Below are 57,671 nucleotides of genomic sequence, written 5' to 3'. Positions count from 1 at the left end.
TACCAGAGCCGGCTTTACTTGCCATTTCCGCGCTTGAGCTCGTTAAACCGGCAGCTCCCATATCCTGAATGCCGACTAACGCATCACATTGGATGACTTCCAAACATGCTTCAAGCAAAAGCTTCTCCATAAACGGATCGCCGACTTGAACAGCAGAGCGCTTTTCTTCAGACGAATCAGACATTTCCTCAGAAGCAAACGTAGCACCGTGGATTCCGTCACGTCCTGTTTTCGCTCCTACGTACATGACTGTGTTGCCGACACCCTTCGCTTGGCCTTTTTTGATGTCTTCATGGTTGATTAAACCGACACACATGGCGTTGACGAGCGGATTCCCTTCATAGCTGCTGTCAAACTGCACTTCTCCGCCGACTGTCGGAATACCGATGCAGTTGCCGTAACCGGCGATACCCGCTACTACTTCTTCAAACAAGTACTTCACGCGCGGTGAAGTCAATTCACCAAATCGAAGAGAATTCAATACAGCGATTGGACGGGCACCCATTGAGAATACATCACGGATAATGCCGCCTACACCAGTCGCAGCGCCTTGATAAGGTTCAAGAGCAGATGGGTGGTTATGTGATTCAATTTTGAACACAACCGCTTGGTTATCACCGATATCAACAATCCCGGCGCCTTCTCCCGGCCCCTGCAGCACACGCTCGCCGCTTGTCGGAAATTTACGCAGAATCGGTTTTGAATTTTTGTAGCTGCAATGCTCTGACCACATAACAGAAAAAATTCCGATTTCAGTGTAATTCGGCAATCTGCCAAGAATGGATTCAATCAATGCAAACTCATCATCACTGACACCCATTTGCTGATACATTTTCTCTTCTTTTATTTGTTCTTTACTTGGTTCAAGCAGTAGTGACATGAGTTTCCCTCCAATTTTTCACGATAGACTGAAACAACGCAAGACCGTCGGCGCTTCCAAGCAGTTCATCAACCGCGCGCTCAGGGTGAGGCATCATGCCTAATACGTTGCCTTTCTCATTCACGACACCGGCAATGTCGCTGACACTCCCGTTCATATTGGAGCCGTATGTGAAAGCGATTTGGTTGTTTTCTTTCAATGAAGCAAGCGTTTCATCATCACAGTAGAAATTTCCTTCACCATGGGCAACCGGGATTGTAATTGATTGGCCCTTTTCATAGGAAGCTGTGAATAATGTTTTGTCGTTTTGCACAATTAATTCAGCCGGACGGCAAATGAACTTCAAATCTTTGTTGCGTCTCATTGCCCCTGGCAGAAGGCCAAGCTCCTGTAAAATCTGGAATCCGTTGCAGACGCCAAGAACAGGTTTTCCTTCAGCGGCCGCCTGTTTGACAGCTGGCATAATATTCGCAAATCTGGCGATAGCACCGCATCTCAAGTAATCGCCGTAAGAAAATCCTCCCGGAATTAATACCCCGTCAAAGGCGTCAAGATTTGTTTCCTCATGCCAGACATATTCCGCATCATGGCCTAGCTCATCCTTTACAGCATGATACATATCGATATCACAGTTGGAGCCGGGTAACACAATCACCGCAAATTTCACTGTGCGACTACCTCCTCAACCTCGTATCTGTAATCTTCAATCACTGTGTTTGCAAGAAGTTTTTCGCACATTTCTTTTACGAGGACATCAAGATCACGGTCAGATTTTTCAATGGTGAGCTCCATGTATTTTCCGATGCGTACGTCCTGAACCTCGCTGTACGTCATACTGTGCAAGGCATGCTGGACAGCGCTCCCTTGTGGATCTAGCACACTTTCTTTTAAGCTGACATATACTTTTACTTTATACATGATGAATGCCTCCCAGTCTTTTGAAAATCTCTTCGTATGCGTCGGTTAAGCTTCCAAGATTGCGTCTGAATAAATCTTTGTCCAGCTTTTCGTTCGTGTCTTTATCCCACAAGCGGCATGTGTCAGGAGAAATTTCATCCGCCAATAGCACTTGCCCGTCTGCATCTAAACCGAATTCAAGCTTGAAATCTATTAATCTGACATGACAATCATCAAAAATCGTTTGAAGCTCTTCATTTACTGTTTTTGTAATGGACTTAATTGTTTCTACCTGCTCAGGAGTCGCCGCCTTCAAGAGCCAAATATGATCTTCTGTGATGAGCGGATCACCCAGCGCGTCGTCCTTATAATAAAATTCGATAATCGGCTGCTCGAGCTCCGTGCCTTCTGGAATGCCGAGACGTTTGGACATGCTTCCTGCCACAACATTTCTGACGACGACTTCAAGCGGCACAATCGTTACCTTTTTAATAAGCTGTTCTGTTTCTGAAATACGCTCGATAAAGTGATTGTGAATGCCTTTAGCGTGAAGGTGCTTGAAAATGAAACTTGAAATTTCGTTATTTAAACGCCCTTTTCCGCTGATTTCTGCTTTTTTTTCACCGTTAAAGGCAGTGGCGGAGTCTTTGTACACGACATATAGCGTGTTTTCGTCATCGGTTCTATAGATCCTTTTTGCTTTTCCTTCATATAAAAGTTCATTCTTCATAATATTCACAGAAGGCCTCCTAATCCGAATGTTGGGAATTTTCAAACGACAGCGGCCTAGAAGAAGCCGCTTATCAGCTTCTTCTACGCTAAACCTAAACGTTCAAAGATCAGATCAACATTTTTCAGATGGTAGTTGTAATCAAAACAGTCAGCAATTTTTTCTGAAGAAAGACGGGATGTGATTTTCTCTTCCGCTTCCACAAGCTCACGGAACGGCACTTGTTTTTCCCATGCCTCCATTGCTTTTGGCTGCACTGTGTCATAGGCTTCTTCCCGAGTAAGGCCTGTGTCAATCAAAGCAAGCAGCACGCGCTGAGAGTAGATCAGGCCGAGCGTGCGATCCATGTTGCGCTTCATGTTCTCCGGGAAGACCGTTAAGTTCTTCACGAGGTTTGAGAAGCGGTTCAGCATGTAGTTGAGCGCGATTGTCGCATCGGGGAGAATAATCCGTTCAGCTGAAGAATGAGAAATATCGCGTTCATGCCATAATGGCACATTTTCATAAGCTGTTAGCATGTAGCCGCGGATGACGCGCGCCATGCCTGTCATGTTTTCTGAGCCGATCGGGTTGCGTTTGTGCGGCATTGCAGATGAACCCTTTTGCCCTTTCGCGAAAAATTCCTCAACTTCGCGTGTTTCACTTTTTTGCAGCCCGCGAATTTCCATTGCGAATTTCTCGATGCTTGTCGCAATCAAAGCAAGCGTCGACATATAATCAGCATGGCGGTCACGCTGTAAGGTTTGAGTTGAAATCGGCGCTGCTTTCAATCCGAGCTTCTCACATACATATTGCTCAACAAATGGATCAATGTTCGCATATGTGCCGACAGCGCCGGAAATCTTCCCAACCTCGATGCCTTCTTTCGCTTGTTTGAAACGCTCAAGATTACGTTTCATTTCTTCATGCCAAAGCGCAAGTTTCAAGCCGAATGTTGTAGGCTCAGCGTGTACGCCGTGTGTACGTCCCATCATGACTGTGTATTTATGTTCTTTTGCTTTTCCCTTAATAATGTCAACAAATCTCTCAAGGTCCTTGAGCAGAATATCGTTTGCCTGTTTTAATAAGTACGAAAGAGCTGTGTCCACAACGTCAGTTGACGTTAAGCCGTAGTGCACCCATTTTCTTTCTTCGCCCAATGATTCGGAAACGGCGCGTGTAAAAGCGACAACGTCATGGCGCGTGTCCTGTTCGATTTCTAAAATACGGTTGATGTCAAATGACGCGTTTTCGCGCATGACCTTTACGTCTTCTTTCGGAATAACGCCAAGCTCCGCCCACGCTTCACAGGCGAGAATCTCCACCTCCAGCCACGCTTGAAATCTATTTTCATCCGTCCAAATCGCGGACATTTCAGGTCTTGAATAACGTTCGATCATTCTGCTTGTCCTCCGTCTCTATTCATCCATTGATTTGTAATCTCCTGAATCCAGTCGTCTTCAGGCTGCTTCATAAAAGTAATATGCCCCATTTTGCGGTCTTTTTTAATATCATGTTTTCCGTATATATAAAGCTTTGCTTCTTTTAAAAGCTCCGGCACTTCCTCCACAAGCTTCACTTCATCACCGAGAAGATTCACCATCATGCCTGGCTTCAGCAAATCTGTTTTTCCCAGCGGAAGGCCGCATACCGCTCTGATATGCTGTTCAAACTGGCTCGTTTCGCATAGGTCCAGCGTATAATGCCCAGAATTGTGCGGTCTTGGCGCTAGTTCATTGACCAAAAGCTCTCCATCTTCTCTCAGGAACAACTCAACAGCAAGCGGCCCGACAAGATTGAGCTCTTCTGCAAGCTTAACAGCCAGCTCAGCAGCCTTCTTCTCAATTCCTTCCTCCACCCGCGCAGGCACGATGCTTTGGAAGAGAATATTGTTGTGGTGAATATTTTCAGCTGCCGGAAATGTTGAGATTTCGCCGTTTACCGATCTGACGACGATAACCGACAGTTCCATTTTAAAAGAAACCCAGCTTTCGAGAATGCAAGTGCCGTGTTCTAAAAGAGCGGCAGCCTGCTCCATTTGCGTCTCTTCCTTGATCACAAATTGGCCTTTGCCGTCATATCCGCCGCGGCATGTTTTCAGCACTGCTGGAAGCCCGAGCTCCTGTACCGCCTGTTTCAGGTCATCCTTTGTATGAACAATGCGGTACGGCGCGACTTCACAGCCTGCGGCTTGAATGGCTTTTTTCTCTGTTTCACGGTTTTGGGTAACAAGCAGCAGCTCACTTCCTTGCGGGAGATACGCATGATCCTTTAGCCAATACAGCGCGTCATAGTCGATGTTTTCAAACTCATACGTGATGATATCGCTGATGTCAGCCAATTTCCGAATCGCTTCACGGTCATTGTAATGAGCGGTAATCTCGACATCCGCAACCTGCCCGCACGGCGAATCTTTCACTGGATCAACGACAGCGACTTTATATCCCATTTGTTTGGCGGACACTGCCATCATTTTCCCAAGCTGGCCGCCGCCGATAATGCCGATTACAGCTCCCGGATAGATGATTTGATTAGACAAGCTGATCACTGCTTTCTAACACCGTCTGTTTTGTATGTTCTCTTCTCACATCCAGCTTACGGGCAAGCGCTTCGTCAAAAGCTGACAAAATTTGCGCCGCTAACAGGCCGGCGTTCACCGATCCCGCTTTGCCAATAGCTGTTGTTGCAACAGGCACGCCTCCAGGCATTTGAACGATGGAAAGAAGTGAATCCATCCCGTTCAGCGCTTTGGACTGAATCGGAACTCCGATGACCGGCAGTGTTGTTTTCGCCGCCGTCATCCCTGGAAGATGGGCCGCTCCTCCGGCACCGGCGATTATCACCTTGATGCCTCTTTCTCTGGCAGTTTCAGCGTATTCAAACATCAAATCAGGCGTCCGGTGAGCGGAAACAACCTTTTTTTCGTACGGAACATTAAGTTCGTCGAGTATGTCGCATGCGTTTTTCATTGTCTCCCAATCGGAAGTGCTTCCCATGATGACTCCTACTAGCGGCTGCATTCTGTTCCCACCTTCTCATGCTTTTGTTTTCAGAAAATAAAAAATACCCGCTCTGCATTGCACTTATGAGGAAGCAATACAAACCGGGCATGGTACATGTATCGTCAGTCGTTCGCTTCTGCGATATATCCATGTCAGTTTTATCGATCACTTTCCTGCATAGTCCGGCAATTTACGGTTGCCAGGTAGAAACTTATGGGCCATATTCCCAAGATTATATGAGGTCGTGTTTTGATTTCATGTTTATCTTAACAACGGACATGGATAATGTCAACGATATTATCGAACGATACAAAAATTCATTCTTTTAATGTTCGTGTTTTAGATCAATTTCCCTTCGAATATGATTTTTTTTCCGCACGGAACAATCTGAATTGACCCATTTTCCTTCTTTTCCATAAAAATAGGTTCTTCCATTCGCCGTACAGGCAAATATCCTTCTTCTTTCATTTGTTGAAGCACCGCATCAATGGTTTGCTGCTCTGTTACTTCAAACTTTTTCTTCTTCGGTTTTGCCATTATTCTTTAATTCTCCTCTTTTTCACTGCTTTAACCCAGAAGCCGCCATGGATTGTTTTTGGTTCATACGCAATAATAAAGGCTTTTGGATCTATTGTTTTAATCGTATCATACAGCTGGAGTTCATATCTTCTCGGTGTCAAAATCTGAAGGGCTGTGCGATCGCCTTCAAGCCCGCCGGCCACCCAGTTTGTCACACCGTAGCCTTTTTCCCGAAGCTGCTTCGGCAGATCAACATCAAGCTCCTTCGTAATCACGTTGACCATAATATAGCCGAGTGCCAGTTTCTCTTCTATTTTCATACCGACAATCACACCAAGACCGTAACCGAGCGCATACGCGATCACATTTTGAATCTGGTCTAAGTTATCGAGTACAAGACTCAGCCCCATCACATACACCAATATTTCAATCGTACTGATGCCGGCCGCATAATAGCGCTGGCCTTTCAGCGTTAATATCATTCTTATTGTGAAAAATGATACATAAACAATGTTAATAATGAGAATGATGAGAACCATGGCTGGTCCATTTGATAAGACGGTTTGCATCATTTTATTTCATCTCCCTACTCTTCAGCTTGCATAAAGCATTCATATTCTACTAGAGAAATCGGCCGTTTACAATGAGTTGAGACCGTAATTTTAAGGAAAATATTTCGACACGCTTCATGAGATTAAACAGTAGTAGTTTACCCTCTTTCTCACTTTTTCAAAATCAAAATAAAAAAGCCCGCTTTTCAGCAGACTCACCTCTTCTCCTATATTGTCAAATCTCTTTTTTCACTCTCAGAAGGGACTTGTATTCTTTCTCAAGCTCACTCAGCGTATAATCGGCAAGCTGTTCCCCTCTCCCCTGATAAAATTCCGAAAGCAGTAATTTGGTTTTTAAAAATTGTTTTTTTTGATGAATCGCTCGGCGAAGCACCTCGGCCATGTCCATCATCCTCCCTTAAAATAAAGGCTTCTTGCGTTTGTATTTTACAACTTTTTCCTTATCATACATGGGTTAATCCTTTGAATCAACTATGTTTTTTAGATATATTTGTAAAATATGTGACATGAAAAAACCGGCTCTAAACAGCCGGTTTTTTCATTAAAGCGGAATCAGCGATGCCGTGAAATATTCAGATATAAATGGCCAAGTCACCGCCGCAAACAGCAGCGCTACGGCAACCACCGCAAATACACAATAGATATAGTCAATTGGTGCATCGTGTGCCGCTTGATGCAGACGCTGCACATACAGCGCCATCGCAAAAAAGATTGAGAACAAGATCAGCACTGTAAACAGAACGGTCAGCACTGAGATATTGACGATTGCAAAAATCATCCAAAGGATAGAAACTGCAATCACCGGTACAAGCAATGAACCCAAACCGGCAGCCGCTTCTCTGAATGTCACCCGCTGCTTTATCATATAGCGGGAGACAGCCCATACCGCTAAGACCATTACCGCTAAAAAGATCAGCAAATACACAAGAACGACTAAAAACCCGTCGTAAAAAGCATGATGGCGTTCTCCAAAACCGAGCGGCCGGTTCCAGCTCGCCTTTAATTGAAACCAGTTTCCAATTGAAAAGACGATACTGAATATAAGCATTGAAATCAAACCATACTTATAATGAGAAAAACCATCCGCTACCACGGTTTTCGCCGGTGATTTTAAAATCGAAAACGCAAAACCGCAATATCTGTTGATGGCTGCCCATATAGGCGCAAGCTTGTCTTTAACAGTTGATTCACCGCGTTTTTTGTGCGGTTTCTGCTTTTGCTTGCTTTGCCTGCTCGCCTTTCTGGACATTCTCGATAGCGGTTCTTCATCTGCATCTATTCTTTCATGCTGGTTAAATTCTTCTTCAAACGTTTCTTTTCTTTCTTCCGTCATGTCAGCAACTCCTATCAAAAAAATACGGCGGAATACCATTCAGAAAATAAAACACTTATATAAGGTATCGAAGCCTTCCTGAACAGTCAAGTCATTTAAATAAAGCCTAATGGCACATCTACATGACGGTATATCGTATGAAAAGGTTTTATCTTTTGCAACAAAAAAACCAGCTGCCGGCAGCTGGTTTTCATTGTTTATTTTAAGAAGATAAAGTACAGGATAAATACGGCAAACAGTCCGTACATGATCGGGTGAACCTCTTTTGCTTTTCCTTTGCACACCATCGTAATCGGATAGAAAATAAATCCGATAGCAATACCAGTCGCAATGCTGTACGTTAACGGCATCATGATCATGGTAAGGAAAGCAGGAACGGCCACCTCGAACTTATCCCAAGCAATTTTGCCAAGCGGCGCCACCATCAGCGCACCGACAATAATCAGCGCCGGAGCTGTTACGTTTGATGTAACGACTGAAAGAAGCGGTGAGAAAAACGTAGCAAGTAAAAAGAGAATACCTGTTACAATCGCCGCAAATCCTGAACGGGCACCGGCAGCTACACCTGAGCTTGATTCAACGTAAGAAGTTGTTGTAGACGTACCAAGCACAGCGCCAATGACAATGGAAGATGAATCAGCTAGAAGCGCGCGGCCCGCACGCGGCAATTTGTTTTCCTTCATCAAACCAGCCTGAGTCGCTACAGCAACAAGTGTACCCGCTGTATCAAAGAATCCGACAAACAAGAACGTTAAAATGACGATCAGCATTTGTACGGAGAAAATATCCGGCAGATGAAGCCACGCTTGTCCGAACGTCGGCGCAAGGCTCGGCACACTCCCGACAATTTGCGTCGGAACCGGAACCAAACCGAAAATCATGCCGGCTACTGCTGTTAACAGCATCCCGATAAACACGCCCGCGTTAACGCGAAGCACCATTAAAATAACTGTGACAACCACACCGAAAATCGTTAACAGCACAGGGCCGCTGTGAATGTTTCCGATGCTGACAAGTGTGGAAGAGTTCGCTGAAATGATTCCTGAACCTTGTAATCCAACGAATGTAATAAAAAGGCCGATCCCCGCGCCGACTGCCAATTTCAGTTCAGGCGGAATGGCGTTGATGATTTTTTCACGAAAACCTGTTAACGAAAGAGCAACGAAAATAAGACCTGAAATGAAAACACCAGACAAAGCTGCCTGCCATGAAATACCCATACCGAGGACGACAGAAAATGCAAAAAACGCGTTCAGCCCCATACCGGGCGCGATGGCGATTGGATATTTCGCGATCAATCCCATTAAAATACAGCCTGCTGCCGATGCCAGCGCTGTCGCTGTAAAGACCGCACCCTGATCAATTCTCAGCGCCTCCGGAAAATCTTTCACGCTCTCCAAAGCAAGCGTAATCGGATTGACGAACAGAATATAGGCCATAGATAAAAAAGTCGTTAATCCGCCAATGATTTCATTGCGATAGCTGGTGCCCAGCTCATCAAACTGAAAAAACGTCTTCACGCTATTTGACTCCCTTCACTCTTTGCTATTTATCCTGCCCTGAAATCGCCAAATAAAAAACGCCCCAATACATTTTGGGACGCTTGACTACAGACGGATTCCAGTTTGAATAAATAAACGTGTTTTATTTATATCAAACGAAAGAAATGTTTACGTAGTCAAGCCATTTACGGTAGCTTGGTAGAAACTTGCGGGCCATATCCCCGCGATTATACGAATTCATCTTATTTGATTTCTGCGTCTATTGTACCAATTGCGACATGAAATGACAATATAAATAACGAACATTACTTATTAAAAAATTTGGTTTATTCGTCTATTGACTTAATTGGTATAAATGATAAAAAAACCGTATGCATGACTGCATACGGCTTTTCAACTTATGATGACTTTTTTTCACCAGGCTGCTTCACCTGATGCACTGGTACAGTAAATGAGAATGGATTGGGTTGAATAAGATCATTTATAACACCTTTATCGATATACAGACCATACTTATCAAACTCGAAATGTTTTAAAGACAGCTTATCAAGATAGGCATCATCCAGTTCAAAAGTGGATAACATTTCGGCAGTGTTCATATTTTTCACTTTAGCTGTATTTGCTTTCAAATAATAACCTTCTTCATAATAAGCCAACGGATCAGCCCATGATTTCATTTTTTTCATATCACCAAGACCAATCATTTCACCTATATTCACTAAATCGTTTTCATTCATGCTTGAGGTATCAATTCCAGTGAAGCGGTATTGCACCAATACTTTTCTTCCTTCTTGTTTCATGTTATTGATTTCAATCCCTATGTTTTGATGGTTTGTTTTTGAAACATGAAACGGCATCTCAGCATTTAGCGGGACAATTTCACTGACCTCTGCCTCAGATTTAATATATGCTCTTAATGTTAGCTTTTTCGCTTTTGGATTAATTGGTGATTCTAACAGTGTTTGTCCTTTTACTCTTACCGTTCTCTCGTTTACCTTTTTGCGATTTCCAAGTTCGATGTTTGACTCTGTCATCTCATATGTGTTTCCTAAATCATCTTTGACTTCATCAATTGCCACCGTATCATTTTTTGCTATGCCTTGATAATCTATTGTAAATTGAAGGACAGATCCGAGCTTTCCGTTCTCCACTTGAATATCGGAAAATTGATAACGATTATGATGAGCGGATACCACTTTTAAGCTTTCTAAATAATTTGCTTTCTTTTTGATTATTGGCAGTTTGAACCTCCAATTTCCCTGTATTTCATTGATATGAGTAATCACAAAGGGTACGGTTTCCCCATTTTTTATTTGAATGCCATTTGTATAAATCCTTAATTGTCCTGCATATTGTTTGTTATTTATTTTTTTAAGCATTAAGGAATCGTAGTTAATTGAAAAATTGTCGTTATAACTCACTTCGTCCACATCATACATGAGCTCTTTTTCATCAGACTGGAGGTTATCAACAGTAAAGTTATAGACAAGCTGGCCGGCATCGTAATAGGAACTGTTTACAGAAACGGTGATTCCTCTGGATTCAGCCTTTTCATTCAAAGCTGTGACCAAATTGCTTTCAAACAATGATAGGCCAACTTTATCTTGAAACTCCTTATAAATTTGGCCGACAATGGGTATGCTTCCCATCGCTTTGTTTACAGACGGCAGAAAAAGGCCGGACGTTAAATACAGTATACCTACCACAGCAGCAACAGCGATTCCATTAGTAATGTTTCGTCCCCATTTAAAACGTCGTCTGCTGTTCTTGTCATTTTCAGCACGAACGACAGCTTGATGTATTGCATTTTTGAGTGCTTTCTTTGGCACTTTTATTTCGTCATACATCTGTTTTACTTGGTATTTGTCCATTTGTTTTGGTCCTCCTTTTCCAGCTCCTGCTTCAATGCTTTTCTCGCTCTATGTAAATGGGTTTTGATCGTGCCTTCTGCCATTCCCGTTTGTTCAGCTATCATTGAAATCGAATAATCTTGAAAATAATAGAGCTGAATCGTTAGCTGAACATGTTCATCAAGTGAATCAATCGCATTTCGCAAATCCATGTATTCCTCAATATTGGCTTGATCGGTTCCAGTATCATGCTGCTGCTCAAACGGAACCAAATCGCCTTTCTTTTTATTCATGGCAAAAATGGAATTGATCAATATTCGGGTTAGCCATGTTAAAAAATACTTTGGCTCTTTTAGTTTTTCTATATTCATAAAAGCTTTATAAGCCGTTTCCTGTACAGCATCAAGTGCATCCTCTTTATTTCTCAAATAGAGATAAGCTGTTTTATATAAAATATCTTGATGTGCCAGCATAAGCTTTTCAAAGGCTCGAGTATTTCCTTTTCTCGCCTTTGTAATCAATCTTTCTTCCTTCACCTTATCCACCTCCTATGTTGTTAGATACGAAAACTGCCGAAACGGTTTCAAAAAGGTAACAAAAAAAACGCCCCTTTTTTGTAAAAGGGACGTTTTTCTATTAGTTATTTACTTATTCCCACTCGATAAAACATAAAAATTGATGTATATTGGAATGCCATTATAACATTGTTTACAGTAGTTTAAGAAAACTTATAACTCATAAAATCAATTCTGATTGGTATCATGTTGGTATCACAAACTTTAAATAGACATTATTTTGCTTTTCATTTCTTCTTTTTCTTTATCAGTATCTTTTGGCTTATCAGTAAAACATACAGAGATGTTTCTCCCTTCAATGATTTCGTTAGCATACGGAAGTAGTTTTTGTGTCTTTTCATAGTTTTCTAAGCTACGCTTTTCCCCTCTTTTATCATTATTACGAAAACGATAAAAATAGATTTTTTCACGCTCATTATCAGTAGTAGTTGGGTATGAATAAGAACATACCCTTCTATTTAGATTACAGTCACTTGCCTTTGTTGGTATTGCACTATTTAGTGCGTTAAAAAAATCAACAGGTCTAAATTCCCCGTTTTCCGAATAATTGATTTCTAAAAAATCTGTAAGTTTCTTATACAAATCTTCATCAAGTCTTTTTGGTAATTCAAATGCTTCAAAATTTTCACTTACCCTATGAATCAATGGTAAATGTAAATATTCATTCGTTCTTTTTTTAAATAATCCCAACATATATTCTTTCTGGGATTTTTGATCATCATACGCCTTATTTTTCAAATTCACATAGCCAATTTTAAAAAGTGCACATAGCATCAAGTCTTTTTTGTACTTAATATCATTTATCACTTGATAATCAAGGTTTTCTCTTTTCATAGATTTAGATAGTGCGAAAAGATTTTTTAATAAGATATTGGCACCCAAAATAACATCCCCTAGATAGCTAGTTTTCATTTTAAAATTTTATGATTGTTATCAATAATATACAAGTGTTTTGTAGGAGTTTTTTCTCGCCTTGCGGAGTTTGGTTATGAACCAATAGGGGAGTAAGAGGCAAAAGGTACAAGGAAACTCAAGGGAGGGTAGAGTAGGACATTAAGAAGTCTCTGAAATTTTATGCTTTATTCCAACTATGTAACTAATTAGTTGAATATATAAATCAACAATCTTTTTAACAGCACCTTAAAACAAATAGCCCTTCCAAGAAATTGCAGGGCTATTGGTGGGGAACTATTTTTTTGAAAGGTTGATTTTACAGTTTATTAATGTACAAAACTCTTGAAGACAGGCTATCACCAATCAACTTATTTAATCAGTTTACTCCCACTCAATGATTTTGGTAATTCATTTAAAGTTAATTGCCAGTCTTAAAAGCTTTTAAGTTATTTAAAAACGTTTCATTACACAATAATTTATACCGATTGTTTGCAAATCAAAAGTTGTTATGTTAAATTGTCTACATGAGTACGACATTATTGAGAGGTGTATAGATGGCTAGGGAGTATTTGAATATTCGTTTATCTTATGAAGCAAAGTATTGGATTGAAAAATTACAAGAATATAAGCAACAAAAATTAGACAAATACATCAATGGTGGCCTTATTGCAGATTTAGAAAATGAAGTAATTGAAAACCACTCAGAAATACTTGATGGAGTCTCGGTGACAATTATTTTAAAGGTTTCTTCATCTAGTATAGTGGAGGTTGCATTTAATAAAACTGAGCATTATACTCTGGCAAAATGGCGACAAATAATTGAAAAATTAGAAAAATCCAGCAATGAAATTGATTATCAAAAAGAAATTGGAACACTGACTCCTCGTCTATATCTAGATACAAATATTATTCAAGGACTAGAACAATATCGTATAGATTTCAAATCCGAGAAAAATATCAGGAGTCTTAAGATGAGCTTTATCATAAAATGTATAGTTTATGCTTATTATCTAGAAGCATTTAATAAACAACAGCCTTGAAGACTTATTTTGAAGTCTTCAATTTTCAGATTTACTTGTCTATATGAGTACGACATTTTAAAGATGATGATATTTATAACAAGAAACATATGCGTTTAATTGTCTTTAAGTTTAAGAAAACTATAAGGAGTTTGGTATGAAAACAGAAGAAATGTTAGCCACAATTAAATATGTGGATGCAAAGTTTCATGGACTTACCGACATTAATAAATCAAGGATTAAATACTTTCAAAGAAAGAATTGGGACATTATGAAAGGTGTTGAATATGATAGTTCGTTTTATGCTTTTGTTAGGGAGCTTAAACAAGTAATGGGTGATAATATAGCTGAAATTACAGCCAAAAAAATTCTTAACAATTGGTATCTATGGGCAGAGGATAATATCAAGGCACTTGAACAGATTCAACCATTTGAGTTTAGTGCAGATGCTATCGACTTTTTAATAAATAATAACTTTTGTGTAGATCATAAAACTTTTTCCGAGTTAGCAAAAGATCCGAATATTAATAGGAGCCACAAAGAGAGCTAAAAGCTCTCTTTTTTAAAGGACTTATATGCATGTAGATAGAATAGTATATTATACCTATTTGAAAGGGATTGATTTAATAGATGAAATGGAAAGATGAAATTATTGAAGCCTTAAAAGGCTTAGGCGGTGAAGCAACTTTACCAGAACTTTATGCTGAAATAGAAATTAGAGATAATAAAACCTTAACAGATGCCTTTGAAAGTACTGTAAGAAATGTTATCTATAGCAAATCTAGTGATAGTGAACGGTTCAAAAGTGGTGAAGATTTATTTTATGCTGTATTTGAAAAAGGTGAAGGTCGTTGGGGACTTAGAGACTATAATCCAACAAAAGAAAATATAGATCTTACAGAAGAAGATTCATCTTTCCCTGAAGGAAAGCGAAATTTACGTTTACATATTTATAGAGAAAGAAATTCTAAATTAATTAGAACTGTAAAAGAGCAATTCAAAAAGACAAATGGAGAACTTTACTGTGAAATTTGCAAATTTAATTACACAAAAAAATATGGAGAATTAGGTGAAGATTATATTGAAGCTCATCATACAGTTCCTGTTTCTGAATTGGAAGAAGGTTCAAAGACGAATTTAGAAGATATTGTCCTAGTATGTGCAAATTGTCATAGAATGTTACATAGAAAAAGACCTTGGCTTTCTAAGAAGGATTTACAAGAAATTTTGCAATCAAAGTAAAGCAAATGAGGTGACTATTAATGCAAATATGCAAAACAATCTATTCAATTAAAACTTGCATAAATATAATTTATCTTTAAATTAAACATTTTGTTTGCAATTTTTTTGCAATGATAAATAAAAAAGAGCCTAGAACCCTTTTAATAAGGATTCCAGGCTTTTTTATTACTCCCACTCAATCGTCGCAGGCGGCTTACTTGTAATATCGTACACCACGCGGTTAATGTGCTTCACTTCATTTACGATACGTGTCGAAATGACTTCCAGCACATCCCATGGGATACGCGCCCAGTCAGATGTCATGCCGTCAATTGATGTAACGGCGCGGATTCCGATTGTGTAATCATATGTTCTTGCGTCACCCATAACACCAACGCTGCGGATGTCAGGGAGAACAGTGAAGTATTGCCAGATATCACGGTCTAATCCGTGATTTGCCACTTCTTCACGGAGAATCGCATCAGATTCGCGAACGATTTCCAGTTTTTCTTCTGTTACTTCGCCAAGAACGCGGATTCCGAGTCCCGGTCCTGGGAAAGGCTGGCGCCATACGATATCATCCGGAAGGCCGAGCTCTGTGCCAAGCGCGCGCACTTCGTCTTTGAAAAGCGTGTTTAACGGCTCGATCAGTTCAAACTGCATGTCTTCAGGAAGCCCGCCGACATTGTGGTGAGATTTGATCGTTTGCGCCGTTGCAGTACCGCTCTCGATGATATCTGTGTAAAGTGTTCCTTGTGCAAGATAGTCGATGCCTTTGAGCTTGTCCGCTTCATCATCAAACACGTAAATGAATTCATTACCGATGATTTTGCGTTTTTGCTCAGGATCAGAAACACCTTTTAGTTTATTTAAGAATCTGTCTTTTGCGTCTACTTTAATCACGTTCATGTGAAAGCCTTCGCTGAATGTTTTCATGACACCTTCAGCCTCGCCTTTACGGAGAAGACCATGATCTACAAAGATACAAGTCAGCTGATCGCCGATCGCTTTATGAATCAAAGCAGCAACAACAGAGGAATCAACACCGCCGCTTAGCGCGCAAAGAACCTGCTTGTCTCCAACCGTTTCACGGATTTTCTGCATTTCGATTTCAATAAAGTTCTCCATTGACCATTTGCCTTCACATTCACAAACGCCGAATACAAAGTTTTTCAGAAGGTCATTGCCGTACTCAGAGTGGCGCACTTCCGGATGGAACTGAACGCCGTACCATTTTTTGTCCGCTTTGCTCATCGCTGAATTCGGACAGTGATGGCTTGTCGCATCAACAGTAAAGCCTTCAGGAACTTCTACAACCAAATCGCCGTGGCTCATCCAAACCACTTGTTCGTCCGGAAGATCTTTGAACAAATCAGGTGTGCCTTCGATGCGGATGTTTGCTTTTCCGTATTCACGCTGGCTTGCCGCTTCCACTTTACCGCCAAGATAATGAGTCATCAGCTGCATGCCGTAGCAAATTCCGAAAACAGGAATATCAAGCTCGAAGATTTTCTCGTCACAGCGGAAAGAGTTTTCATCATACACACTGTTTGGACCGCCGGATAAAATAATTCCTTTTGGATTCATTTCTTTAATTTCTTCAGCCGTCAATGTATGGGGATGCAGCTCACTGTACACACCGAACTCACGGATGCGGCGTGTAATCAGCTGGTTATACTGACTGCCGAAATCAAGGACAAGAATCATTTCATTCACTAACTTTGTCATGGTTGTCACCTAATCTCCTCTAAGTTTTTTGACACAGAAAAAAACGAGGACAGATATGAAGCCGCTCCGCCCTCTTTGGCAAGGCCGTTTGCCGGAGTCCGGCAACTCGCTCCCAGACTCCGATAATATCCACTAATTCTAACAACACGTTGATAAGCGGTCAAGACCATCTTCTTTTAATTAAATTTTCCCATAACTCACTGGAATCATTCCAAAGCGCTGCCGAATCATCATTTCGATAAAGCGCCCGTTCATAGCGTAATGTCAGCTTTGACATGTCTTTTAAGTCGTATTTTCCATCGATTCGTTTTGCATAATCACGCAGCGTTTCACTGTCTCGCTTCGGCAGTCCTCTTCTCCTCAGCTGTTTCAGCAGTGCGCCATATGCCTCAAAAAACACGTGCTCATCGCTGCGCTTCTTCAGCCTTCCCGCAACAAAAACAGGAATCCATAGCGCACGTAAAACATACAGCAATACCGCTGCCGACAGGATGACTGTAAGGACGGCGAACGCTAAGTACCAGCCCGTATTTGTAGGGGACGCGGACGGCTTTTTAGAAACAGCCGGCTCCCGTTGTTCCTTTTGTTTTTCTTCTTTTTTCTGCTGTTGTTTCTCATCTTTCTGCTCTTCTTTCGTCTTCTCCGGTGAGCCGCTGCTTTCGCTGCCGGAATTCTTTGTGTCAGAAGAAGTAAACTCAGCTGGATTCGTAAACCCTTTCGTTGGCTCAAATGTGACCCAGCCCTGTTCAGGGAAATACACCTCTACCCAGGAATGGGCGTTGTTATTTGTCACTTTGTAGATGTTGCCGTTTTTGTTTCCTGCTGCTTTATATTGGCCGGATGTATACCCCTTTACCCAGCGGGCCGGAATGCCGGCTGAACGCAGGAGCACCACCATGGCGGAAGAAAAGTTATCACAATAGCCCATCTTTGTTTCAAACAGAAATTGATCGACATAATCCTCACCATCTTTAGGAACAGTCACTTTTTCTGTTTCATATGTGAATGCATTGGATCCTAAATAACCCTCAATCGCTTTCACCTTATCGAACATATTATCGTGATCCTGAGTGAGTTTGGTCGCGAGTGATTTCACCCGCTCTGGCAGTGAATCTGGCAGCTGCATATAACGATCGCTGAATGTGTATTCATCGCTTTTGTTTCTCACTTTTACCTTTCTCAGCTCATCCAGTTTGTAGACAGGCGAATTGTACGTCACCGTATAGGTTCCCATGTTTCTGATTTTGCCTGCTTGTTCATTGATCGGAGAAATCTGTTCTGTGTTCCCGTTCATTTCAAGTGAGACAGCCTGCTTTGGCTGAATGACTTTTGCACCGATCGGATACATCACATGGTTGTACCCGTAGTGCTTATCAACTTTCACACGGACAACTTTTCGCTCTGTCGCAACCTTATGGTCAAACCAAAGATTTTCAACGTTTCCTCCGCTAAGCTGATATGACATGCCTGTATCTGTTTCGACCCAGCCTTTTCCTGTATACGTATCCTTCGTTTCCACACGGAAATACGTACGCTTTTTTCCCTGCCAGGTTAAAACAGTTGTATTATCCTGCTGGAATGGGCCGCCGAGTGATTCATCGTGGTTTCCGTATCCGATTTTGCTTTCTCCAGCCGGTACCTGATTTTGATTCGTGATTTTTTTGAGAAAAGGCACCGGATCAGGCCAAGCCGGATCTGATTTTGGGGCGGCAAGTCCGAATCCCACCGCAATCAAAATCAATATAGATAAAGGGAGAAACCATTTCAAGACAGATGTTTTTGGCAGTGTGATTCTTTCCATCAGCTTTATGCGGTCTAAATATAAAAGGCCCAGCATAAAGAAGCCGATCAGCACGATACGGATGACGGCAAAAGTGGCATCATATGGCGTAAAGGTATCAAGAATCGTAATATACGCAACTGTCATCATAAAGAAAAACAAAGTTTTTCTCTGGTAAATCACCCAATAATGAAGGAGATAGACCAGCAGCCACAGCAATATAAAAAATAACAAAGTCCGAAACGAAGGAATCATGTCATTCCATTGCCCTGATTGAATCAGCGTGATATTCAAATAGACATCCTGTAAAAAAGAGCTGATCCAGCTCAAGTCAAATATAGAACCTTGATAAAACAAAATGTGTATCGAGATCAACGTAAATAACACACTAAAAGGAACAGTGACAAACCATCTCATCCGAAAAAAAGTCAGCAGAAATGTCAAAGCGATAAAGACACTAAAAAAGCCCGTATGTTTCGTATCTGTAAAACTGTCCAGCGGCCTAAGCCACTCCCACAGCAATAAAAATGCCAAAAAATAAAATAACAGCAAGCTCAAACGGCTTCCCTTCAGATCATCGTGCGGCATGTGCATCCGCCACCTCTCTTTCTAAACAACACGCGAAACTTGCCCGCCTCTCATGACCTGGACGCTGATTCGACGTTTCACCATCCGCTCGATCATGACTTTTTCAGCTTGAGAAAGCTCAGCACCCTTCTCTTTTGCCAGTATGACCGTAACGCGGCCGCCACCGATTTCTGGGATAGTCAGCAAATCTTCCGTGACCTGTCCCGTCACGATCACTTTGTCAGCCTGGCGGACAGACGGCTTACTCAGCTCTTCACGTACATATCGGCTTACTGGGTCAGCCGCATCACCATGGACGACAGCTAAATGCCGAAGCATATGCTGAAAATGATGCTCCCCCTCTCGAATAGGAAAAATCGTTTTTTCTTTCCCGACTGAAGCTAGGCCTGCCCCCACACCGTTTTTTAAAACAGAATGAAGAATTGAAGCTGTGACAGACACAACCTCTTCGAATGCTTCAGAGGGAAAGCGGTCCATCAGCAGAAACAGATTTTTGCTTCGAGACGGTTCAAATTCCTTCGTCATCAGCTGGCTCCGCCGCGCAGACGTTTTCCAGTCTAATGCAGCAAACCGGTCGCCCGGCTGATAATTCCGCACACTTGCTGCAACTGTGGAATGGTGCTGATGAATTGGAGAAGAACCGCTTACACCGTCTTCCTGATGCCTCTCATTTACTTGATAAGGAAGACGCTGAAAGGATGGATACACAAATAGGATATCTTTCAGATCATAAAAAGCCGTTTTTTCAACCAAACCGAGAATATCTCCGGTTCGCACTCTGACAGCATGAAAGTGATGCTCTCCGCGCGGTGACCGAGGTAATTCATACGTCATCGTCATACTCCGTTGAAACCAAGGAAAAACGAGCCGTTTGGCCGCGGCTTCGGATCGGTTCAATGAGCTGATTCCTTCTGGCAGGCAGTCTTCAATCACCATATACATGAGAGGAAACCGCAGCTTCCTTTTCAGCGTAACTGTTACGCTCAGCCTGTCCCCTGCATGCAATTGTGTTTTAGCCAATTGCCGTGAAGCCTGAAAAGAGCGGAGCGGATACAATGCCAGCAGACCGGCATACACGACAAACGGGAGAAACGCGTAAAACAAAAACCAGCTGACAAATCCGCCCTGAAACATCGCATAGGAAAAAACAGCAGCCGTTAAGAACGTTAATACAATCAGCTTCCATCCATATACAAACCATTGAAATTTCTTCTTCATCAGCGGATCGACGGCCTTTGAACCGGCACCTTCACAGCGGACATAATCTCCCTTACAATCGCTTCTGCCTGAATCCCTTCAAATTTCACCTCAGGGTTTAGTAACATCCGGTGCGGCAGCGTAAAAGGAGCCAAATATTGAATATCATCCGGAATAACATAGTCACGATGATGCATCAGTGCGTATGCCTGTGCCGCTTTCATGAGAGCAATTGATCCGCGCGGACTGACGCCTAATTGAATAGAAGCGTGCTGTCTCGTTTTCTGCACAATTTCAACAATATATTCCTTGATGCTGTCATCAGCCCGGACATTCTGCACTTCCCGCTGCAAACGGATGAAGTCTTCTTTCGCAAGGACCGGCTCAAGCGTCTCAATCGGATGGCTGTTTTCCTGAAGAGATAAGACGTCCAGCTCCTCATGAAAGGACGGATAACCCATGCGAAGTTTGAATAGAAAACGATCAAGCTGGGCTTCCGGCAAAGGATAGGTCCCTTCATATTCAACCGGGTTTTGGGTTGCCATCACAAAAAACGGAGCGTCAAGCGGCATCGTATGGCCATCCACCGTTACACTTCCCTCTTCCATCGCTTCAAGCAAAGCTGACTGTGTCTTTGGAGAAGTGCGGTTGATTTCATCAGCAAGCACGATATTTCCCATAATCGGGCCGGGACGGTATTCAAATTCCATCGTTTTCGCATTATAGATGGAAACGCCGGTTACATCAGACGGCAGCAAATCCGGTGTGAATTGGATTCTTTTAAAATCAGCGCCGATTGACCTTGCCAGCGCGCGAACCATCATCGTTTTACCAACTCCTGGTACATCCTCAAGCAGCACGTGCCCTTTGGCAAGAATGGCTGCTAAGCTGAGTATGGCGATGTCTCGTTTTCCAACCATTACTCTATTAATATGTTCAACTGCTTTCCCCAGCAAAGGGTGCAGGTCTTCTTGGTATGCCATTCTTTTCCTCCTAGTCATCTACAAAATTCTTCATATTAGTAACCTAACTTTACCACAAAAAGCGATTTGTATAAAAAAACGATTATAGCAAATTGTTTCCAATCCAGCAGGTCAAATCACACAAAAGAGCAACTGTCACAGAAAGCTTGGATTACTTGTATTTTAAAGGCTCCATATGAACATGTGAATAATCAATCGCATGCTCCTCCTTCATTCTCCGCTCAATTTCATTGGCAATATCGTGGCTCTCTATCATATTTAAATCTGCCGATACCTCAACTACCACGTCTACGTATACCGTGCTGCCCACATATCTCGCTTTAATATCTGTTAAGCGGCTCACACCCGATACCTTTTCGATCGTCTGTTTATAAGCTGACATGTCCTTTACGTCGAAGCCGTCTGTCAAAGAGTAAGATGATTCTTTAAAAATATCCCACGCCGTTTTGCAAATAAGAAGACCGATCACAAACGCTGTTACCGTATCGATCCAAGCAAGGCGGAATTGCGCAGCCGCGATTCCGATAAATGTGCCGATACTGACAAATGCATCTGATTTATTATCAGCCGCCGCGGCAAGAAGAGCCTGGCTCTTCACCTTTTTGGCCAGCCTTTTATTATATTGATAGACTGCCATCATCAAAGCTGCCCCGCCCGCGGCCGTCCAAGCCGCAATCATATCCGGCGTTTCTTGTTTAGCAGAAAAAATAGATTCCCCGGCGCTGAACAGCACTTGCAATCCGACAGCCATCATAATAAAAGAGGCGATAAGCGATGCGATCGTTTCTGCACGGAAGTGGCCGTATGGATGATTTTCGTCAGGGGGTTTTTGAGAGATACGCAAGCCGATCAGTACCGCGACAGAAGCAATAATGTCAGTTGTGTTATTCAAACCGTCCGCCGTAAGTGCTTCCGAATGAAAAAGATAACCGATCATCAGCTTCACCGCAGATAGGATAAGATACGCGGCAATACTGATCAGGGCTCCGGTTTCTCCCTTTTTCAGTTCATCATATCTCTCCATGTAAAACCCACCTCTCCGCCTTTCGTCATCTATTATTATGATACAAAGCTGAAGCGCAGTGGGTCTACAGAAACATGATTCACCCGCCGCAGAAAAATAGAGACGGCGGAACATTTATTCTCTGCACCAACTTATGATCTCTTTTAAAAAATCTCTTCACATTTGTGATCCCCCGTATCTTAAAAAATGACAGCCGCCTGCGGAAATATCTTTTCTATTATTCCAAGAATGACTGGAAATACCGTTGACTAAACCCTACAAATTTGAAATAAATCGTTATATTTTCTCACACGAATTTTCGACAAAATGTATATTTGTGATAAGGTTTCAATTATCATAATATTCAGTAACAAATTCATTCTTAAAGGAGGCAGCTTATGAACCAAGCTCAATCAGGATTAAAAAAAGGATTAAAAACCCGCCATATGACCATGATTTCAATCGCCGGCGTGATTGGAGCCGGCCTTTTTGTAGGCAGCGGTTCAGTCATTCACTCCACAGGTCCTGGTGCCGTTGTCTCTTATGCGTTAGCCGGATTATTGGTGATTTTTATTATGAGAATGCTTGGTGAGATGTCTGCCGTTAACCCAACGAGCGGATCATTTTCTCAATACGCTCATGATGCCATCGGACCGTGGGCAGGCTTTACAATCGGATGGCTGTATTGGTTTTTCTGGGTCATTGTCATCGCGATTGAAGCAATCGCCGGTGCCGGCATTATTCAATATTGGTTTCATGATATTCCGCTGTGGCTGACAAGTTTGATCTTGACGATCGTACTCACCTTGACAAATGTCTACTCCGTTAAATCTTTCGGTGAGTTTGAATATTGGTTCTCCCTGATTAAAGTTGTTACTATTATCGCTTTTCTCATCGTTGGTTTTGCTTTTATTTTTGGTTTTGCGCCAGGCAGCGAGCCAGTCGGTTTATCCAATATGACAGGCAAAGGCGGATTTTTCCCGAAAGGTGTCAGCTCCGTATTGCTGGGCATTGTCGTTGTCATCTTCTCCTTTATGGGAACAGAAATTGTTGCGATTGCAGCGGGAGAAACATCTAATCCGATCGAATCGGTGACAAAAGCGACCCGATCCGTTGTATGGCGCATCATCGTCTTTTACGTCGGCTCTATCGCTGTTGTCGTTGCGCTTTTACCTTGGAATTCAGCAAATATTTTAGAAAGCCCTTTCGTCGCTGTACTCTCACATATCGGCGTGCCGGCAGCCGCCCAGATTATGAACTTTATCGTCCTCACAGCCGTACTCTCTTGCTTAAATTCAGGTTTGTACACCACATCCAGAATGCTGTATTCACTTGCGGAAAGAAATGAAGCGCCGCGCCGTTTTATGAAATTGAGCAAAAAAGGCGTTCCCGTACAAGCCATTGTCGCCGGAACAATTTTCTCTTATATTGCGGTAGTCATGAACTACTTTTCACCTGACTCCGTCTTTCTATTTTTAGTCAACTCATCAGGCGCAATTGCTCTACTCGTTTATCTTGTCATCGCCGTTTCCCATCTGAGAATGCGCCAAAAACTCGAAAAAACAAACCCAAAAGCATTAAAGATCAAGATGTGGTTTTTCCCTTACCTAACCTACTTGACCATTATCGCCATCTGCGGAATTTTAGTGTCTATGGCGTTTATTCGTTCCATGAGAGACGAGCTGCTGCTGACAGGCGTCATTACGGGAATCGTTTTGATTTCTTATCTTGTGTTCAAAAAGCGCAAGGTAAGCGAGCAGGCTGCTGCCAAGCCAGTCTCACAGCAACAGCCTGACAGCCTGACATAATACTGAACAAAATCCTAAACGGATAACCGTTTAGGATTTTGTTCTTTCTTCTTCAGATAGGCGGGAGGACACTGATTTTTTTGTAACCACTTCGTCCTTATTATCATTAACTATATTACCATTTCGGTAAATTTAGAAAAGGACGATGAAAATGACACTTGAAAAATTTGCGGATGCTCTCCCAATCCCAGATACCCTAAAGCCAGTACAGCAAACAAAAGAAAAGACATACTATGAAGTCACAATGGAGGAATTCACTCATCAGCTTCACCGCGATCTCCCCCCGACCCGCATGTGGGGATATAATGGCTCATTTCCCGGGCCTACCATCGAGGTCAAAAGAAACGAAAACGTTTATGTAAAATGGATGAACAACCTTCCTTCTAAACATTTTCTGCCGGTCGACCATACCATTCACGATAGTGACAGCCAGCATGAAGAGCCTGAAGTGAAAACCGTTGTTCATTTACACGGAGGCGCCACACCGGAAGATAGTGACGGATATCCGGAAGCCTGGTTCACAAAAAACTTTGAACAAACAGGCCCCTATTTTAAGCGAGAGGTTTATCATTATCCGAATCAGCAGCGCGGTGCTATTTTGTGGTATCACGATCATGCCATGGCGATTACCAGGCTGAATGTCTATGCGGGACTTCTCGGTGCTTACATCATTCATGATCCAAAGGAAAAACGATTTAAGCTGCCTTCCGGCGAATACGACGTGCCGCTTCTGATCACAGACCGCACGATCAATGAGGATGGTTCTTTGTTTTATCCAAGCGGCCCGGAAGACCCTTCCCCTTCACTCCCTAACCCCTCAATCATCCCGGGTTTTTGCGGAGAGACGATACTTGTCAACGGGAAAGTATGGCCCTACTTGGAGGTCGAACCAAGAAAATACCGGTTCCGCGTCATCAATGCCTCCAATACAAGAACCTATAACTTATCACTCGATAATGGCGGGGAAGTGATTCAAATTGGTTCAGACGGCGGACTTCTGCCGCGCTCCGTAAAACTGAACTCTTTCAGCCTTGCTCCTGCTGAACGTTTTGATATCATCATTGACTTCACAGCCTACGAAGGTCAATCGATCATTTTGGCAAACAGCGCGGGCTGCGGCGGTGATGACGTCAATCCTGAAACAGATGCGAATGTCATGCAATTCAGAGTCACAAAACCATTGGCACAAAAAGATGAAAGCAGAAAGCCGAAATACCTTGCATCATATCCCTCAGTGCAGAATGAACGAATACAAAATATCAGGACACTCAAGCTGAGTGCCATTAATGATGAATACGGCAGACCCGTTCTTCTCTTAAATAACAAACGCTGGCATGACCCTGTCACTGAAGCACCGAAACTCGGAACAACTGAGATATGGTCTATTATCAATCCGACAAACGGAACACATCCGATCCATCTCCATTTAATTTCCTTCCGTGTGTTAGATCGGCGCCCATTTGATACAGCTCGTTATCAAGAAAGCGGAGAACTGGTTTATACCGGCCCGACAATCCCGCCGTCTCCAAGTGAAAAAGGCTGGAAAGACACCGTCCAATCCCGCGCCGGTGAAGTGCTGAGAATTGCAGCGACATTCGGGCCGCACAGCGGACGCTATGTATGGCACTGCCATATTCTTGAGCATGAAGACTATGACATGATGAGACCGATGGATGTAAAAGACCCCCGTAAATAACCCGACAAACTTGCCTCTCACAGGCAAGTTTTTTCTATATGAAACATTTGAGTCTCTTTTTCCGTATAACATTAAAACAGCACAAAGGAGCTTTTTATGCAGACGAACGACTTAAATGAAAAAACAAGACAATACATTTCTATTTATGCTGAATTAAAATCAAAATTAAAATGGAAAGTTGCACATGATCAGATATTAATGCTCATTTCTTCTGCATATATTGTAAATAAAAGAGAATTTGATTTTCAGCGCTTTTATGATGTGAGCAGCTATATCAAATCAAACGTCGGCAGTTTCTCAACACTCAATTCATACCACCGCTTTACTGTTGCTTCTATTTTAGACATCCATTTTCAGCATGAAGCAAAACAAACGTTTCATACGTTTATCGACGTCTACAATGAAATGGTGAAGCTTGGATATAATCGGGATATGTTCACGTACCTTTCCGCGCTGATCCTGCTCACCGGCAAATCAGAAACATCTAATCTGAGCGAACAAATGAACAACGGGCTATCTGTTTACCAGCAGATGAAGAAAAACCATTATTTCCTCACTTCCATTCAGAACATCCCGCTCGCCGTATTGCTCGGCAAAACCGAAAACGGTTTGCAGGCGCTAAACAAAGCGGAAATATGCTATAAGCTTCTGTCAGCCAGCAAGTTTAAAAAGGGATATTACTTACACCAGGTTAGCCATATTCTAGCCCTACAAAGTGAAAAAGACCCTGAAACGCTTGCTTCTGAGTGCAAACATATCTATCAATCCATCACGGAATTTCACAAAAAGCCAAAGAATTATCATTATCCAGATCTTGCCCTTCTCACATTTCTGGAAGAGCCGGATATCAAAACCGTGTTGGACACCACTCAAACATTAAGCCAAGAAAAAGCATTTAAATGGCAAAAGGACATGAATTTCAAAATTGCTGTCTGCCTCTATCTCAGTGAGCGCTTGGAGAAAAACTTATTGATGGAATCAGGGCTTTACACTGCAATTGAAGCGGTCATTCAGGCGCAGCAGGCAGCCGCGACAGCTGCGATCATCAGCACAACAGCGGCCAGTCATTCTCATAACGGATAGAGGAGGGGAAAAATGCCATACGTCACATTAGAAGATCAGACACGACTATACTATGAAACGCACGGGAGCAGAACGCCAATCCTGTTTATACACGGTGTTTTAATGAGCGGACAGTTTTTCCATAAACAATTTTCAACACTTTCTGCCAATCATCAGTGTATTCGTCTCGATCTTAGAGGACACGGCGAATCTGCCAAAGTGCTTCATGGGCATACCATTTCTCAATACGCCCGGGATGTAAAGGAATTTCTAAACAGATTGGAGCTTGATCATGTCGTTCTTGCCGGCTGGTCAATGGGCGCTTTCGTCGTATGGGATTATCTTAATCAATTTGGGAATGATAACATACGAGCTGCTGTCATTATTGATCAATCAGCTTCCGACTATCAATGGAAGGGCTGGGAGCACGGCCCGTTTGATTTTGACGGTTTAAAAACAGCGATGCACGCCATTCAGACTGATCCGCTGCCATTCTACGAGAGTTTCATCCGTAATATGTTCGCAGCACCGCCGGCTGAGGCAGAAACAGAATGGATGCTGGCAGAGATCCTCAAACAGCCGGCAGCCATTGCAAGCACGATTTTATTTAACCAAACGGCTGTTGACTACCGGGATACCCTTCATCATATGAATGTGCCCACATTACTGTGCTTCGGGGAAGACCGCAAATTTTTCTCTGCAGCAGCTGGCGAACATTTGCGCAGCAATATTCCTGACGCGACGCTCGTCACCTTTTCTAAAAGCAGCCATTGTCCGTTTTTAGAAGAGCCGGACGCCTTTAACAGCACCCTTCTCTCTTTTTTAGATGAGCTGACTGGAAAGCCATAAAGAAAAAGGAATTAGGAGATTAGGGAAAAGTATGAGACAATAAGAGATGTGCAGTAAAATACATGAGGGAAGAAGTGACTTTATGTCTTACTATAACAAACGTAATCAAGAACCGCTGCCTAAAGAAGATGTGAGTACATGGGAATGCACAAAAGAAGACTGCAACGGCTGGAGCAGAAAAAACTTTGCCAGCAGTGATGATGATGCGCCATTATGTCCTTTATGTGGAAGCAAAATGATCGACGGCATCCGTTCATTAGTGAACCTCCAAAACAACAGTCAAACGAAAACAAGCTAGCTCTTCCCTATAACAAATGCAGTCTCCTGCAAGCAAACAATCCTCGAACGGAGACACACATTCTATATCCAGAATAAAAGCCTCTCATTGCAAGAGGCTTTGAAAGATGAAAGAAGCCCAAAACTGTAAATGTTTAGGGCTTTTCGTCTTTCTGAATGGTGCAATATGGATATGAAAGGGGTGATAAAGTGCCCACATACCAACAGCAAAAAGACTTGAGAAAAAGAGCTAGATCCAAAAAGCTGAACCTTGCCATCAACGCTTATGTCGAACTACTGTTTTTGTCGATACCTCTGCTCCAATTGCTTAAATGGCTTGGATCATTAACTCTGCGACTCGTCCATTAAAAAACCACTCAGCCTATGCCGAGTGGTTTTTATTAGCGGATGACAGTAAAGCTGTTGATGATGCCGTTCGGGTTTTCCCACACTTTTTTAAATGTCTTATGTTCAAGATTATAAGAATAAATCGTCCGCACCTTGGCTTCACGCCCTGTTTCATCCTTCAGTTTTTTAGCTCCATCGGCTTCGGCAAGAAAATAGATGTTCTTACCATCCTTAGAGAACTGCGGCTGTGCGTCAATTAACAGCTTGAATGATTTTTGGTTGGAAATGATGGTTTTATAGTTTTTCGTATCCGCATTCAGCATCTGAATAGAAGCGGCTTGCGCCGTGCCCTTCTGCGTATATGATGTAAACAAAATGCGTTTATCATCATCAGAAACTGCAATATCGCTGATAAACTGGTCAAGACTCTTCAGCTCATCAAATTTATTCTGATGGCCAGCCCCAAAGTGAATCGTTGTCGGTTCAGGATCGATCCCCTTTTCGTTCGCTTCATCCGTTTTCTCGTAATCCTCTTCTACAGAATAATGAAGCAATGCAAATGAATCGGTTTTTTCGTTATAAAAGAAACTGCTGACGCTATCATCCTGATCATTTGCTGCTGGATAAAGGTTTTTATATTTCTTCGTTTTCAAATCAAAAGCTGCAATCCGGAAATTGCTTTCGTCCGCTTTTCCTAAACGAAAATAGATGGCGGAACGGTCCTTTGATAAAAACAGGCTATCGGCACTCTCCTCACCTTTATAAAGCATCGTCTTTTTATTAGACTTTAGATCGAGTTTAAATAGCCTCATTTCATTTTGATCATTATTGCCCGTATAATAGAGCACCTGCTGCTTTTGATCCAAAGCAAATGCCGGATAGCTCGTCAGCTTCTCCTGATGGATCACCTTGTCATTTTCATAATACTTCGTCTGCAAATTGGTATTCGTAATTGAAACAAGCAGCTTATCGCCGCTTTCCGTATGTACTGACATATCGGCAGCGTTCTCATGGCCTTTATCCTTTACAGCATAAAACGCGAAACCAGCTGCAGCAGCTGCGATCACGACAATTAACAATACGATGATTCTTTTTTTCAACTTTTATCTCCACCAATAGAAAAAGCAAGAAAGTGTTTTTCTTGCTTTACAGATTATATATGTACATTAATAGCTGTAATGTCCCGATACTTTTCCTTTGCTTAATGGGTATCCAAGCGCTTTAAACGCTTTAGGGCTTACATCCAAAACTGCATGAGGCATTCTGCCAACATCATTTTTGTAAACCGTAATCACTTTTTTAGGCTTCGCTTTTGCATAAGCTCTGATTTTTGTCCCGTTTCTAGGCACATCAAATCCGATCTTGGTCGCACAATCCCAATGCCCAAGTTTTTTACCAGAAGAGCCTTTTTTCCCGACTCCATTATACCAAGTAATATTTCCGTTCACATGCTTCGCACTGGCATCTGATGAAAAACTGAAAGCTCCCAAAGTGCTTCCTGCTAAAATAAAAGCGGCTAAAATGACTTTCTTCAACATTTCGTCCCCCTGTTTATTAACATCTAGGAAAATTATACACGAAGAACCAGGATTTTTTTATTTCAATATCCTTACAGTATTGTTACAAAAACGAAAAAGAACTACGCTAAAAAAATCCATGGAAGATTATCCTATTATAATTCCAATTTTAGAGTTATAATTGTAATAGAGTAGTTAAACGCATTCAATATGAACGAACCATTACCGTATTGTTCAAACCAAATTCATAAATATGTATACACGACTCATACTCTCTCATAAAAAAAGAAAAAAGAGTGTGCTAGACTCTTTTTTCTTTAAAGTTTTTTAAAAAAAAACGTAGATTATATTATATAAGAATTTCATTTCGTTTTTGGTTTAAAAGAAGGCGTTTTTGTGACAGTTCATATTGATCGGTGCGGAATTACTCATATCAAAAGATATAGGAGTGGTAATCCATGAAGGCAGCAAGATGGCATAATCAAAAGGATATCCGTATTGAAAATATCGAAGAGCCAAAAACGGAGCCGGGAAAAGTAAAGATCAAAGTCAAATGGTGCGGCATCTGCGGCAGTGATCTCCACGAGTATCTAGGCGGGCCTATCTTTATTCCGGTTGACAAACCGCATCCATTAACGAATGAAATAGCACCTGTCACAATGGGCCATGAATTCTCTGGTGAAGTGGTTGAAGTCGGAGAAGGCGTTGAAAATTATAAAGCAGGCGACCGCGTCGTAGTCGAACCGATTTTTGCAACGCACGGCCATCAAGGCGCATACAACCTTGATGAGCAAATGGGATTCCTTGGCTTAGCCGGCGGAGGCGGCGGTTTCTCTGAATACGTCTCTGTAGATGAAGAGCTGCTATTTAAGCTTCCTGAGACATTATCATATGAACAAGGCGCACTGGTAGAACCTTCTGCAGTCGCTTTATACGCTGTCCGCTCAAGTAAAATCAAAGCTGGCGACAAAGCAGCTGTATTCGGCTGCGGACCGATCGGCCTTCTCGTGATTGAAGCGCTAAGAGCTGCTGGCGCGACTGATATTTACGCTGTTGAGCTTTCACCTGAACGCCAGCAAAAAGCTGAAGAGCTTGGAGCGATTATCATTGACCCATCTAAAACAGACGATGTAGTTGCTGAGATTGCAGAACGTACAGGCGGCGGTGTTGACGTAGCATACGAAGTCACTGGCGTTCCAGTTGTATTACGTCAAGCGATCCAATCTACTACCATTTCTGGTGAAACAGTTATCGTCAGCATTTGGGAAAAAGGCGCAGAAATCTACCCTAACGATATCGTTATTAAAGAACGTACAGTGAAAGGAATTATCGGATACCGCGACATCTTCCCAGCTGTATTGTCATTAATGGAAAAAGGCTATTTCTCAGCTGACAAGCTCGTAACGAAAAAAATCGTATTAGACGATTTGATCGAGGAAGGCTTCGGGTCTCTAATTAAAGAGAAAAACCAAGTCAAAATCCTCGTCCAGCCTAACTAATGTGAAACGAAAAGAATCCGTACACTGGTGCGGATTCTTTTTTTATCTTATCCCTTTTGAAATACGGGAGCCCTGAGTAAGATCGGATCAGCTTCACATCAAAGAAACGATTTCAAGTGTCAAAAGCCGTTTACACTGCATCCGCCGGAACCAGAAAGCTCAAAGCTTCAACAATTAGACCTCACCGCTTTACCTTTCAAATTGTCGTGAATTCCTTAAAGAACCTTGGCATTGCAAACAGGTGCTTAAACGTTTTTGTCTGGATTCCTCCTGAATAAAAAAAGTCCCGAGTGCTGTTCACTCAGGACTTTTCACTGCATAGCTCTTATACAAGCTTTTGGCCGCAGTTCGGGCAAAAATTGGCTTCACCGCTTTTTGTTCCGCAGTTCGGACAGAAATTCGGTTTACTTCCGCTTCCTGTTGGCTGTGAGCCTGATGACTGCGCCTGCTGATTTTGATTCATTTGATTCATCATCTGATTGGCCATATTCATTCCCATCATCATTCCAGCCATATCCGAAGCTGCTCCGCCTCCGCTCATCTTTCCGGATGCCATCCCATCCGTCATAGAAATTTGCTGGTATTTGTTCATATCCCCAACCATACCGTAGGAAGCGTTCTTCGTAATCATATCCTGAACCTCTTGAGGATAATTAAAGCTCATGATTTGAAAACCAGTAATTGTCATCCCGTCGCCGACTAACTGCATATCTAAGTCTTCTTGAATTCCCTTCGCGATGTCAAAAGAATTGGCTTGCAGATTAAACATATCCTTTCCTTCTCTTGTGATCCACTTCATCAGAAGCTGATCAAGAATAGAAGTCATTCGGGTTTTAATATCCTCTACAAAATATTGATCCTTCACACCAGCGATTTTATCAATCAGACTGATATAGTCCTGAACCTTAAAATTAAATGTACCATTCGCGCGAATTGGCATCCCGCCGGGCATTCCCGCTGCCGGAATATTTATCGCCTGCTTTGTTCCCCATCTCACGGTAAATTCCTTCGTATTGACAAACAGCACCTCGGCGCGCATGCCGCTGTTAAACCCAAACTTAAAGCCCTTTAACGTTGAGAGAAACGGAATAATCTCAGATTCAATATCATAGTCGCCGTCATCTTGAAAAACCCCTTCAACCCTGCCATTGCTCAAAAAGACAGCATCCTGTCCGGGACGGATAATTAATCGGCTCCCTTTTTTGATTTCACGATTGTTCCATTTATAAAAAATCATATCATCTCTAAATTCTTCCCACTCTACTACATTCGCTAATTGGTTTCTGAAAAACGACATGATACCTCTCCCTTTACTCTATTTTCTTCCTTTAGAATTTGCCGCGGCTGCCGCTGTATGACGTGCCGCCTTTCGTAACCCCGCCATTGCCGCTGTCTTTATCTGATGGTTTTCTTTCTCTTGTTACAGTTGTTCTGATATAAGTATCATATTGATCAATCACATCAGACGTACGAGAATCCATATATGTATCTCCATTAACGGTTACCTTTCCGCCTGCTTGATAAAGCATGATTGAAACCGCGATCCCTCCGACTGCGATTGCTGCAATCAGCTGAAACCACCAAGCAAAGAATATGTTATCGGGGTTGATACCCGGTTTTATTCCCATATCTTTATAGGAAAGCTGAATATAAGTCTGAAAAGCTTTGAAATAATCTTCATTTGATAAATCAGAAGAAATCGTATTTCTAATGCTGTTCAGCCTGCTGTTGTCCAAATACTGCTCAGCTTTTTTGTAGCCAGAAATGAATACATCTCTATTCGTCATATCAATCGTTAAAATGGCGGTGCTGCCTTTTCCGTAACGATCATAAAAATCTGTGGCATAATCAGCAATATCTTTCCCGTTTGTGCTTTTTGTCGTAATAATGATGAAATCAGTGTCCCTCTTTGCACCCAGCTCAGCCGAGAGAGATTCGAGTTTTCCGATTTCTGCTTTTGATAATAGATGGGCATGGTCATACACATGCTGCTGTGATTCAGAAGCTCTCGCCGCACCCATCCCCAGTACCGGCATCATGATGAAAACAGCCAGCACAACAAGAATCGCTTTCCCGAAAAATCCCCGCATCAAAATCCACCTCCCATCATCAATGAGACAAGCTTCAACGCAAGAAATGTCCCGCCTGCTATGCCACTAAACCACGCCGCCACTTTTCCTGAACTGATCGGCGGCTTTCCGACAACCTTGCCTGTTTGCCCGTTCATCGCAAAAGTATGCTCTGCTCTTTCATAATCATAGCTGACCATCCAAACAGGAAGCAGAACGTAAAAGCTGTTCACATTTTTCGTGTGAATATGTTTGTCTCTCACATTGACTGACGTATATCCGGAAAAAGTAGAATGTATGTATGAATCTATATAACTGCTAATTTTCTCTTTTGCCCTCGGAAAAAGCTCCTCATCGGTATAATTGTACTTTTCCGCAATATAACCGGCCAAATATGCCGTTTGAAAGTCCTTCAGCTCATCATATGAATAAGGCTCCAACTTGTCCATTAATTCGTCTTTCATTTTTTCAGAGGCATCGACAGGAATTTTTAAGTAATCGAGATTGATATCACGAAACGCTTCGAAATGCTCTGTTTCCGTGCAAATATAATCCCCTTCTTCATACCGGTGGACTCTCGTACAGTTCGCTCTTACCTGCACTTCACTATTTAAATCAAACATCCAAAACGGAATGTACATGCCTGTGATGCTTTTGATACGATCAGCCGACATGAATCCTCTGGGTGTCAAAAGCCCTTTTTTGCACCACTTTCGAAATGCCTGTTCCGCTTCTTGTTTACTGATTGTAAATGGAATGACCTTCGCCGGCGCCAAATGTCCTGATAAACGATCGGCAAGTATAGCAGCACCTCCGCAGAAGCTGCACGTCGTCGCTGTCGTTTCAGCTTCCGTAATTAAAACAGCACCGCAGTTTTCACATTGATATTCTTTCGCTTCCTCTTCAGAAAACTGTGTCGCAATATTTTCTTTCGGAAGGCTTTCAATATTGTCCTGTCTTCCGCAGCTGCCGCAGGATAACGCGCCGGATTCGCTGTCAAATGCCATATCACTGCCGCAGTTCGGACACTTATAAGAAATTATCATAACCGTTCCCTTTCACATCTTGATAAAATGGTGCCGCAGCCGAAAGCTGCGGCCTCCTCTATATTATTTATCGAGCAGTATTTTCGCTTTTAAAGCCGCAAGTTCATCATCTACCTGACTTGAACCGGCAGTATCATACTTTGCAGTCAGATCATCCATATCATCCTGCGGAGCACTGTTCAGTTCTGCCATTGCATGGGCCTGATCAAGCGCCTTATTTACATTGTCCTCCATTCTACCAAATGCGGACATTGATTGGTTTGTACCAGCAACAGACGCGCCCAGCTTGTTCATTTTTTCTTGCGTTTTCGCCACTGCCCACTTCGCCTTGATCGCATTTTTGCGCGCTTCCAGCTCCCCAATGTCAGAAACCAGTTTGTCATGCATCTTTCTCATTTGTGCAGCATTGGTTTCAGCCATTTGATTCGCCGTCTGCAGCTCAGCAAGCCTTGCCCCCAAAGATGTTTTTCTTTCAAGAAATGTTCTCGCATCGCCCTCATTCCCCGCTTGCAGCGCCTTCACCGCATAGCTTTCCATCTTTTCCATATCTGCCCGGCATTCACGTAATTCTCTTTTCGCCCTTTGCTCCTCAGCCATAACAGCAGCGGTTTCTGACTTAACCTTAGACAGATCGTTATTCATGTTTCTTACATACTGATCTGCCATTTTCTCTGGGTTTTCAGCCTTGTCCAACAAAGCATTGATATTCGCCGACATAATATCTTTGAATCTCGTCATTATACTCATCATGTAGTTCCTCCGCTATTTCGTTAAACTTCTTACTACATATACTATTTATTATCGTTAAAAGTTTCGTTTTTTTAATAAAAAATGACATTTCAAATGAAAATATATAACTTTTTACCTGAATATAAAGAAGGATGCTTCCCAAAGTCCAAAAACTTTTAGGAAGCATCCTTGATGGTTGAAACTTCATGGCGGGCGGTGTGTCAATTGCTCTGATTTTTATGTAATAAGAGCGCCACTTTATTATCTTAACTCGTCATCCAAAGGTACAATGATTTCATCTAATGTCTTTTTCCACTGGCGCTTCAGTTTTGGACCGTATTTCAATGGCTTTACATCAGGATGTACGGCTTTATACTTATCAAATTGTTTACTGTTGATGATTTCCCCGAGATGCGGAATAGAATCTGTCCCTATCACATATTGAACTGCAGATAAATGAAGTTCATCCTCTGACACAAACCATGTGTTCGCAAATTCATGAATCGCTTTGTCTCGTGCTTTCGTGAAGAAGCTTCGTTTCACGACAAGAATATCTTCCTCTTCATCTACGTTTTTCGTATCAATGGCATTTAACATCTCACGGTATACATCTTTTACAATGTCTGATTTATCCAGTTTTTGAAGGGCGCTTTCGATCTCATCACGGATATTTTGGTTATTGGCCGAGTACGTTTCTAATAGTCGATCAATATACGTTGAATCAATATCATAGATTTTCACTGCATTTTCTCCATAAAATTCAATGTCTGAAAAATCCGGCTCGGGGCCATCTTGACCCTCTTCATCTATAAGTGACCCTTTAATCGTGTGATAGATACCAATAAATTCTTCTAGCGTTCCCACCTGTTCTTGAAGTGCTGCTGATTTCTCCATATCATCATTGTAATCATCATATGTCACTAACGCTTCGTAAGAATTGTTTAGCTCTTGAAATGTTTTCACGAACTCAATTCGGGTTTCAAGAGATGTGTGCTCATCAATATCCGTTGGGTTGGGAATTAACGTCGTTAGTGCTTTGTGAGCTTTTTTAAAGCGTTTCTTCGATTCATCATACGTTGGATATACCAGACTAGATTCCTCTTGTGCATGGGAATATAACTTCGTCGCATTCTTTACGTTTTGTTCCATTGTAAAAGGTTTACGGAATGTCACAATTAATCCTTTTGTCTTTCCTGGATATGTACGATTGGTCCTAGAAAAAGCTTGAATCAAATTGGCATAACTTAAATTCCGATCCACAAATAACGTTTGAATCGTTGGGGCATCAAAACCAGTCAATAACCGATCGACTACAATGACTAGGTCAATTTGTTTGCCAAATTCTTTGAATTCCCCTTTTTTACGAGCCAAGCGATTGTTAATATCACCATTATATCGTTCAATATCTTCTATCGACCAAGCAGTGCGATAGTAATCATTATAATCCTTAATAATCTCCATCATTTCATCGTGAGTTTGCTTGGAATTTTCCTCGTTTTCTTGCATTGAATACGTAATTGCAATACGGGGAAAGTCAGGATCTTCAATTGTACGACCTGTTCGGATTGGATGTCCCGCAAACTCATTTGTCAGCCAATTCGTATCCTTCGTCATTTCTTTAATGGCCTGATAGTAACGTTTCGCCATATCAATGGAACTCGTTGTTAAAATAGCTGATTTTTGCGGGCGTCCGTTTTGAAAATCAAATTTAATATAGGCATTATCCGGCCTGAAAATCTTATGAATGACTTTTTGAATATGTTCATCATTCTCGAACGAAGATGGTTCAAGATATGCTTCTTTTTCGATTCCATCCATTTGATCAATCATATCGTTGATTTCATCATCACTACAATTGGCGTATTTTTCTTGATGACGCAGCTGTTCGAAAATATGATTATTTAATGAAGTGAGGTCAATTGTATCTTCATGCTCTACTTGAAACCCTAAAACAGCACCATCGTCTAACGCATTCTTAATCGTATACGTGTGCAAAACGTCTCCATATTGGTCACGAGTAGTGCGAGCTAATCGGCCCTTCGCTTGCTTTTTATTTTCATTAAATATCGGTGTCCCTGTAAATCCAAACCATGTTGAATTTGGAAAGAACCCTTTAATGGCTTCCATGCCTTCTGAACTTAACGCACGATGACATTCATCCACGACAAAGACAATATGCTGCCCCAGCAGTTTCTTAAAGCGCTGAGTTCCTTTTTGCTCCTCTTGCCTTTGGGCATAACGCAAGGAAGCCTCCAGTTTTTGGCGAGTGGTAATGATCACTGTATTCGAATTGGTATCAGACAATAGAGTTTGACTTAGCTCCTTTGCGCTCCCAGTTCCGACAATCAAACTATTCGATTTAGCATGACCAGAAGAAATCCCCGTGTTAAACTCAGACGCAAATTTAGTAAATTCAGTCGTCGTTTGGTTATCTAAGTCTTTTCGGTCAATGAGCATAATCGTGCGGTCCACACCTGTTTTGCGGGCTAATAACTTTGTGGACACAAAACTTGTCAATGTTTTTCCTGAACCGGTCGCATGCCAAACATAGCCGGATTGATGTTTCATGGCAGATGTAAACAAAGCTTGGATCGCATGAATTTGATACGGTTTTAATACTATTATCGCTTTGTTGTCTTGATCCTCACTTATAATTGTATAATCGGCAATCAATCGATGGGCATCTGGAATATTTAAAACTCGTTTCACAAATTCATAAAGATTTTCTACTTTTTGATTATCCTTTGTCCGCCAGCTAAAGATCAATTTTTTATGCATATCTTTTGGCAGCGCATTGGCAAAATAGCGAGTCGTTTGTTCGTTGGAAATGACAAATAACTGCAGGGTGGAAAAGATATTATTTCGAAACATTCCTTCTTCTGCATATTTCTTAATTTGATGATAGGCTTGAAATACACCGTCTTTTGCACTTGCCTGCTTTAATTCAATTTGAACAATAGGTAATCCATTGATGAGAAGTGTCACGTCAAATCGGCGATCACGTCCATCAACATTTGTCTTTTGTTTCGCAATCTGATGAACGACTTCGTATGTAGAAATACCGCCGCCAATATCTTGATTGGAATACAGCACCAACGACATGGAACCTAATGAAACGTCTTCACGTTCAATCGTAATCCGAGCAATTCCATTTTCCCCTTTGAGCCATTTAGCAGCATCAAAGGGTGTCTGCGTTTTCGATAACAACTCTGTCTTTATCGAATCGAATTCTTTATCAGTCATTGGATATTCCCCAATTTCTGATAAATTATTTTGCGTAATCTTGTGCCGCAAGTTCTTCCATAAGTCTTCTTCCGACTTTAAATCCGGCCGATAATTCCACTGATTATGCCCTTCCCCTAACACTTCAATCAGGCGGCGCTCTACCTCTGCTTCATCTTTATGTTGGATCGTTGCCATGATTCTCCCCCTCTTTATTCACTAGACAAACATCTTTTGTAGGAAAGCTTTTTTCGTTTCTTTTAAGGCATCTACTTCGCGTTGGTGAAGGGCGATGAGGTGATCAAGATGGGCGAACAAATCACCTATTTTAGATTGTTCCTTCTTTTCTGGAACAACGATTTGCGTTCCTAGTATCTCATCTTTATTAACAAATTTTGTGGCATTTCCCGTCGTTACTTTTTCAAAATAACGTTGACTTTTTAATCTTTGCAACTGTAATTGAATAAATCTTGAATTTGCTTCATTGCTCGGTTTCATTTTCAGAATATTCCAAGCGACCAAAAATTCTTTACTGTCAGTTACAACAGCACTCGGGCCAATTGTTCCTATATTCGCAAAAAGAATATCATCTACATCTGGGACATATTTAGGAAAATATTCTGAATATCGATCTTTGTCTAAATAACGAGCATCATCAAAAGAGATTGTTCCACTTGTAATATGTTTTGATTGCAATACCTTTACTCCACTATCTGAATACTCAACTTTGTCACCAGCAGTATTAATACCTTGATATGCACTCTCGAGAAGGTCCTTCAACTTCCGCTGTTCCCAATCTCCAGTAAACCCCGGGAACCGAACCTCGGGCACAGACTCCCCTTCTTTTGGAAACATTTTTTGCAAGAATCCCTGTTTTGTTTGTTTGAGGGTGGTTAGTTCTTGCTGATGAAGAGCTATCATATCGTCTAGTTGTTTGAAGAAATCTCCTATATCAGTTTGTTCTTCTTTTGATATTGGAACATTAATTTCAATCTGAGCTAAATCATTTGAATTAATTGCAGGATAACTAGTACCTGTACATCTATCAAGAACGTTTGAAACAAACCTCTCTTCTTGTAGTCTATTTAATAGAAAATAACTATCCACATATGGACGCATCTGTGCATAACCCGTTGAAAAAACATAATTATCATATGGTAAGTCAAAAAGATAATTATTTTTTTGATATGGTCTTACCATTTGATAAAATACGTCTCCTTGTTTAGCTAGTCTTTGGGCTCTTGAAGGCGCTGTCTCTTTCTGTTCCATACGATGTGAAATTAAGTTTGTTCCTACAACAGATTCTAAATCAACATACTCAAAATTTTCAGGAATTTTTGATTTTGGATTAAATTCTGCTACTTCCCCCAACTTACGCTCTTCCCACTCTCCACTAAACCCCTCAAATCTCACTTCTGGTACTCGCTTATTTTCCACGATGAAACACCTCTAACGCACCCTTGATCCAGTCAGCATTCTCTTCATCATATTGCAGCGAAGAAATCATGTCATATAGGCTAGATTCTAGTTCCTCTTTTTCTTTTCGAATATCTTTAATGGTTGAGCCAATTGCAGCCATATCCACAGGCTCTTCTTCTTCAAACGTATCGACATATCGAGGGATATTCAAATTGAAATCATTCTCTTTGATTTCCTCGAATGGTGCAACGTGGGCATATTTCTCGACATCTTCTCGTTTTTGATACGTTTCGACAATTTTATCTATATGTTCTTTGGAAAGTTTATTTTGGTTCTTTCCTTTTACGAACTCTTTACTTGCATCAATAAACAACACATCACGGGTACTGCGATTTTTCTTCAAGATGATAACTGTTGTTGGAATCGATGTACCAAAGAATAAGTTACTTGGCATACCGATCACGGCATCAATACTGCCGTCTTCTAATAATTTCTTGCGGATCACACCTTCTGCCGCGCCACGGAACAGGACGCCATGCGGTAAGACGATCGCCATCGTTCCTGAATCTTTCAAATGGTAGAACCCATGTAAAAGAAAAGCAAAGTCGGCTTTTGATTTTGGCGCCAACTTGCCGTAACGATTGAAACGAGAATCATCTAAAAATGTAGCGTCTGCAGACCATTTTGCAGAGTAGGGTGGATTCATCAAAACAGAATCAAACGTATATGGCTCATCTGTCGGCCAATCTTTGTTTAATGTATCTCCATTGCGTAACCGCATATCTTCTTTATTTACACCATGCAAGATTAAGTTCATTTTCGCTAGGTTAAACGTCGTTGTGTTTAGCTCTTGCCCATGATATTTAATACTATCTGGATGGTGAATGTAGTTACGAATATTCAACATTAAAGAACCAGAACCCATTGTTGGATCAAATACGCTAAACAACTTTTTATCTTCTTGACCGATTGCGGCAATACGTGCCATCATGTCTGATACTTGATGAGGTGTATAAAATTCTCCTGCTTTCTTCCCTGCCTCTGAAGCAAATTGGCTAATTAAGTACTCATAAGCATCTCCGATCACATCTCCACTATGCCCTACCACATCGACACCATTTAGTTTTTTCAGTACTTCTGTGATCGTAATGTTTCGCTGTGGGGCATCCGATCCCAGTTTTTTTGATGACAAATCCACATCATCAAACAACCCGTTAAATTGGTCATATTTCGTAGACAAATCAATAAAAGCTTTATTCAAGTGAGTCAACTGGAACGTATTTTGTTCCGCTTGTTTCGCTAATACATTGAATAAATGATTTGGTTCAATATCATAGCCCAATGTATCGACTAACGTCTCAATCAAATCATTTTTGATCTCTTCATCCGCCAACAAGTCGCGGTACAATTGTGTTTGTTTTTCTTGTGTGTTGTATTCTTCTAACGATTCATCAGCCATTTCAACAACTTTTTCTAATAACTTATCAGATAAGTATTTATAAAAAATCAATCCTAATAAGTAGTTTTTGTATTCTGATGCATCCATTTTGCTGCGCAAGCTGTCTGCGGCACTAAATAATTTTGAGTGTAATTCAGCCATCGTTATATGTTCCTCACTTTTTTTATTGTTGGTCTAATCTCTTTAACGCTTCTAAATACAGTTGCTCTTCAAGTTCTGCTTGTTTCTTCACCAAAGCTTGCCGCTTTCTCAAACAGAAATAAGCATTTCCAATCATCCGTTGTTTCTCAATACTTGGTAAGTCGATCTCCAATTCTTTTAAAATTGCAGGAGTCAATTTTGGCACAGTACTTCCTTGCATGGAAATCGCCATTTGCTTTTTCATAGTGTGCGACTCATTTAATGCATAACATAAATATCGACGATCCAACTCATGATGTTCAATCAAAAGTTTCGCAAAGTTTTGGTTGATGACTTTTCCTTGATGTATGTCACTCACGATTCCAGCCTTGGAACTGACAAAGCTGAACACAACATCTCCAGCACTGCTCAAATAGCTTTCTTGATGCTTTGCATGTCCAACACCAAGACTGTCTAGAAACGAGCCATCTAAATCATTTATTAAATCCTCATATGTATAAGCAACTAATGTTGGATCATTTTTCTCATGTCCTCTAGAAAGATTTCTCCCTATTTTAACCGTTACAATCTCTTCAAGTCGCATATCCCGCCCTCTTCGGATGTATTTTTTAGAAATTACTTAACGTTGTTTCCATTGAATCCTATCATTTCAAACATACTCCGTCAACTTCTTTTTGCGTACTTTTTAAGAATTACTCGAATAATGCTGACTAGCAAGATTTTCTCGACAGCCTGATGATTCTAATAGAATGTATATTCTTTTTCATTAATAGCGGTTCTATTTACATTTTGCCTTCTACCTATAAATGTCTTCTGTATCCATTCATCAACTGCAACAGTTTAACGGCATCGATGTTCTCAAAAGAGAGATTCTAATAGGTCAATTAGCACAGGTCAAATTGATCTTTTCACACTTTTGAATCACATAGCTGTCTATTTCTTCATTTTCCCATGGTAAAATCTTGTTGGAGCTATTCAAACGAAAGGATATGATCATGAAAGTATTTGAAGCCAAAACACTGCTTTCGGAAGCAGATAAACGCGCAAAGGAATACAAAGAATTAAGAAGTCAAATGGTCAATCTACAGAAAGCCTTTAAAGCTGTAGCTAATTTAGATGACAGTGAGTTTTCCGGAAAAGGCGCTGACAATATCAAAGCATTTTACCAAGACCACGCAGGTGTAGCTGACAATTGGATTGACTTACTTGATATGAAAATTGCTTTCTTAACAAGCATTTCAGGCACTTTAGAGGACGCCAGCTTGTCTGATGCATATATAGAAGAATCCTTCTTAGAACATGAGTTGGCCAACGCCTACACAAAATCAAAATCCATTATGTCTGAACAAAAGAAAGCGATGAAAGATATCTTACATGATATCGACGATATTCTTCCGCTTGATTTATTCTCGACAGAAACCTTCAAAGACGAACTCGCCGATGCGGAGAACCAACGCAAAAAAACAGTCAATAAAGTAGGCAGTGTTGACGAAGCACTTGTTTCTGAATATGCCCAGTCAGAGCCAAACGAGCAATTCATCAAGAAGGACTTTCAAAAGCTTGAGGACTCTACTGGCAAAGGCAAAAACGCTACCCCCATCCACTACAACGCTAAGGCGTACCGTGAAAGTGACATACATAAGAAAAAAGGCGACATCTCGAAACAGACTGAAGCCTATTTGAAGATTAAGAAAGATGAAGCGAAAGAGCGAGAAATCAAGGATTTAAAGAAGAAGCTAGCTGACGGGGTGACGGATCCCGATGAATACTTAGACATTGCCAAGAAGGTCGGATATGAGAACCTTACCCTCGAACAGCTCCAGTACGCAGTGCAGCTTGAACAAGCACAACAGCTGAAGGCCGTCGGTGAAAGTATCATCAATGCCGGCAAGACAGTAATAGATTTCGTTGAAGGAGTTGATGATGGTATTGACGATGTGATTGACGATACCTTTTATGGCCTCAAAGACTTGGCTGTGGGCGCATGGGAATATTCACAGCTCCCTACCGAACTAAAGCTCACAAAAACAATTTCAACAGTTTTGAGCGTGCCCTCTTATTCAAAAATCATCTGGACAAACCTCGTCGACTCATGGAATGATAAAATGGTAAATGGTGATGCATACGAAAAAGGGCATTATATCAGCTATGCAGTCGGTAATATCGTTGGCCCGAAAGGTGCGGGTGCCGCGGTGCAGACCACTTCCAAGCTTTCTAAAGTAGGTAAAGTGGTTGAAGGTGGAACAGCCGCTGCTCATGTCAATAAAGGAATAAACAAAGGCAAAGCTTACATCAATTCTATTATTAGAAATAAGAATGATCTTGCACTTGTGGGGATTGCACAAGACATCGAGAATACGTATAACGCAAAAAATACTCCTCTCCTAAAAAGTATGATTGAAGATAAAAAAGAGAGTGTTCTCAGAAGATCTGAACGTTCTAACAATAAGGGTACGGGTAATGGTGTGAATTATGGAAAGTATTCAACAAATATTGATGATAAGGTAAAAGTAATTGAAAAAGTAGATTTACCTGATTGGATAAGGGAGTCATTTACTGATAGTAATTATAGGACTGTGATTACGGAAGAAGATATTACTTTCTACAGAACTTATGGTGGTGGAGCAAAAGCGAATGGTTCATTTGTAACTACTCGTCCAGCTGGTAATAGAATAAATGCGAAAATAGATACTGCATTAGTTCCGGATTGGAAAAATACTAGAGAGTTTGAAGCAATAATAGAAGTTCCTAAAGGACAAATTTTAAATATAGGTAGAGTAGAAAAACAATATACAAAAACAGGTGCTTTACTAGAAGGTGATGCTGACCAAATACTTCTACCACAAGGGTGGCCATCCGAATGGATAAAAGATATAAGAAAAGTTCCGAGTAAATAGGAGGATTTTATGGATAAGAAAGAGCAATTAAGTAGACAAGTAAAAACGGTAATAAATATTCTTGAAAAAGAATATTCTAACGAAATAAAAAAAGATATTTTTCAATTAATATATAAAAGATATAAGAAGGCACTGGAAGTTATTGAAAGTAATAAAGATTTAAACATAATAAATATTACTGGTGGTGTTAGAGCCTATATGGATAGTTATAATGACTATCAAAATCCCTTGTTAAAAGAATTACACAAGGCAGAAAACTTACTAAAAGAGTTATTATAACATATTAGATATTTACACCTACCTAAACCTTGATTGGCTAACAAGCCTTTCAAGGTTTCTTTCATGTTAGTGGGGCTACCCAGTGACGAAAAGTTCATTTTTTATACAGAGAATATGAGTAACCCCTGAAGCCCTATATGGTGTTTTAACAAATTCTTTAGTACGTACAACACTTATAAAACGTATGCCCTATCTACTCTTTATTTTATTAAGCAAATAACCATAATATCATCAGTTACCACCATTTCAATTATTCAAAACCTTACCTTCGCTTTCTCACTGCCTTTTAAATTTTTTCGCAACTTTTACGTACATAGAACGATTATTATAGCAAGAGGACTACTCCACCTCGATTAACTCCTGAATGTCGATGTCTAACACTTTGCATACTGTTTCTAATGTTGATAGATATACCCTATCTACGTTGTCTGAACAAAGATGGCTTATTGTATTAGGGCGAAGCCCTGTCATTCGTGCCAATTCACGTTGTGAAAGGTCACGTTCTTTAAGGATTTCCTTTAGCTTGATTGTAATAGGCATGGTACTTCCCTTCCTCTTATTCATGTTACCTTTTACGATACATCACAAACTTGTATCGGTAAAGGGGTTGATTGTATCGCTAAAGCCGCATACAATGAATTTATATTAATTATAGCGGCTAAGCGTTACGTTAATTGAAATTTATGTAACGGGAGAGTGAAGAATTGAACGTTGTTGGGTATATTTCTTATAGATTGAAGGACAAGTAAATAAAAGTGAACAGGCTAGCGTACCATTGTGCACCAATTGGTCAACGCTCGAACTAAGGATACTGGCATTTTCATTGAAACCGAATAGGAGGATGAGCGCTATGAAACATTTGTACATAAGAGTAGATTTGCATAAATAGCACCATGTGGCTGTAATTATGGATTGTTGGCAGGAGAAAATAACGGAGATACAGGTGGAAAATAAGCCAGCTGCTTTCCCAGCTTTTCTACTGGATATTGATAATATGAAAGATACTGATCAATTCAAAGAGTGTACAAGAATATTAAAAGAGCCAATTTAGAACACCTATTAAGAAGCATGCAACTCCCCATATTTTCAGACACACACATATCAGCATGTTGACCGAAGCCCGGGTAGACATTACAACGATCATGAAAAGAGTTGGTCACGATGATATGAAAACCACAATGAGAATTTACACACACGTAACTGAAAAAATGAAAGAGGATGCTTCGCAAAAAGTCCAGGAGACTTTCGGAAACATCCTCAATATCGGGATTTCATGAAGAAATGTTATCAAAATGTTATTTTTTTGAGCATTTCAGATGAAATCAACGGTCAAACCCTTGGTATATCAAGGGTTTTCGCCGTTTGATTACATCATTCCACCCATACCGCCCATGCCGCCCATATCAGGCATACCAGCACCGCCGCCAGCGTTTTCTTCTGGCTTGTCAGCGACAACAGCTTCTGTTGTTAACAACATAGCCGCTACAGATGCAGCGTTTTGCAGTGCAGAGCGTGTTACTTTTGTTGGGTCAACGATACCTTTGTCGATCATGTTTACCCATTCGCCAGTTGCAGCGTTGAAGCCTACGCCGATTTTTTCGTTTTTGAGGCGCTCAACGATGACAGATCCTTCAAGACCTGCATTGTGTGCGATTTGGCGAATTGGCTCTTCAAGCGCGCGAAGCACGATGTTGATACCTGTTTGCGCATCGCCTTCAGCTTCAACTGCAGCGACTTTGTTATATACGTTGACAAGCGCTGTACCACCGCCGGATACGATGCCTTCTTCAACAGCTGCGCGAGTTGAGTTCAGGGCGTCTTCGATGCGAAGTTTACGCTCTTTCAGCTCAGTTTCAGTCGCAGCGCCGACTTTGATGACAGCTACACCGCCAGCAAGTTTCGCAAGACGCTCTTGTAATTTTTCTCTGTCGAACTCAGAAGTTGTTTCTTCCACTTGGGCGCGGATTTGAGTCACGCGGGCAGAAATTTTGTCTGTTTCGCCAGCGCCTTCCACGATTGTTGTGTTTTCTTTTGTAACGACAACTTTAGAAGCGCGTCCCAATTGTGTGATTTGAGTCGATTTCAGGTCAAGGCCAAGATCTTCTGTGATGACTTCTCCGCCAGTAAGGACAGCGATGTCTTCAAGCATTGCTTTACGGCGGTCACCGAAGCCAGGAGCTTTAACAGCCACAGCGTTAAATGTGCCGCGGAGTTTGTTCACAACAAGTGTTGCAAGTGCTTCACCTTCAACGTCTTCTGCGATCAGAAGCAATGGCTTGCCTTGCTGAACAACCTGCTCAAGCACAGGAAGGATTTCTTGGATGTTTGTAATTTTTTTGTCTGTGATTAGGATGTAAGGATTGTCAAGAACCGCTTCCATCTTATCAGAGTCAGTTACCATGTAAGGAGACGCATATCCGCGGTCGAATTGCATACCTTCCACAACTTCAAGCTCAGTTGTGAAGCCTTTAGACTCTTCGATTGTGATAACGCCGTCGTTTCCTACGCGCTCCATTGCTTCAGCGATAAGGCTTCCGACTTCCTCATCTGCAGCAGAGATCGCAGCAACCTGAGCGATAGATTCTTTGCCTTCGATCGGCTTAGAAATTTCTTTTAAGTTTTCGATTGCAACTGCTACAGCTTTTTCCATACCTTTACGAACGCCTACAGGATTAGCGCCTGCTGTTACGTTTTTAAGGCCTTCACGAATCATAGCTTGCGCAAGAACTGTCGCAGTTGTTGTACCGTCACCGGCAACGTCGTTTGTTTTGCTGGCTACTTCAGCAACAAGCTTAGCACCCATGTTTTCAAATGCGTCTTCAAGTTCGATTTCTTTTGCGATTGTTACACCGTCATTTGTGATTAACGGAGAACCGAATTTTTTCTCTAGAACCACGTTGCGTCCTTTTGGTCCTAAAGTTACTTTTACAGCATCAGCAAGTGCATCGACCCCGCGTAGCATTGCGCGGCGAGCTTCTTCACTAAACTTAATATCTTTTGCCATGTTTACAGTACCTCCTCGAATTTTTAAATGTTTTTTATTTAAGAATTAGCCAATAACAGCTAAAATGTCGCTTTCACGTAAGATTAAGTATTCAGTACCTTCGTATTTCACTTCAGTACCTGCGTATTTTGAGAAGATAATGCGGTCGCCCTCTTTTACTTCTAAAGCAACGCGCTCTCCGCTTTCTAACACGCGACCTGAACCAGCTGCCACGATTTTGCCTTCTTGCGGTTTTTCTTTTGCAGAATCCGGTAACACAATTCCGCTGGCAGTTTTTTCTTCAGATTCTACGAGTTCAATGACAACGCGATCACCTAATGGCTTTAACAATGTAATAACCTCCTCAATAGTATGAATATGTAATTTTAGCACTCGACACTAAAGAGTGCTAACACAATTATTATAATAAAGAATCTTACTTCCAATTTCAAGTGATAAGATAAAAAAATTTTCACGCTTACATTATTCTTTTCAGATCCCTTATCCGTTAGCTTTTTCACCCCTTATCTGATTATGTTACAATAGCTGTAGATGAACGAAACCCACTTAACAAAGGAGTACATATCATTTGCGAAAACAATATTGGTTTATTATTTTGACATATGTCATTATGCAGTTTTCTTTCATAGTCGGAATTCCCTTGTTATTTAAACTCGGCTATGCCGGAGGAAAGCCTACAAATGAAAATCTCGTGCAAGCACAAGGATTATGGTCCGTTATCAGCTTTATCGCCTGTCTCATTGTCGTTCTGCTCATCCTGAGAACTGTACCGAAAGAAACATTGCGGAACGGCCGGAAAGACTCCGTCGGACTTTCTATTCTGTGGGCGATAGCCGGTTTATTCATTGCTCTCTTCTCTCAAATGATTGCAGGCTCTATTGAATATTATGTGTTTGGTATCGGAAGAGAATCAGAAAATACACAAGCTATTCTTGATGTCATTCAGGCAGTCCCATTCATGATGGTCGTTTCTTCAATTATCGGGCCTATATTGGAAGAAATCATCTTCAGAAAAATCATTTTCGGGGCGTTGTACGAGAAAACGAATTTCTTTTTTGCAGGACTGCTCAGCTCGATTATTTTCGGAATTGTGCATGCTGATTTGAAGCACCTTCTTCTCTATACAGCAATGGGGTTTACCTTCGCTTTCTTGTATGCAAGAACAAAACGGATTTGGGTGCCGATTTTCGCCCATGTGATGATGAATACATTTGTCGTCATCACACAGCTTGAGCCTGTTCAAAAGTATCTTGAACAGCAGACCGCACAAATGCAATTGATTATTGGAGGATTATTTTTATGAGAAACCCGGTCGTTTGGGGAATGATCTATTTTGCCGTAGGGTGCATCTTTACTTATCTTGCCGCAAGCTCGCCAGGCAGCATGTGGTCATTTTACTCCATCCTTCTGATGGTATTCGCCGCTTACAACATCAGCATTTCTTTTAAGATGTTCGCTTTTTCATTTAAACTCAAAAAGAACCAGAAATAAAGAAAATCCATTTCTCACATGAGAAATGGATTTTTTATGATTGTCCAGAAGATACGTCCTGGTCGGCAGCAGTGCTTTTCTGTGCTTTTCGATAGGCGATCTTCGATATAAAAATGCTGATTTCATATAAAATCAAGAGCGGAACAGTGACCATCATATGAGACAAAAGCTCAGGAGGCGTAATCAGGGCAGCAATCACCAGCAGCGCAAAGTACGCGTACTTTCTGATTTTCGCTAAGAGCATCGGTGTCACAATGCCAAGCCTAGTCAAAAACATGAGGATAACCGGCATTTGGAACAGCAGTCCAAACGGGATCGTCAGCTGCAAAAGAAAATGAAAATATTCATTAATTCCAATCACCTGATTGACATTCAAGTCTTCAGAGATTCGCTTCATAAAATCAACAACAAAAGGAAATAAAATATAATAAGAAAAGGATAGTCCCGCTAAAAACAGCAATATAGAGATCGGAATGTAGCCGAGTGTTATTTTGCGCTCTTTCTCATAGAGGCCTGGGCTCACAAAAGCCCAAAGCTGGTAAAGAATAATCGGTGAAGTCAGGACAAACCCAATGATAAACGCGAATTGCATAAACACCACAAGCGGGTCTGTCAGATTAAACGCGTTAAGCGTAAGCTCCTTCGCTTCATCCGTTTTTTGCAGATAAACAATAATCGGCTTCGCTGCAAAAAATCCTGCGATAAAGAAAACGACAAATGCCAGCGCCACAACCAGCAGCCGTTTTCGAAGCTCAGCAATATGCTCCAGAAGCGACATTTGATTCACTTTCATACGTGTCATCCTACCTTACAGTTCTTCTTTCTTTTTTTCCTCTTCATCACTCGTTAACCCTTTCGTCGCATTTTTGAATTCACGAAGTGTGTCTCCCGCTGCTTTCCCCAATTCAGGCAGCTTTTTGGGACCGAAGATGATCAGAGCAACGATTGCGATAACAGCAAAGCTTCCAGGACCGATCGGCATATGTGGGCTCCTCCTTCCCTTTTACTAGATTTCCTCTAAAACTGAATAATGCTTCAAGAAATAAACCAGTGACTGAAGCTCTACAGCTAAATCTATATGATGAATTCGAATGTGTTCCGGCACATTCAAACGGGCCGGCGTAAAATTAAGGATGCCTTTGACTCCTAATGCGACCAATCTGTCTGTAATCGATTGAGCGGCAATGGCTGGCACTGTAAGAATGGCGACTGATTCATCTTTTACGTGTTGTTCAAGGTCATTTAGGTTAAAGACAGGCACACCGCCTACCTCACGTCCTATTTTGCTCTCATTGATATCAAAAGCCATAGAAATTTTTGTGTTATTATTTTTTGTGAAATTATAGTGAAGAAATGCCGTGCCCAGATTCCCGACACCAATCAAAATGACGTTTGTCATCTCATCCTGATCAAGTGTTTTTCGGAAAAAAGACAGCAAATAATCCACATTATATCCATATCCTTTTTTGCCAAGAGCTCCAAAATAGGAAAAATCCCTGCGAATCGTAGCAGAATCAACCTTTACGGCATCACTCAGCTCAGCGGATGATACACGCTGTTTTCCTGACGCATGCAGATTCTTTAAAAAGCGATAGTAAAGCGGCAGCCGTTTTGCCGTCGCCTGCGGAATTTTTGATTGATCCTTATTCATTTTTGGTCCCCCACATTATACTCGGATAGTTCTCTTTTAAAGTCACCGTTTTTCCCGCCAGTCTTCTCCAGCAAGAAAGTAGGACCGATGACCATGCCTTTATCAAGGGCCTTGCACATATCGTAAACAGTAAGAGCACACACCGATGCAGAAGTGAGCGCTTCCATTTCCACACCTGTACTCCCTTTTGTTTTGACTTGTGCCTTTATATGAAGTATAACTCCAGTTTCATTTATTTTCCAGTCAAATGATATATCTACTCCGCTCAGTGAAAGCGGATGGCACATCGGAATGATATTGGACGTTTGCTTTGCGGCCATTATACCTGCCACCTGTGCGACAGCCAGTACATCTCCTTTGCCGATATCGTGACTTTTTATTTTCTCGTACACTTCATTCTTCATATGTACGCTTGAAACAGCCGCCGCAGTACGGACAGTCGAAGATTTTTCGCTGATGTCCACCATCTGGGCTCTGCCCTGTTCATTAAAATGAGAAAATCCATTCATATTCAAACTCTCCTTAAAAAGATCATACACTATTTCCTTCTCTAAGCCTTTTCGTACAATGTATTGTTTGCTGACTTCTGATTCATAAGCTACACTTAACTTATTATAGCAGAGGTGAAATAATATGATGATCTTACAAGTTAATCAGCTGTCCAAATCATTTGGTGCTGATACTATTTTAAACAATATAAAGCTGGAAGTCAGAAATCGTGATCGCATCGCCATTGTAGGAAGAAATGGCGCGGGGAAATCCACCCTCCTTAAAATTATCGCAGGTCAGCTTTCATATGAAAAGGGCGAAATTATTAAACCGAAAGATATGACAATGGGATACCTTGCCCAACATACGGGCTTGGATTCTAAGCTTACCATAAAAGAAGAACTGTTGACCGTTTTTGACCACTTAAAAGCAATGGAAAAGGAAATGCGTGTTATAGAAGAAAAAATGGCAGCAGCTGCTCCAGATGAATTGGAAAGCATCATGAAAACCTATGACCGGCTTCAGCAGGAATTCAAAGATCAAGGCGGCTATCAATATGAAGCGGATGTCAGATCAGTACTGCACGGTCTCGGCTTCAGCCATTTTGACGATTCAACACAGGTGCAAAGCCTGAGCGGAGGCCAGAAAACAAGGCTTGCTCTTGGTAAACTTCTGTTAACACAGCCTGATTTGCTCATTCTTGATGAGCCGACAAACCACCTTGATATTAATACGTTAACCTGGCTTGAGCATTATTTGCAAGGCTATTCAGGCGCCATTCTCATCGTTTCGCATGACCGCTACTTTTTAGACAAAGTGGTCAACCAAGTCTACGAGGTTTCAAGAGCCGATAGTAAAAAGTATCATGGCAACTATAGCGCTTATCTCGACCAAAAAGCTGCACAATATGAGAAAGATCTTAAAGTGTATGAAAAGCAGCAGGATGAAATCGCAAAGCTTCAGGACTTCGTAGACCGAAATCTGGCGAGAGCTTCTACCACAAAAAGAGCGCAAAGCCGCCGCAAGCAGCTCGAGCGAATGGAAGTCATGTCAAAGCCGCTCGGCGATGAAAAATCTGCAAGCTTTCATTTTGATATTACAAAGCAGAGCGGAAATGAAGTCTTGCGTGTTCAGGATCTCACAATCAGCTATGAAAACCAGCCGCCGCTGTTATCAGAAGTATCGTTTATGCTCACAAGAGGAGAAAGCGCAGCGCTCGTCGGCCCTAACGGAATCGGTAAATCGACATTGCTGAAAACATTAATGGACACCTTAAAGCCAGATCAAGGAACGATCTCCTATGGCTCGAATGTCAGTGTCGGCTACTATGATCAGGAGCAGGCTGAACTGACTTCCTCCAAACGTGTCCTTGATGAGCTGTGGGATGAGTACCCCGGTCTTCCGGAGAAAGAAATCCGAACTTGTCTCGGAAATTTCTTATTCTCTGGAGATGACGTGCTGAAACCGGTCCATTCACTGAGCGGGGGCGAAAAAGCAAGACTGGCGCTGGCTAAGCTGATGCTTCAAAAAGCCAATTTTCTCATCCTTGATGAACCGACAAACCATTTGGACTTAGATAGCAAAGAAGTTCTCGAAAACGCGCTGATTGACTATCCTGGCACACTGTTATTTGTCTCACATGACAGATATTTTATTAACAGAATCGCCACAAGGGTATTGGAGCTTTCATCAAACCATATAGAAGAGTATCTCGGAGATTACGATTATTATACAGAGAAAAAAACAGAGCAATTAGAATTAGAGAAAATGAAGCAGCAAGAGGAAACTGAAAAGACACCTGCTGCAGTGAAGTCTGACTCAAAACGCACCTACGAAGAAGAAAAAGAATGGAAAAAGAAAGAACGCCAACGCCTTCGTCGAATTGAAGAAATTGAAGCTGCAGTTCAAACTATTGAAGAAAACATCAGTCACAACGATGAATTGCTATGTGATCCGGAAGTCTACCAAGACCACGAAAAAGTACAAGCCATTCATGCAGACAACGAGAAGCTCAATCAAGAGCTGGAAACCCTTTTGTCCGAATGGGAAGAGCTATCCACAGAAGAAGCTTAAAAAAGTCAAGCACCTCTTTTTAGAGGTGCTTTTTTATCCACAGAAATTAACCTCATAAGCAAATGAAGTAAGCGATTATCCACATAATATTCTGAATATATCTACTTTACTAACAGTGTCTTCAACCCTTTATTTTTCTATATCTCTTTCAGCACGCCTATTTCTGTGGATAGATTGTGGATCAGCTATTAATAAAAAAGAAAAAAGCCTCACGCCATTATATCGTGAGACTTTGATAGGAAGTCAATTCAAGGCCAGGCTGCCCATTCATATCATATGCACCGCGTATTCCTTTTTCAAAAGCAACTGTTCCAGCAGCAGCGATCATCGCGGCGTTATCCGTGCATAACGCTAATGGAGGAATGATGAGCGTCATCTCTTCATTCTGGGCAAATTCTTTTTCTAATGCAGCTCTAAGACCGCTATTTGCAGCCACTCCTCCAGCTAAAAGGACCTGTTTGACACCGTATTCCTGTGCAGCGCGCGCTGTTTTGGTCACCAAGACATCAATCACGCTATTTTGGAAACTGGCAGACAAATCTTCAGGAGCAATCTCCTGTCCTTTTTGAGACGCATTATGAAGCGTATTGATCACCGCAGACTTCAACCCGCTGAAGCTGAAATTGTAAGAGCCCTCTTCAAGCCAAGCCCGAGGAAGTGGAATATTGTCATCCCCTTTTTCAGCAAGCTTATCAATTTGCGGTCCGCCCGGATATGGCAGTCCCATCGTTCTCGCTACTTTGTCGTACGCCTCTCCTGCGGCATCATCAAGAGTTTCCCCAATGACTTCAAATGATCCATGTTCCTTCATATACACCAATTCCGTATGGCCCCCTGAAACGACCAATGCCAAAGCGGGAAACACGATCTCTTCTACAAGACGATTCGCGTATATATGACCAGCTATATGATGGACACCAACTAACGGAATATGATGGGCAAAACTTAAGGCTTTAGCAGCATTCACTCCGATCAGAAGCGCTCCCACTAGTCCCGGTCCTTCAGTTACTGCGATTGCATCAATATCACTATACGTCATGCCGGCTTTGCGAAAGGCTTCTTCTATGACCAAAGTGATTTGCTCAACATGATGCCTTGAAGCAATTTCCGGGACAACTCCTCCAAATCGCTTATGACTTTCAATTTGAGAGGCTACTACATTTGAAATGATTTCATTCCCATTTTTTACGATAGCTGCCGCTGTCTCATCACAGCTTGTTTCTATTCCTAATACATAAATCTCTTTTTGCTCACTCATTTATCGTCACCCACATAATTAACGCATCTTCCCCATTATCAGTATAATAGTTCTTTCTTATTCCGCCGGGCTGCATTCCGAATTTCTTATATAAACCTTGAGCGGTATGATTGGAAACCCTCACTTCAAGCGACAGCCGCCTTGCGTCTTTTTCTTTGCACAATTCAACCGCTGAGCGAAAAAGTGCTTCTCCCAAAGACTGGCCGCGATATTCCGGTTTTATCGCTATATTTGTAATTTGAGCGTCATCCATCACAATCCAAATCCCGCAATAACCAACAACATGACCGTCTTTTTCAATCACAAGATAATGAGCATACGGATTTTCCAAAAGCTCATGATGAAATGAATCCTTCGTCCAAGGAGACGTAAAGGAGGAGGTTTCAATTTCGTATACGTGATCAATATCCTCAAGCTGCATGTTTCTGACCGCTGCTTTTGTTTTCATCCTATCACCCTACTTTTGGCTTTCAATCCATTTCGCCTCAGCTTCTGCCAGACGCAAGTACTCCGGAACAAGTCTGTGAACATCTTCTGCTTTCTTTTCCGCCCCTAGAAAAGCCAATTCTGAAGGACGCGGATTATGCTGAGCTGCTGCTCCAATGATCCCTTTACTTCCAAGCACATCCTCTATCATTTGCTTGTGAATAGAAGTATCATGACCTATAAACAAAACAGGGCGATCCTTTTCATTTAGCAGCTCCAGCCATTCGGCCAGCATCACGTTCTGATCAGAAACTACTTGCTCTAAAAGCCCTTTTTTGTATTCATACAGGCCTGTGTACACCTGTCCCCGTCTTGCATCAAAGATAGGACTGATCAGACCGTCAAAATGCCGTCCATTTGCTGCGAGCGCCTCAAGACTTGAAACAGCAGTAATCGGAATGTTTAATGACCAGGCAAGCGTTTTAGCGAGCGTTACACCGATTCTTACTCCTGTGTATGAGCCGGGGCCTTTTGCAACGACAATTTTAGAAAGGTCCCGCGGTGTCATCTCACAATCATTCAGCAATGAATGAACAGCAGGCATCGCTCTTACAGAGTGGTTCTTTTTCAAATATGTAATATGTTCTGCTATGACAGTTTCTTCTCTAAGCAGCGCAATGCCCAACGCATAATTGGATGTATCAATTGCTAATATTGTCATGTCTACTTATCTCCTCACAAAGCATTTCATACCGATCCCCAACAGCAGTAAAGGTTATTTCCCGCTCATCATCCCCAGCTCTTTTGATGACTATTTGCAGTCGTTCCTGCGGAAGCTGTTCTTCAATTAAATGGGCCCACTCAACGAGACAGACACCTTGTCCGTGAAAATATTCATCAAGCCCAAGGTCTTCACTTTCATCTTCCATTCTATACACATCCATATGATAAAGCGGAAGTATGCCATCGTTATATTCTTTTATAATGGTAAAAGTCGGACTGTTCACAACACGTGTAATGCCGAGTCCTTCCGCAAAACCTTTTGTAAAAGTCGTTTTTCCGGCTCCTAAATCGCCCTCTAATGTCAGGACGTCTCCCGGTTTAGCAAACGTTGCCGCAAGTTTTGCTATCGCTTTTGTTTCTTCAGGATTTTCAGTTCTCCACTTTAATTGCTTCACACGAGTCACCCGTCTTATTTAAAATGATTATATCCTTTTTTCTCTAAGGTCATTGCTGTTTTATCTGTTTTTAGGATCACGTTTGAGTCTGTTTTTTCTCTGACATGGCCAATCTCCGTGATGGGCAGTTGCCGTGTTTCGCACTCCTGCTTCAACACTTCCCATTCCTCTTTTGAGACCGTGCCTGTCAATTCATAATCCTCGCCGCCAAACAAAGCCCATTCTTTCCAGCTCAAATGAAGCTTAAGCAAACTAGAATGGACTGGAAGCAGGCTTTCATCAATTTCAATTGAAACACCGCTGGCTTCTGCAATCTCATTTAGTTCGCTGGCCAATCCGTCACTGATATCATTTAAAGATGCCCGCTTAAAACTCGAGCATATTTTGCCGACACTTACTCTTGGCTGAGGCCGCTTATGCCTGTTGATAAAGTAATCCGTGTCAACAGCTGTATTTTGAAGTTTAGTCTTCTCTAATAATATAGATAGCCCTGCTGCAGAAGAACCGACTTCCCCTGTAACAAACACAATATCATTTGGTCTTGCCAAGCTGCGCAAACAGGCTCGTCCCTTTGCTACTTCACCGATCACAGTAACGGTTACGACTAATTTGTCAGAGGTAGAGACTGTGTCGCCGCCAATCAAATCCATCTGATATAGTTTCGCCAGTTCATTCATTCCTTCATACATTGCTTTGATTTCAGATTCCGTCCATTTTGGAGGTACCGCAAGTGATACCAAATAAAATTTAGGAATGCCTCCCATCGCGGCAATATCACTTATATTAACGGCTAATGCCTTATACCCTATATCTTCAGGTGAGGAGTAGTGTAATGTAAAGTGCACATCTTCTACCATCGTATCAACACAAACAATTTCTTGAACGCCGTGTTTCGCAGTGTAGAGCGCTGCGTCATCACCTATCCCTACATCAACGGAAGAATGGTGAATGGTCCGCGGAGTAATGTTATGTATTAAATCAAATTCATCCATGAACCAAAACCACCTTTCCGGCTTATATTTATATGTGCTCTTCTTAGTGTATCGAATTTTGCTGGAATATCCAAGATGTTGTTGATATAAAGAAAGCTTGTCTATGACACCAAGCAGAAGATCAGTAAAAGAGAACACAAAAAAAAACGAAAACATGATCGTTTCGTTTACAATAATGGCGGTCCGGACGGGACTCGAACCCGCGACCTCCTGCGTGACAGGCAGGCATTCTAACCAACTGAACTACCGGACCATATTTGTATAAAATGATTTTGGCTGCGCCTTTCGGGCACTCCCTATTCCATTTTATATATTTGGTTGCGGGGGCAGGATTTGAACCTGCGACCTTCGGGTTATGAGCCCGACGAGCTACCGAACTGCTCCACCCCGCGATGATAATAAATTAAGTTAACAGCTTGGCGGCGTCCTACTCTCACAGGGGGAGACCCCCGACTACCATCGGCGCTGAAGAGCTTAACTTCCGTGTTCGGCATGGGAACGGGTGTGACCTCTTCGCTATCGCCACCAAACAAATGCCTTC

57 protein-coding genes, 2 tRNA genes, 1 rRNA gene, 1 pseudogene and 2 riboswitches (1 of these 63 running past the window's edge) are annotated in these 57,671 nt (G+C 41.6%); of the genes and pseudogenes, 16 read left to right on the top strand and 45 right to left on the bottom strand.

The annotated features are described in order from the left end of the window. The 15 genes from purL to AAGG74_RS21585 all read right to left on the bottom strand — a co-directional run. Positions 1-880, bottom strand: the 5' end (the start) of a protein-coding gene (gene purL, locus AAGG74_RS21655; RefSeq protein ID WP_429677190.1) for a phosphoribosylformylglycinamidine synthase subunit PurL. Its footprint begins 1,349 nt before the window's first position; 880 of the gene's 2,229 nt are visible here — the first part of the coding sequence; its start codon is at positions 878-880; the stop codon falls past the left edge of the window. After that, positions 864-1,547 carry a phosphoribosylformylglycinamidine synthase subunit PurQ gene (purQ, locus tag AAGG74_RS21650; RefSeq protein ID WP_429677189.1) on the bottom strand — a complete coding sequence of 228 codons (684 nt, stop codon included), beginning with the start codon at positions 1,545-1,547 and terminating at the stop codon, positions 864-866. The genes purL and purQ overlap by 17 nt, the downstream gene beginning before the upstream one ends. Beyond that, entirely contained in the window at positions 1,544-1,798 is a 255-nt protein-coding gene (gene purS / locus AAGG74_RS21645) for a phosphoribosylformylglycinamidine synthase subunit PurS (RefSeq protein ID WP_162104266.1), read from the bottom strand. Before purS ends, purQ begins: the two co-directional genes overlap by 4 nt. Beyond that, on the bottom strand, positions 1,791-2,516 hold the full coding sequence (gene purC, locus AAGG74_RS21640) for a phosphoribosylaminoimidazolesuccinocarboxamide synthase (protein ID WP_429677188.1): 726 nt from the start codon (positions 2,514-2,516) through the stop codon (positions 1,791-1,793). The genes purS and purC overlap by 8 nt, the downstream gene beginning before the upstream one ends. A gap of 74 nt (positions 2,517-2,590) precedes the next feature. Then, positions 2,591-3,886 carry an adenylosuccinate lyase gene (gene purB / locus AAGG74_RS21635; RefSeq protein ID WP_429677187.1) on the bottom strand — a complete coding sequence of 432 codons (1,296 nt, stop codon included), beginning with the start codon at positions 3,884-3,886 and terminating at the stop codon, positions 2,591-2,593. After that, a complete protein-coding gene (purK, locus tag AAGG74_RS21630) occupies positions 3,883-5,025 on the bottom strand; it encodes a 5-(carboxyamino)imidazole ribonucleotide synthase (RefSeq protein WP_429677186.1) in 1,143 nt (380 codons plus the stop codon). The genes purB and purK overlap by 4 nt, the downstream gene beginning before the upstream one ends. Then, positions 5,018-5,506, bottom strand: coding sequence for a 5-(carboxyamino)imidazole ribonucleotide mutase (gene purE / locus AAGG74_RS21625; RefSeq protein WP_429677185.1), 489 nt, complete (start codon positions 5,504-5,506; stop codon positions 5,018-5,020). Before purE ends, purK begins: the two co-directional genes overlap by 8 nt. A 140-nt stretch (positions 5,507-5,646) precedes the next feature. Further along, positions 5,647-5,748: riboswitch (purine riboswitch) on the bottom strand. Between the two features lie 79 nt (positions 5,749-5,827). Beyond that, entirely contained in the window at positions 5,828-6,025 is a 198-nt protein-coding gene (locus AAGG74_RS21620; RefSeq protein WP_162104271.1) for an NETI motif-containing protein, read from the bottom strand. Next, the gene (locus tag AAGG74_RS21615; RefSeq protein ID WP_429677184.1) at positions 6,025-6,579 is read right to left on the bottom strand and encodes a DUF2179 domain-containing protein; all 555 of its coding nucleotides are present in this window, start codon (positions 6,577-6,579) and stop codon (positions 6,025-6,027) included. Before AAGG74_RS21615 ends, AAGG74_RS21620 begins: the two co-directional genes overlap by 1 nt. 214 nt (positions 6,580-6,793) lie before the next feature. After that, positions 6,794-6,961 (bottom strand): Fur-regulated basic protein FbpA, encoded by a 168-nt coding sequence (locus AAGG74_RS21610; RefSeq protein WP_162104273.1) that lies wholly within the window; start codon positions 6,959-6,961, stop codon positions 6,794-6,796. 159 nt (positions 6,962-7,120) lie between these two features. Next, on the bottom strand, positions 7,121-7,912 hold the full coding sequence (locus AAGG74_RS21605) for a DUF6574 domain-containing protein (protein ID WP_429677182.1): 792 nt from the start codon (positions 7,910-7,912) through the stop codon (positions 7,121-7,123). Between the two features lie 197 nt (positions 7,913-8,109). After that, a complete protein-coding gene (pbuG, locus tag AAGG74_RS21600; protein ID WP_162104275.1) occupies positions 8,110-9,432 on the bottom strand; it encodes a hypoxanthine/guanine permease PbuG in 1,323 nt (440 codons plus the stop codon). Positions 9,433-9,567: 135 nt separating this feature from the next. Next, a riboswitch (purine riboswitch) is annotated at positions 9,568-9,669 on the bottom strand. Positions 9,670-9,812: 143 nt separating this feature from the next. Further along, positions 9,813-11,285, bottom strand: a complete 1,473-nt coding sequence (locus tag AAGG74_RS21595; protein WP_429677181.1) for a DUF4179 domain-containing protein — start codon at positions 11,283-11,285, stop codon at positions 9,813-9,815. Beyond that, positions 11,267-11,800 (bottom strand): sigma-70 family RNA polymerase sigma factor, encoded by a 534-nt coding sequence (locus AAGG74_RS21590; protein WP_429677180.1) that lies wholly within the window; start codon positions 11,798-11,800, stop codon positions 11,267-11,269. The genes AAGG74_RS21595 and AAGG74_RS21590 overlap by 19 nt, the downstream gene beginning before the upstream one ends. A gap of 243 nt (positions 11,801-12,043) precedes the next feature. After that, the gene (locus AAGG74_RS21585) at positions 12,044-12,721 is read right to left on the bottom strand and encodes a DUF6037 family protein (RefSeq protein WP_429677179.1); all 678 of its coding nucleotides are present in this window, start codon (positions 12,719-12,721) and stop codon (positions 12,044-12,046) included. Between the two features lie 566 nt (positions 12,722-13,287). On the opposite strand from AAGG74_RS21585, the gene AAGG74_RS21580 reads away from it, so the two are divergent. From AAGG74_RS21580 to AAGG74_RS21570, 3 genes are all read left to right on the top strand, one after another. Next, positions 13,288-13,773 carry a hypothetical protein gene (locus tag AAGG74_RS21580; RefSeq protein ID WP_429677178.1) on the top strand — a complete coding sequence of 162 codons (486 nt, stop codon included), beginning with the start codon at positions 13,288-13,290 and terminating at the stop codon, positions 13,771-13,773. A gap of 136 nt (positions 13,774-13,909) precedes the next feature. Continuing rightward, positions 13,910-14,302, top strand: coding sequence for a hypothetical protein (locus AAGG74_RS21575; protein ID WP_429677177.1), 393 nt, complete (start codon positions 13,910-13,912; stop codon positions 14,300-14,302). Between the two features lie 80 nt (positions 14,303-14,382). Then, positions 14,383-14,994 carry an HNH endonuclease gene (locus AAGG74_RS21570; protein WP_429677175.1) on the top strand — a complete coding sequence of 204 codons (612 nt, stop codon included), beginning with the start codon at positions 14,383-14,385 and terminating at the stop codon, positions 14,992-14,994. Positions 14,995-15,159: 165 nt separating this feature from the next. Here the strand turns inward: AAGG74_RS21570 and guaA are convergent, their stop codons facing one another. The 5 genes from guaA to AAGG74_RS21545 all read right to left on the bottom strand — a co-directional run bounded on the left by guaA (position 15,160) and on the right by AAGG74_RS21545 (position 22,273). Then, the gene (guaA, locus tag AAGG74_RS21565; RefSeq protein ID WP_429677174.1) at positions 15,160-16,701 is read right to left on the bottom strand and encodes a glutamine-hydrolyzing GMP synthase; all 1,542 of its coding nucleotides are present in this window, start codon (positions 16,699-16,701) and stop codon (positions 15,160-15,162) included. A 160-nt stretch (positions 16,702-16,861) separates the two neighbouring features. Then, the gene (locus tag AAGG74_RS21560; protein ID WP_429677173.1) at positions 16,862-19,069 is read right to left on the bottom strand and encodes a DUF4129 domain-containing transglutaminase family protein; all 2,208 of its coding nucleotides are present in this window, start codon (positions 19,067-19,069) and stop codon (positions 16,862-16,864) included. A 21-nt stretch (positions 19,070-19,090) separates the two neighbouring features. After that, a complete protein-coding gene (locus tag AAGG74_RS21555; protein ID WP_429677172.1) occupies positions 19,091-20,287 on the bottom strand; it encodes a DUF58 domain-containing protein in 1,197 nt (398 codons plus the stop codon). Beyond that, complete coding sequence (locus tag AAGG74_RS21550; RefSeq protein ID WP_429677171.1) at positions 20,287-21,249, bottom strand: AAA family ATPase; 963 nt, start codon at positions 21,247-21,249, stop codon at positions 20,287-20,289. The genes AAGG74_RS21555 and AAGG74_RS21550 overlap by 1 nt, the downstream gene beginning before the upstream one ends. A 151-nt stretch (positions 21,250-21,400) precedes the next feature. Then, positions 21,401-22,273, bottom strand: coding sequence for a cation diffusion facilitator family transporter (locus tag AAGG74_RS21545; protein WP_429677170.1), 873 nt, complete (start codon positions 22,271-22,273; stop codon positions 21,401-21,403). Positions 22,274-22,650: 377 nt separating this feature from the next. Here AAGG74_RS21545 and gabP point away from each other — a divergent pair, with 377 nt between their 5' ends. From gabP to AAGG74_RS21515, 6 genes are all read left to right on the top strand, one after another. Next, complete coding sequence (gabP, locus tag AAGG74_RS21540; protein ID WP_429677169.1) at positions 22,651-24,060, top strand: GABA permease; 1,410 nt, start codon at positions 22,651-22,653, stop codon at positions 24,058-24,060. Between the two features lie 151 nt (positions 24,061-24,211). Beyond that, positions 24,212-25,756 (top strand): outer spore coat copper-dependent laccase CotA, encoded by a 1,545-nt coding sequence (gene cotA / locus AAGG74_RS21535; RefSeq protein WP_429677167.1) that lies wholly within the window; start codon positions 24,212-24,214, stop codon positions 25,754-25,756. Positions 25,757-25,852: 96 nt separating this feature from the next. After that, a complete protein-coding gene (locus tag AAGG74_RS21530; protein WP_429677166.1) occupies positions 25,853-26,839 on the top strand; it encodes a DUF4003 family protein in 987 nt (328 codons plus the stop codon). 12 nt (positions 26,840-26,851) lie between these two features. Next, positions 26,852-27,667, top strand: coding sequence for an alpha/beta fold hydrolase (locus AAGG74_RS21525; protein ID WP_429677165.1), 816 nt, complete (start codon positions 26,852-26,854; stop codon positions 27,665-27,667). Between the two features lie 82 nt (positions 27,668-27,749). Then, the gene (locus AAGG74_RS21520) at positions 27,750-27,965 is read left to right on the top strand and encodes a cold-shock protein (protein ID WP_162104287.1); all 216 of its coding nucleotides are present in this window, start codon (positions 27,750-27,752) and stop codon (positions 27,963-27,965) included. Positions 27,966-28,153: 188 nt separating this feature from the next. Beyond that, positions 28,154-28,312 (top strand): hypothetical protein, encoded by a 159-nt coding sequence (locus AAGG74_RS21515; RefSeq protein WP_429677163.1) that lies wholly within the window; start codon positions 28,154-28,156, stop codon positions 28,310-28,312. A 32-nt stretch (positions 28,313-28,344) separates the two neighbouring features. On the opposite strand, the gene AAGG74_RS21510 is transcribed toward AAGG74_RS21515, so the two are convergent. Together AAGG74_RS21510 and walM are read right to left on the bottom strand one after the other, a co-directional pair. After that, positions 28,345-29,391: a TolB-like translocation protein gene (locus AAGG74_RS21510; protein WP_162104288.1), complete on the bottom strand. Its 1,047-nt coding sequence runs from the start codon at positions 29,389-29,391 to the stop codon at positions 28,345-28,347. Between the two features lie 66 nt (positions 29,392-29,457). Beyond that, the gene (gene walM / locus AAGG74_RS21505; protein ID WP_162104289.1) at positions 29,458-29,829 is read right to left on the bottom strand and encodes a cell wall metabolism protein WalM; all 372 of its coding nucleotides are present in this window, start codon (positions 29,827-29,829) and stop codon (positions 29,458-29,460) included. A gap of 437 nt (positions 29,830-30,266) precedes the next feature. Here walM and bdhA point away from each other — a divergent pair, with 437 nt between their 5' ends. Beyond that, a complete protein-coding gene (bdhA, locus tag AAGG74_RS21500; RefSeq protein WP_162104290.1) occupies positions 30,267-31,307 on the top strand; it encodes a (R,R)-butanediol dehydrogenase in 1,041 nt (346 codons plus the stop codon). A 325-nt stretch (positions 31,308-31,632) separates the two neighbouring features. Here bdhA and AAGG74_RS21495 read toward each other — a convergent pair whose 3' ends face one another. The 8 genes from AAGG74_RS21495 to AAGG74_RS21460 form a co-directional block, all read right to left on the bottom strand. Further along, positions 31,633-32,604, bottom strand: a complete 972-nt coding sequence (locus tag AAGG74_RS21495) for an SPFH domain-containing protein (protein ID WP_162104291.1) — start codon at positions 32,602-32,604, stop codon at positions 31,633-31,635. A 31-nt stretch (positions 32,605-32,635) separates the two neighbouring features. Next, positions 32,636-33,397 carry a TPM domain-containing protein gene (locus tag AAGG74_RS21490; RefSeq protein ID WP_429677162.1) on the bottom strand — a complete coding sequence of 254 codons (762 nt, stop codon included), beginning with the start codon at positions 33,395-33,397 and terminating at the stop codon, positions 32,636-32,638. After that, positions 33,397-34,422, bottom strand: a complete 1,026-nt coding sequence (locus AAGG74_RS21485; RefSeq protein ID WP_429677161.1) for a TFIIB-type zinc ribbon-containing protein — start codon at positions 34,420-34,422, stop codon at positions 33,397-33,399. Before AAGG74_RS21485 ends, AAGG74_RS21490 begins: the two co-directional genes overlap by 1 nt. Positions 34,423-34,485: 63 nt before the next feature. After that, positions 34,486-35,169 (bottom strand): PspA/IM30 family protein, encoded by a 684-nt coding sequence (locus AAGG74_RS21480; protein ID WP_429677294.1) that lies wholly within the window; start codon positions 35,167-35,169, stop codon positions 34,486-34,488. A 243-nt stretch (positions 35,170-35,412) separates the two neighbouring features. After that, positions 35,413-38,571: a type I restriction endonuclease subunit R gene (locus AAGG74_RS21475; RefSeq protein ID WP_429677160.1), complete on the bottom strand. Its 3,159-nt coding sequence runs from the start codon at positions 38,569-38,571 to the stop codon at positions 35,413-35,415. Positions 38,572-38,592: 21 nt separating this feature from the next. After that, the gene (locus AAGG74_RS21470; RefSeq protein ID WP_429677159.1) at positions 38,593-39,810 is read right to left on the bottom strand and encodes a restriction endonuclease subunit S; all 1,218 of its coding nucleotides are present in this window, start codon (positions 39,808-39,810) and stop codon (positions 38,593-38,595) included. Further along, the gene (locus tag AAGG74_RS21465; RefSeq protein ID WP_429677158.1) at positions 39,800-41,392 is read right to left on the bottom strand and encodes a type I restriction-modification system subunit M; all 1,593 of its coding nucleotides are present in this window, start codon (positions 41,390-41,392) and stop codon (positions 39,800-39,802) included. Before AAGG74_RS21465 ends, AAGG74_RS21470 begins: the two co-directional genes overlap by 11 nt. Before the next feature lie 22 nt (positions 41,393-41,414). Further along, entirely contained in the window at positions 41,415-41,975 is a 561-nt protein-coding gene (locus tag AAGG74_RS21460; protein WP_429677157.1) for a restriction endonuclease subunit S, read from the bottom strand. A gap of 412 nt (positions 41,976-42,387) precedes the next feature. Between AAGG74_RS21460 and AAGG74_RS21455 the strand changes: the two genes are divergently transcribed. After that, on the top strand, positions 42,388-44,289 hold the full coding sequence (locus AAGG74_RS21455) for a ribonuclease YeeF family protein (protein WP_429677156.1): 1,902 nt from the start codon (positions 42,388-42,390) through the stop codon (positions 44,287-44,289). A 9-nt stretch (positions 44,290-44,298) separates the two neighbouring features. Beyond that, on the top strand, positions 44,299-44,568 hold the full coding sequence (locus AAGG74_RS21450; protein WP_429677154.1) for a hypothetical protein: 270 nt from the start codon (positions 44,299-44,301) through the stop codon (positions 44,566-44,568). A gap of 339 nt (positions 44,569-44,907) precedes the next feature. Here AAGG74_RS21450 and AAGG74_RS21445 read toward each other — a convergent pair whose 3' ends face one another. Further along, entirely contained in the window at positions 44,908-45,108 is a 201-nt protein-coding gene (locus AAGG74_RS21445) for a helix-turn-helix domain-containing protein (protein ID WP_026906918.1), read from the bottom strand. A 509-nt stretch (positions 45,109-45,617) separates the two neighbouring features. On the opposite strand from AAGG74_RS21445, the pseudogene AAGG74_RS21440 reads away from it, so the two are divergent. Further along, positions 45,618-45,845: pseudogene (locus tag AAGG74_RS21440) on the top strand (tyrosine-type recombinase/integrase); the annotation flags it as partial. Positions 45,846-45,934: 89 nt separating this feature from the next. Here AAGG74_RS21440 and groL read toward each other — a convergent pair. After that, positions 45,935-47,572: a chaperonin GroEL gene (groL, locus tag AAGG74_RS21435; RefSeq protein ID WP_162103214.1), complete on the bottom strand. Its 1,638-nt coding sequence runs from the start codon at positions 47,570-47,572 to the stop codon at positions 45,935-45,937. Positions 47,573-47,617: 45 nt separating this feature from the next. After that, positions 47,618-47,902 (bottom strand): co-chaperone GroES, encoded by a 285-nt coding sequence (groES, locus tag AAGG74_RS21430; RefSeq protein ID WP_003155970.1) that lies wholly within the window; start codon positions 47,900-47,902, stop codon positions 47,618-47,620. 238 nt (positions 47,903-48,140) lie between these two features. Here groES and AAGG74_RS21425 point away from each other — a divergent pair, with 238 nt between their 5' ends. Together AAGG74_RS21425 and AAGG74_RS21420 are read left to right on the top strand one after the other, a co-directional pair. Beyond that, positions 48,141-48,875, top strand: coding sequence for a CPBP family intramembrane glutamic endopeptidase (locus AAGG74_RS21425; RefSeq protein WP_162103213.1), 735 nt, complete (start codon positions 48,141-48,143; stop codon positions 48,873-48,875). After that, positions 48,872-49,063 carry a YdiK family protein gene (locus AAGG74_RS21420; RefSeq protein WP_162103212.1) on the top strand — a complete coding sequence of 64 codons (192 nt, stop codon included), beginning with the start codon at positions 48,872-48,874 and terminating at the stop codon, positions 49,061-49,063. Before AAGG74_RS21425 ends, AAGG74_RS21420 begins: the two co-directional genes overlap by 4 nt. A 34-nt stretch (positions 49,064-49,097) precedes the next feature. Here AAGG74_RS21420 and tatC read toward each other — a convergent pair whose 3' ends face one another. Genes tatC through moaC form a run of 4 tightly spaced genes read right to left on the bottom strand, consistent with a single transcriptional unit; the run spans position 49,098 to position 51,223 of the window. Beyond that, complete coding sequence (gene tatC / locus AAGG74_RS21415) at positions 49,098-49,865, bottom strand: twin-arginine translocase subunit TatC (protein ID WP_429677153.1); 768 nt, start codon at positions 49,863-49,865, stop codon at positions 49,098-49,100. Between the two features lie 6 nt (positions 49,866-49,871). Continuing rightward, positions 49,872-50,045, bottom strand: a complete 174-nt coding sequence (tatAY, locus tag AAGG74_RS21410) for a sec-independent protein translocase protein TatAY (RefSeq protein ID WP_162103210.1) — start codon at positions 50,043-50,045, stop codon at positions 49,872-49,874. A 24-nt stretch (positions 50,046-50,069) separates the two neighbouring features. Continuing rightward, positions 50,070-50,714 (bottom strand): redox-sensing transcriptional repressor Rex, encoded by a 645-nt coding sequence (locus AAGG74_RS21405; RefSeq protein WP_162103209.1) that lies wholly within the window; start codon positions 50,712-50,714, stop codon positions 50,070-50,072. Continuing rightward, complete coding sequence (gene moaC / locus AAGG74_RS21400; protein ID WP_162103208.1) at positions 50,711-51,223, bottom strand: cyclic pyranopterin monophosphate synthase MoaC; 513 nt, start codon at positions 51,221-51,223, stop codon at positions 50,711-50,713. The genes AAGG74_RS21405 and moaC overlap by 4 nt, the downstream gene beginning before the upstream one ends. A gap of 124 nt (positions 51,224-51,347) precedes the next feature. Here moaC and AAGG74_RS21395 point away from each other — a divergent pair, with 124 nt between their 5' ends. Beyond that, positions 51,348-53,276, top strand: coding sequence for an ABC-F family ATP-binding cassette domain-containing protein (locus tag AAGG74_RS21395; RefSeq protein ID WP_429677152.1), 1,929 nt, complete (start codon positions 51,348-51,350; stop codon positions 53,274-53,276). Positions 53,277-53,493: 217 nt separating this feature from the next. Here the strand turns inward: AAGG74_RS21395 and tsaD are convergent, their stop codons facing one another. From tsaD to rrf, 8 genes are all read right to left on the bottom strand, one after another. Further along, on the bottom strand, positions 53,494-54,534 hold the full coding sequence (gene tsaD / locus AAGG74_RS21390; RefSeq protein ID WP_429677151.1) for a tRNA (adenosine(37)-N6)-threonylcarbamoyltransferase complex transferase subunit TsaD: 1,041 nt from the start codon (positions 54,532-54,534) through the stop codon (positions 53,494-53,496). Beyond that, positions 54,527-54,982 (bottom strand): ribosomal protein S18-alanine N-acetyltransferase, encoded by a 456-nt coding sequence (gene rimI, locus AAGG74_RS21385; protein WP_429677150.1) that lies wholly within the window; start codon positions 54,980-54,982, stop codon positions 54,527-54,529. The genes tsaD and rimI overlap by 8 nt, the downstream gene beginning before the upstream one ends. A gap of 9 nt (positions 54,983-54,991) precedes the next feature. Next, positions 54,992-55,681 carry a tRNA (adenosine(37)-N6)-threonylcarbamoyltransferase complex dimerization subunit type 1 TsaB gene (gene tsaB, locus AAGG74_RS21380; RefSeq protein WP_162103204.1) on the bottom strand — a complete coding sequence of 230 codons (690 nt, stop codon included), beginning with the start codon at positions 55,679-55,681 and terminating at the stop codon, positions 54,992-54,994. Further along, positions 55,662-56,138 carry a tRNA (adenosine(37)-N6)-threonylcarbamoyltransferase complex ATPase subunit type 1 TsaE gene (gene tsaE / locus AAGG74_RS21375; protein WP_162103203.1) on the bottom strand — a complete coding sequence of 159 codons (477 nt, stop codon included), beginning with the start codon at positions 56,136-56,138 and terminating at the stop codon, positions 55,662-55,664. Before tsaE ends, tsaB begins: the two co-directional genes overlap by 20 nt. Positions 56,139-56,152: 14 nt before the next feature. Beyond that, positions 56,153-57,130, bottom strand: a complete 978-nt coding sequence (gene thiL, locus AAGG74_RS21370; RefSeq protein ID WP_429677149.1) for a thiamine-phosphate kinase — start codon at positions 57,128-57,130, stop codon at positions 56,153-56,155. Positions 57,131-57,306: 176 nt separating this feature from the next. Next, positions 57,307-57,383: transfer RNA gene (locus tag AAGG74_RS21365), tRNA-Asp, on the bottom strand. A 62-nt stretch (positions 57,384-57,445) separates the two neighbouring features. After that, positions 57,446-57,522 (bottom strand) — tRNA-Met (locus tag AAGG74_RS21360). 22 nt (positions 57,523-57,544) lie between these two features. Continuing rightward, positions 57,545-57,660, bottom strand: a 5S ribosomal RNA gene (rrf, locus tag AAGG74_RS21355). Between the last annotated feature and the right edge of the window lie 11 nt (positions 57,661-57,671).

The sequence above is a fragment of the Bacillus mexicanus genome (genome assembly GCF_050445615.1).
Lineage (GTDB): Bacteria > Bacillota > Bacilli > Bacillales > Bacillaceae > Bacillus > Bacillus mexicanus.
The sequence above is the reverse complement of the archived record's forward strand: the minus strand, read 5'-3'. Positions and strand labels throughout refer to the sequence as shown.

Excerpts from the sequence above, each read along its gene's own strand:
- purS (WP_162104266.1), bottom strand. The coding sequence starts at position 1,798 with ATGTATAAAGTAAAAGTATATGTCAGCTTAAAAGAAAGTGTGCTAGAT.
- purB (WP_429677187.1), bottom strand. The coding sequence starts at position 3,886 with ATGATCGAACGTTATTCAAGACCTGAAATGTCCGCGATTTGGACGGAT.
- purE (WP_429677185.1), bottom strand. The coding sequence starts at position 5,506 with ATGCAGCCGCTAGTAGGAGTCATCATGGGAAGCACTTCCGATTGGGAG.
- AAGG74_RS21620 (WP_162104271.1), bottom strand. The coding sequence starts at position 6,025 with ATGGCAAAACCGAAGAAGAAAAAGTTTGAAGTAACAGAGCAGCAAACC.
- AAGG74_RS21615 (WP_429677184.1), bottom strand. The coding sequence starts at position 6,579 with ATGATGCAAACCGTCTTATCAAATGGACCAGCCATGGTTCTCATCATT.
- AAGG74_RS21610 (WP_162104273.1), bottom strand. The coding sequence starts at position 6,961 with ATGGCCGAGGTGCTTCGCCGAGCGATTCATCAAAAAAAACAATTTTTA.
- AAGG74_RS21605 (WP_429677182.1), bottom strand. The coding sequence starts at position 7,912 with ATGACGGAAGAAAGAAAAGAAACGTTTGAAGAAGAATTTAACCAGCAT.
- AAGG74_RS21595 (WP_429677181.1), bottom strand. The coding sequence starts at position 11,285 with ATGGACAAATACCAAGTAAAACAGATGTATGACGAAATAAAAGTGCCA.
- AAGG74_RS21580 (WP_429677178.1), top strand. The coding sequence starts at position 13,288 with ATGGCTAGGGAGTATTTGAATATTCGTTTATCTTATGAAGCAAAGTAT.
- AAGG74_RS21575 (WP_429677177.1), top strand. The coding sequence starts at position 13,910 with ATGAAAACAGAAGAAATGTTAGCCACAATTAAATATGTGGATGCAAAG.
- AAGG74_RS21570 (WP_429677175.1), top strand. The coding sequence starts at position 14,383 with ATGAAATGGAAAGATGAAATTATTGAAGCCTTAAAAGGCTTAGGCGGT.
- guaA (WP_429677174.1), bottom strand. The coding sequence starts at position 16,701 with ATGACAAAGTTAGTGAATGAAATGATTCTTGTCCTTGATTTCGGCAGT.
- AAGG74_RS21560 (WP_429677173.1), bottom strand. The coding sequence starts at position 19,069 with ATGCCGCACGATGATCTGAAGGGAAGCCGTTTGAGCTTGCTGTTATTT.
- AAGG74_RS21555 (WP_429677172.1), bottom strand. The coding sequence starts at position 20,287 with ATGAAGAAGAAATTTCAATGGTTTGTATATGGATGGAAGCTGATTGTA.
- AAGG74_RS21550 (WP_429677171.1), bottom strand. The coding sequence starts at position 21,249 with ATGGCATACCAAGAAGACCTGCACCCTTTGCTGGGGAAAGCAGTTGAA.
- AAGG74_RS21545 (WP_429677170.1), bottom strand. The coding sequence starts at position 22,273 with ATGGAGAGATATGATGAACTGAAAAAGGGAGAAACCGGAGCCCTGATC.
- gabP (WP_429677169.1), top strand. The coding sequence starts at position 22,651 with ATGAACCAAGCTCAATCAGGATTAAAAAAAGGATTAAAAACCCGCCAT.
- cotA (WP_429677167.1), top strand. The coding sequence starts at position 24,212 with ATGACACTTGAAAAATTTGCGGATGCTCTCCCAATCCCAGATACCCTA.
- AAGG74_RS21530 (WP_429677166.1), top strand. The coding sequence starts at position 25,853 with ATGCAGACGAACGACTTAAATGAAAAAACAAGACAATACATTTCTATT.
- AAGG74_RS21525 (WP_429677165.1), top strand. The coding sequence starts at position 26,852 with ATGCCATACGTCACATTAGAAGATCAGACACGACTATACTATGAAACG.
- AAGG74_RS21520 (WP_162104287.1), top strand. The coding sequence starts at position 27,750 with ATGTCTTACTATAACAAACGTAATCAAGAACCGCTGCCTAAAGAAGAT.
- walM (WP_162104289.1), bottom strand. The coding sequence starts at position 29,829 with ATGTTGAAGAAAGTCATTTTAGCCGCTTTTATTTTAGCAGGAAGCACT.
- bdhA (WP_162104290.1), top strand. The coding sequence starts at position 30,267 with ATGAAGGCAGCAAGATGGCATAATCAAAAGGATATCCGTATTGAAAAT.
- AAGG74_RS21495 (WP_162104291.1), bottom strand. The coding sequence starts at position 32,604 with ATGTCGTTTTTCAGAAACCAATTAGCGAATGTAGTAGAGTGGGAAGAA.
- AAGG74_RS21490 (WP_429677162.1), bottom strand. The coding sequence starts at position 33,397 with ATGCGGGGATTTTTCGGGAAAGCGATTCTTGTTGTGCTGGCTGTTTTC.
- AAGG74_RS21485 (WP_429677161.1), bottom strand. The coding sequence starts at position 34,422 with ATGATAATTTCTTATAAGTGTCCGAACTGCGGCAGTGATATGGCATTT.
- AAGG74_RS21480 (WP_429677294.1), bottom strand. The coding sequence starts at position 35,169 with ATGAGTATAATGACGAGATTCAAAGATATTATGTCGGCGAATATCAAT.
- AAGG74_RS21475 (WP_429677160.1), bottom strand. The coding sequence starts at position 38,571 with ATGGCAACGATCCAACATAAAGATGAAGCAGAGGTAGAGCGCCGCCTG.
- AAGG74_RS21465 (WP_429677158.1), bottom strand. The coding sequence starts at position 41,392 with ATGGCTGAATTACACTCAAAATTATTTAGTGCCGCAGACAGCTTGCGC.
- AAGG74_RS21460 (WP_429677157.1), bottom strand. The coding sequence starts at position 41,975 with ATGCGACTTGAAGAGATTGTAACGGTTAAAATAGGGAGAAATCTTTCT.
- AAGG74_RS21455 (WP_429677156.1), top strand. The coding sequence starts at position 42,388 with ATGAAAGTATTTGAAGCCAAAACACTGCTTTCGGAAGCAGATAAACGC.
- AAGG74_RS21450 (WP_429677154.1), top strand. The coding sequence starts at position 44,299 with ATGGATAAGAAAGAGCAATTAAGTAGACAAGTAAAAACGGTAATAAAT.
- AAGG74_RS21445 (WP_026906918.1), bottom strand. The coding sequence starts at position 45,108 with ATGCCTATTACAATCAAGCTAAAGGAAATCCTTAAAGAACGTGACCTT.
- groL (WP_162103214.1), bottom strand. The coding sequence starts at position 47,572 with ATGGCAAAAGATATTAAGTTTAGTGAAGAAGCTCGCCGCGCAATGCTA.
- AAGG74_RS21420 (WP_162103212.1), top strand. The coding sequence starts at position 48,872 with ATGAGAAACCCGGTCGTTTGGGGAATGATCTATTTTGCCGTAGGGTGC.
- tatC (WP_429677153.1), bottom strand. The coding sequence starts at position 49,865 with ATGACACGTATGAAAGTGAATCAAATGTCGCTTCTGGAGCATATTGCT.
- tatAY (WP_162103210.1), bottom strand. The coding sequence starts at position 50,045 with ATGCCGATCGGTCCTGGAAGCTTTGCTGTTATCGCAATCGTTGCTCTG.
- AAGG74_RS21405 (WP_162103209.1), bottom strand. The coding sequence starts at position 50,714 with ATGAATAAGGATCAATCAAAAATTCCGCAGGCGACGGCAAAACGGCTG.
- moaC (WP_162103208.1), bottom strand. The coding sequence starts at position 51,223 with ATGAATGGATTTTCTCATTTTAATGAACAGGGCAGAGCCCAGATGGTG.
- AAGG74_RS21395 (WP_429677152.1), top strand. The coding sequence starts at position 51,348 with ATGATGATCTTACAAGTTAATCAGCTGTCCAAATCATTTGGTGCTGAT.
- tsaD (WP_429677151.1), bottom strand. The coding sequence starts at position 54,534 with ATGAGTGAGCAAAAAGAGATTTATGTATTAGGAATAGAAACAAGCTGT.
- rimI (WP_429677150.1), bottom strand. The coding sequence starts at position 54,982 with ATGAAAACAAAAGCAGCGGTCAGAAACATGCAGCTTGAGGATATTGAT.
- tsaB (WP_162103204.1), bottom strand. The coding sequence starts at position 55,681 with ATGACAATATTAGCAATTGATACATCCAATTATGCGTTGGGCATTGCG.
- thiL (WP_429677149.1), bottom strand. The coding sequence starts at position 57,130 with ATGGATGAATTTGATTTAATACATAACATTACTCCGCGGACCATTCAC.